Annotated in this window: 59 protein-coding genes (2 of these 59 only partly in view); 18 read left to right on the forward strand and 41 right to left on the reverse strand. The window is 65.4% G+C overall.

The annotated features are described in order from the left end of the window. Both aroA and rsgA read left to right on the forward strand, forming a co-directional pair. On the forward strand, window positions 1–713 hold the 3' portion of the coding sequence (gene aroA, locus WIMU1_RS16170; protein ID WP_062798796.1) for a 3-phosphoshikimate 1-carboxyvinyltransferase. Its footprint begins 550 nt before the window's first position; the window shows 713 of its 1,263 coding nt (coding positions 551–1,263); its start codon lies beyond the left edge, outside the window; its stop codon occupies window positions 711–713. Further along, window positions 710–1,702, forward strand: a complete 993-nt coding sequence (rsgA, locus tag WIMU1_RS16175; protein WP_062798799.1) for a ribosome small subunit-dependent GTPase A — start codon at window positions 710–712, stop codon at window positions 1,700–1,702. The genes aroA and rsgA overlap by 4 nt, the downstream gene beginning before the upstream one ends. Here the strand turns inward: rsgA and WIMU1_RS16180 are convergent. Beyond that, window positions 1,699–2,952 carry a fatty acid desaturase family protein gene (locus tag WIMU1_RS16180; RefSeq protein WP_062799193.1) on the reverse strand — a complete coding sequence of 418 codons (1,254 nt, stop codon included), beginning with the start codon at window positions 2,950–2,952 and terminating at the stop codon, window positions 1,699–1,701. The two genes, rsgA and WIMU1_RS16180, sit on opposite strands and share 4 nt — an antisense overlap. 107 nt (window positions 2,953–3,059) lie before the next feature. Beyond that, window positions 3,060–4,361, reverse strand: coding sequence for a fatty acid desaturase family protein (locus tag WIMU1_RS16185; RefSeq protein ID WP_023955886.1), 1,302 nt, complete (start codon window positions 4,359–4,361; stop codon window positions 3,060–3,062). 416 nt (window positions 4,362–4,777) lie between these two features. Here WIMU1_RS16185 and WIMU1_RS16190 point away from each other — a divergent pair, with 416 nt between their 5' ends. After that, window positions 4,778–6,208, forward strand: a complete 1,431-nt coding sequence (locus WIMU1_RS16190; protein WP_062798800.1) for a DEAD/DEAH box helicase — start codon at window positions 4,778–4,780, stop codon at window positions 6,206–6,208. 110 nt (window positions 6,209–6,318) lie between these two features. Here WIMU1_RS16190 and WIMU1_RS16195 read toward each other — a convergent pair whose 3' ends face one another. The 10 genes from WIMU1_RS16195 to mtrA all read right to left on the reverse strand — a co-directional run bounded on the left by WIMU1_RS16195 (window position 6,319) and on the right by mtrA (window position 19,278). Beyond that, window positions 6,319–7,440, reverse strand: a complete 1,122-nt coding sequence (locus tag WIMU1_RS16195) for a ferredoxin reductase (RefSeq protein ID WP_062799195.1) — start codon at window positions 7,438–7,440, stop codon at window positions 6,319–6,321. A gap of 105 nt (window positions 7,441–7,545) precedes the next feature. After that, the gene (locus WIMU1_RS16200; protein WP_023955888.1) at window positions 7,546–8,067 is read right to left on the reverse strand and encodes a DUF6912 family protein; all 522 of its coding nucleotides are present in this window, start codon (window positions 8,065–8,067) and stop codon (window positions 7,546–7,548) included. A 29-nt stretch (window positions 8,068–8,096) separates the two neighbouring features. Beyond that, window positions 8,097–9,536 carry a WS/DGAT/MGAT family O-acyltransferase gene (locus WIMU1_RS16205; RefSeq protein ID WP_211339018.1) on the reverse strand — a complete coding sequence of 480 codons (1,440 nt, stop codon included), beginning with the start codon at window positions 9,534–9,536 and terminating at the stop codon, window positions 8,097–8,099. 91 nt (window positions 9,537–9,627) lie between these two features. Further along, window positions 9,628–10,107, reverse strand: a complete 480-nt coding sequence (locus WIMU1_RS16210) for an Rv3235 family protein (protein WP_062798802.1) — start codon at window positions 10,105–10,107, stop codon at window positions 9,628–9,630. A 303-nt stretch (window positions 10,108–10,410) separates the two neighbouring features. After that, window positions 10,411–13,236 carry a preprotein translocase subunit SecA gene (gene secA / locus WIMU1_RS16215; protein WP_062798804.1) on the reverse strand — a complete coding sequence of 942 codons (2,826 nt, stop codon included), beginning with the start codon at window positions 13,234–13,236 and terminating at the stop codon, window positions 10,411–10,413. Between the two features lie 129 nt (window positions 13,237–13,365). After that, window positions 13,366–14,142, reverse strand: a complete 777-nt coding sequence (hpf, locus tag WIMU1_RS16220) for a ribosome hibernation-promoting factor, HPF/YfiA family (protein ID WP_062798806.1) — start codon at window positions 14,140–14,142, stop codon at window positions 13,366–13,368. A 283-nt stretch (window positions 14,143–14,425) separates the two neighbouring features. After that, window positions 14,426–15,109, reverse strand: coding sequence for a ComF family protein (locus WIMU1_RS16225; protein ID WP_062799198.1), 684 nt, complete (start codon window positions 15,107–15,109; stop codon window positions 14,426–14,428). Window positions 15,110–15,204: 95 nt separating this feature from the next. Beyond that, the gene (lpqB, locus tag WIMU1_RS16230; protein ID WP_062798808.1) at window positions 15,205–16,971 is read right to left on the reverse strand and encodes an MtrAB system accessory lipoprotein LpqB; all 1,767 of its coding nucleotides are present in this window, start codon (window positions 16,969–16,971) and stop codon (window positions 15,205–15,207) included. Next, window positions 16,964–18,604, reverse strand: a complete 1,641-nt coding sequence (mtrB, locus tag WIMU1_RS16235; RefSeq protein ID WP_062798810.1) for an MtrAB system histidine kinase MtrB — start codon at window positions 18,602–18,604, stop codon at window positions 16,964–16,966. Before mtrB ends, lpqB begins: the two co-directional genes overlap by 8 nt. Beyond that, a complete protein-coding gene (gene mtrA, locus WIMU1_RS16240; RefSeq protein ID WP_023955897.1) occupies window positions 18,601–19,278 on the reverse strand; it encodes an MtrAB system response regulator MtrA in 678 nt (225 codons plus the stop codon). The genes mtrB and mtrA overlap by 4 nt, the downstream gene beginning before the upstream one ends. A 105-nt stretch (window positions 19,279–19,383) precedes the next feature. Between mtrA and WIMU1_RS16245 the strand changes: the two genes are divergently transcribed. The 4 genes from WIMU1_RS16245 (at window position 19,384) to WIMU1_RS16260 (ending at window position 22,589) form a co-directional block, all read left to right on the forward strand. Continuing rightward, window positions 19,384–20,019 carry a dTMP kinase gene (locus WIMU1_RS16245; RefSeq protein WP_062798812.1) on the forward strand — a complete coding sequence of 212 codons (636 nt, stop codon included), beginning with the start codon at window positions 19,384–19,386 and terminating at the stop codon, window positions 20,017–20,019. 187 nt (window positions 20,020–20,206) lie between these two features. Continuing rightward, window positions 20,207–20,698 (forward strand): Rv0361 family membrane protein, encoded by a 492-nt coding sequence (locus tag WIMU1_RS16250; RefSeq protein WP_062798814.1) that lies wholly within the window; start codon window positions 20,207–20,209, stop codon window positions 20,696–20,698. Window positions 20,699–20,885: 187 nt separating this feature from the next. Then, window positions 20,886–21,746: an Rv0361 family membrane protein gene (locus WIMU1_RS16255; RefSeq protein ID WP_062798817.1), complete on the forward strand. Its 861-nt coding sequence runs from the start codon at window positions 20,886–20,888 to the stop codon at window positions 21,744–21,746. Between the two features lie 357 nt (window positions 21,747–22,103). Further along, entirely contained in the window at window positions 22,104–22,589 is a 486-nt protein-coding gene (locus tag WIMU1_RS16260) for a hypothetical protein (RefSeq protein WP_062798819.1), read from the forward strand. A gap of 108 nt (window positions 22,590–22,697) precedes the next feature. Here the strand turns inward: WIMU1_RS16260 and ahcY are convergent, their stop codons facing one another. The 15 genes from ahcY to WIMU1_RS16335 all read right to left on the reverse strand — a co-directional run bounded on the left by ahcY (window position 22,698) and on the right by WIMU1_RS16335 (window position 33,991). Further along, window positions 22,698–24,176 (reverse strand): adenosylhomocysteinase, encoded by a 1,479-nt coding sequence (gene ahcY / locus WIMU1_RS16265; RefSeq protein ID WP_023955902.1) that lies wholly within the window; start codon window positions 24,174–24,176, stop codon window positions 22,698–22,700. 40 nt (window positions 24,177–24,216) lie between these two features. Next, complete coding sequence (locus tag WIMU1_RS16270) at window positions 24,217–24,915, reverse strand: TetR/AcrR family transcriptional regulator (protein ID WP_084248366.1); 699 nt, start codon at window positions 24,913–24,915, stop codon at window positions 24,217–24,219. A gap of 101 nt (window positions 24,916–25,016) precedes the next feature. Further along, complete coding sequence (locus WIMU1_RS16275) at window positions 25,017–25,196, reverse strand: rubredoxin (RefSeq protein WP_030164608.1); 180 nt, start codon at window positions 25,194–25,196, stop codon at window positions 25,017–25,019. 62 nt (window positions 25,197–25,258) lie between these two features. Beyond that, window positions 25,259–25,429, reverse strand: coding sequence for a rubredoxin (locus tag WIMU1_RS16280; RefSeq protein ID WP_023955903.1), 171 nt, complete (start codon window positions 25,427–25,429; stop codon window positions 25,259–25,261). Beyond that, the gene (locus tag WIMU1_RS16285; RefSeq protein WP_062798821.1) at window positions 25,426–26,664 is read right to left on the reverse strand and encodes an alkane 1-monooxygenase; all 1,239 of its coding nucleotides are present in this window, start codon (window positions 26,662–26,664) and stop codon (window positions 25,426–25,428) included. The genes WIMU1_RS16280 and WIMU1_RS16285 overlap by 4 nt, the downstream gene beginning before the upstream one ends. A 160-nt stretch (window positions 26,665–26,824) precedes the next feature. Further along, a complete protein-coding gene (locus tag WIMU1_RS16290) occupies window positions 26,825–28,369 on the reverse strand; it encodes an APC family permease (RefSeq protein WP_062798823.1) in 1,545 nt (514 codons plus the stop codon). A gap of 271 nt (window positions 28,370–28,640) precedes the next feature. Then, complete coding sequence (locus WIMU1_RS16295; RefSeq protein WP_023955906.1) at window positions 28,641–28,931, reverse strand: WXG100 family type VII secretion target; 291 nt, start codon at window positions 28,929–28,931, stop codon at window positions 28,641–28,643. Between the two features lie 38 nt (window positions 28,932–28,969). Beyond that, window positions 28,970–29,302, reverse strand: a complete 333-nt coding sequence (locus tag WIMU1_RS16300; RefSeq protein ID WP_023955907.1) for a WXG100 family type VII secretion target — start codon at window positions 29,300–29,302, stop codon at window positions 28,970–28,972. A 124-nt stretch (window positions 29,303–29,426) separates the two neighbouring features. After that, window positions 29,427–30,257 carry an ESX secretion-associated protein EspG gene (locus WIMU1_RS16305; protein ID WP_084248321.1) on the reverse strand — a complete coding sequence of 277 codons (831 nt, stop codon included), beginning with the start codon at window positions 30,255–30,257 and terminating at the stop codon, window positions 29,427–29,429. After that, on the reverse strand, window positions 30,254–31,282 hold the full coding sequence (locus WIMU1_RS16310) for a PPE domain-containing protein (RefSeq protein WP_062798827.1): 1,029 nt from the start codon (window positions 31,280–31,282) through the stop codon (window positions 30,254–30,256). The genes WIMU1_RS16305 and WIMU1_RS16310 overlap by 4 nt, the downstream gene beginning before the upstream one ends. Further along, the gene (locus WIMU1_RS16315; protein ID WP_031331670.1) at window positions 31,279–31,584 is read right to left on the reverse strand and encodes a PE family protein; all 306 of its coding nucleotides are present in this window, start codon (window positions 31,582–31,584) and stop codon (window positions 31,279–31,281) included. The genes WIMU1_RS16310 and WIMU1_RS16315 overlap by 4 nt, the downstream gene beginning before the upstream one ends. 23 nt (window positions 31,585–31,607) lie before the next feature. Next, a complete protein-coding gene (locus tag WIMU1_RS26200; RefSeq protein WP_062798829.1) occupies window positions 31,608–32,933 on the reverse strand; it encodes a hypothetical protein in 1,326 nt (441 codons plus the stop codon). Window positions 32,934–32,946: 13 nt separating this feature from the next. Further along, entirely contained in the window at window positions 32,947–33,264 is a 318-nt protein-coding gene (locus WIMU1_RS16325) for a type VII secretion target (protein ID WP_023955911.1), read from the reverse strand. An 86-nt stretch (window positions 33,265–33,350) separates the two neighbouring features. Further along, entirely contained in the window at window positions 33,351–33,722 is a 372-nt protein-coding gene (locus WIMU1_RS16330; protein WP_174548750.1) for a YbaB/EbfC family nucleoid-associated protein, read from the reverse strand. Beyond that, on the reverse strand, window positions 33,719–33,991 hold the full coding sequence (locus tag WIMU1_RS16335; RefSeq protein WP_197037636.1) for a hypothetical protein: 273 nt from the start codon (window positions 33,989–33,991) through the stop codon (window positions 33,719–33,721). Before WIMU1_RS16335 ends, WIMU1_RS16330 begins: the two co-directional genes overlap by 4 nt. Before the next feature lie 291 nt (window positions 33,992–34,282). On the opposite strand from WIMU1_RS16335, the gene WIMU1_RS16340 reads away from it, so the two are divergent. After that, on the forward strand, window positions 34,283–35,887 hold the full coding sequence (locus WIMU1_RS16340) for a MinD/ParA family ATP-binding protein (RefSeq protein WP_245968952.1): 1,605 nt from the start codon (window positions 34,283–34,285) through the stop codon (window positions 35,885–35,887). A gap of 29 nt (window positions 35,888–35,916) precedes the next feature. Next, on the forward strand, window positions 35,917–36,399 hold the full coding sequence (locus tag WIMU1_RS16345) for a TM2 domain-containing protein (protein ID WP_062798832.1): 483 nt from the start codon (window positions 35,917–35,919) through the stop codon (window positions 36,397–36,399). Between the two features lie 43 nt (window positions 36,400–36,442). Here the strand turns inward: WIMU1_RS16345 and truA are convergent, their stop codons facing one another. From truA to infA, 8 genes are all read right to left on the reverse strand, one after another. Then, on the reverse strand, window positions 36,443–37,345 hold the full coding sequence (gene truA / locus WIMU1_RS16350; RefSeq protein ID WP_062798834.1) for a tRNA pseudouridine(38-40) synthase TruA: 903 nt from the start codon (window positions 37,343–37,345) through the stop codon (window positions 36,443–36,445). 8 nt (window positions 37,346–37,353) lie between these two features. After that, window positions 37,354–37,974, reverse strand: coding sequence for a 50S ribosomal protein L17 (gene rplQ, locus WIMU1_RS16355; protein ID WP_062798836.1), 621 nt, complete (start codon window positions 37,972–37,974; stop codon window positions 37,354–37,356). Between the two features lie 52 nt (window positions 37,975–38,026). Continuing rightward, on the reverse strand, window positions 38,027–39,082 hold the full coding sequence (locus WIMU1_RS16360; protein ID WP_030164647.1) for a DNA-directed RNA polymerase subunit alpha: 1,056 nt from the start codon (window positions 39,080–39,082) through the stop codon (window positions 38,027–38,029). Between the two features lie 125 nt (window positions 39,083–39,207). Continuing rightward, window positions 39,208–39,813 carry a 30S ribosomal protein S4 gene (rpsD, locus tag WIMU1_RS16365; RefSeq protein WP_023955918.1) on the reverse strand — a complete coding sequence of 202 codons (606 nt, stop codon included), beginning with the start codon at window positions 39,811–39,813 and terminating at the stop codon, window positions 39,208–39,210. 21 nt (window positions 39,814–39,834) lie between these two features. After that, on the reverse strand, window positions 39,835–40,242 hold the full coding sequence (rpsK, locus tag WIMU1_RS16370; RefSeq protein WP_023955919.1) for a 30S ribosomal protein S11: 408 nt from the start codon (window positions 40,240–40,242) through the stop codon (window positions 39,835–39,837). Window positions 40,243–40,245: 3 nt separating this feature from the next. Next, window positions 40,246–40,614 carry a 30S ribosomal protein S13 gene (gene rpsM, locus WIMU1_RS16375; RefSeq protein ID WP_023955920.1) on the reverse strand — a complete coding sequence of 123 codons (369 nt, stop codon included), beginning with the start codon at window positions 40,612–40,614 and terminating at the stop codon, window positions 40,246–40,248. A 180-nt stretch (window positions 40,615–40,794) separates the two neighbouring features. Further along, entirely contained in the window at window positions 40,795–40,908 is a 114-nt protein-coding gene (gene rpmJ / locus WIMU1_RS16380) for a 50S ribosomal protein L36 (RefSeq protein ID WP_005207978.1), read from the reverse strand. 130 nt (window positions 40,909–41,038) lie between these two features. Beyond that, window positions 41,039–41,257, reverse strand: coding sequence for a translation initiation factor IF-1 (gene infA / locus WIMU1_RS16385; RefSeq protein ID WP_020109371.1), 219 nt, complete (start codon window positions 41,255–41,257; stop codon window positions 41,039–41,041). A gap of 440 nt (window positions 41,258–41,697) precedes the next feature. Between infA and WIMU1_RS16390 the strand changes: the two genes are divergently transcribed. From WIMU1_RS16390 to dtd, 9 genes are all read left to right on the forward strand, one after another. Beyond that, window positions 41,698–42,081, forward strand: a complete 384-nt coding sequence (locus WIMU1_RS16390; protein WP_084248324.1) for an L-rhamnose mutarotase — start codon at window positions 41,698–41,700, stop codon at window positions 42,079–42,081. Window positions 42,082–42,184: 103 nt separating this feature from the next. Continuing rightward, window positions 42,185–43,576, forward strand: coding sequence for an MFS transporter (locus WIMU1_RS16395; RefSeq protein WP_062798838.1), 1,392 nt, complete (start codon window positions 42,185–42,187; stop codon window positions 43,574–43,576). 71 nt (window positions 43,577–43,647) lie between these two features. Beyond that, window positions 43,648–44,814 (forward strand): L-rhamnose isomerase, encoded by a 1,167-nt coding sequence (gene rhaI / locus WIMU1_RS16400; RefSeq protein WP_062798840.1) that lies wholly within the window; start codon window positions 43,648–43,650, stop codon window positions 44,812–44,814. A gap of 20 nt (window positions 44,815–44,834) precedes the next feature. Beyond that, window positions 44,835–46,907 (forward strand): bifunctional rhamnulose-1-phosphate aldolase/short-chain dehydrogenase, encoded by a 2,073-nt coding sequence (locus WIMU1_RS16405; protein ID WP_062798841.1) that lies wholly within the window; start codon window positions 44,835–44,837, stop codon window positions 46,905–46,907. After that, window positions 46,904–48,364: a rhamnulokinase gene (locus WIMU1_RS16410; RefSeq protein ID WP_062798844.1), complete on the forward strand. Its 1,461-nt coding sequence runs from the start codon at window positions 46,904–46,906 to the stop codon at window positions 48,362–48,364. Before WIMU1_RS16405 ends, WIMU1_RS16410 begins: the two co-directional genes overlap by 4 nt. A 2-nt stretch (window positions 48,365–48,366) precedes the next feature. Further along, on the forward strand, window positions 48,367–49,626 hold the full coding sequence (locus tag WIMU1_RS16415; RefSeq protein ID WP_062798846.1) for an alpha-hydroxy acid oxidase: 1,260 nt from the start codon (window positions 48,367–48,369) through the stop codon (window positions 49,624–49,626). A 76-nt stretch (window positions 49,627–49,702) separates the two neighbouring features. Continuing rightward, on the forward strand, window positions 49,703–50,740 hold the full coding sequence (locus tag WIMU1_RS16420; protein ID WP_062798848.1) for a LacI family DNA-binding transcriptional regulator: 1,038 nt from the start codon (window positions 49,703–49,705) through the stop codon (window positions 50,738–50,740). 73 nt (window positions 50,741–50,813) lie between these two features. Beyond that, a complete protein-coding gene (locus WIMU1_RS16425; protein WP_062798849.1) occupies window positions 50,814–53,072 on the forward strand; it encodes a molybdopterin-dependent oxidoreductase in 2,259 nt (752 codons plus the stop codon). Between the two features lie 26 nt (window positions 53,073–53,098). Next, window positions 53,099–53,536: a D-aminoacyl-tRNA deacylase gene (gene dtd / locus WIMU1_RS16430; protein ID WP_062798850.1), complete on the forward strand. Its 438-nt coding sequence runs from the start codon at window positions 53,099–53,101 to the stop codon at window positions 53,534–53,536. 69 nt (window positions 53,537–53,605) lie between these two features. Here dtd and map read toward each other — a convergent pair whose 3' ends face one another. The 6 genes from map to rpsE all read right to left on the reverse strand — a co-directional run. Then, the gene (map, locus tag WIMU1_RS16435; protein WP_062798851.1) at window positions 53,606–54,397 is read right to left on the reverse strand and encodes a type I methionyl aminopeptidase; all 792 of its coding nucleotides are present in this window, start codon (window positions 54,395–54,397) and stop codon (window positions 53,606–53,608) included. 23 nt (window positions 54,398–54,420) lie between these two features. After that, window positions 54,421–54,966: an adenylate kinase gene (locus WIMU1_RS16440; protein WP_023955945.1), complete on the reverse strand. Its 546-nt coding sequence runs from the start codon at window positions 54,964–54,966 to the stop codon at window positions 54,421–54,423. Beyond that, entirely contained in the window at window positions 54,963–56,288 is a 1,326-nt protein-coding gene (gene secY / locus WIMU1_RS16445) for a preprotein translocase subunit SecY (protein ID WP_023955947.1), read from the reverse strand. Before secY ends, WIMU1_RS16440 begins: the two co-directional genes overlap by 4 nt. Before the next feature lie 187 nt (window positions 56,289–56,475). After that, entirely contained in the window at window positions 56,476–56,916 is a 441-nt protein-coding gene (gene rplO, locus WIMU1_RS16450) for a 50S ribosomal protein L15 (protein WP_023955949.1), read from the reverse strand. A 4-nt stretch (window positions 56,917–56,920) separates the two neighbouring features. Beyond that, entirely contained in the window at window positions 56,921–57,100 is a 180-nt protein-coding gene (gene rpmD / locus WIMU1_RS16455) for a 50S ribosomal protein L30 (RefSeq protein ID WP_023955951.1), read from the reverse strand. A gap of 4 nt (window positions 57,101–57,104) precedes the next feature. Then, window positions 57,105–57,201 carry the 3' end of a 30S ribosomal protein S5 gene (gene rpsE / locus WIMU1_RS16460; RefSeq protein WP_023955953.1) on the reverse strand. The gene runs 572 nt beyond the window's last position, so 97 of the gene's 669 nt are visible here — the last part of the coding sequence; its start codon lies beyond the right edge, outside the window; its stop codon occupies window positions 57,105–57,107.

Below are 57,201 nucleotides of genomic sequence, written 5' to 3' on the forward strand. Positions count from 1 at the left end.
TCCTCCACGTCGGTGACCCCGTCCCGTCGACCCCCCACATCACGATGACGATCGACATGCTGACCACAGCCGGTGTCGCGGTGGACGTCTCGACCGCGAACCGTTGGCAGGTGGCGCCGGGCACGGTCCGCGCCGTCGATTGGCAGATCGAGCCCGACCTGTCGAACGCCGCGGCCTTCCTTGCCGCCGCCGCAGCCACCGGCGGCACGATCTCGGTTCCCCGGTGGCCGGTGACGACCACCCAGCCAGGAGCGGTGATCGTCCAGATCCTCGAGGCGATGGGGTGCCGCGGCCAGAACGCGGACGGCGTTCTCTCGATCACCGGACCCACTGCGCTGCAAGGTATCTCGTGGGACATGAGCGCCGTCGGTGAACTGACCCCGACCGTCGCCGCACTGTGCGCACTCGCGGAAGGACCTTCGACACTCTCCGGCATCGCCCATCTGCGGGGCCACGAGACCGACCGCCTCGCGGCGTTGACCGCCGAGATCAACCGGCTGGGTGGGCGGTGCAGCGAAACCCCTGACGGTCTTGTCATCGAGCCCAGAACCCTGCACGGCGGGACCTGGCGTGCGTACGCCGATCACCGGATGGCCACCGCAGGCGCTCTTGTCGGCCTGGTCACCGAGGGCGTCTCGGTGGACGACATCGGCACCACCGCCAAGACACTCCCCGACTTCCCAGCGATGTGGGCGAGGATGATCAACGCTTGAGCAAGCGGCAGTACGACGAGACCGATGTCCGGGTACGCCCGGGCCGGGGCACTCGGCCACGCACCAAAACCCGTCCGACACATGAAGATGCCGAGACGGCCATGGTGGTCTCCGTCGATCGCGGACGGTGGGGATGCGTACTCGCCGACGACCCCGACACCAGAGTCGTCTGCATGCGCGCCCGCGAACTCGGCCGTACCCCCATCGTGGTCGGTGACGACGTCTCGGTGGTGGGCGACCTGTCCGGCAAAGCGGACACCCTGGCACGCATCGTCCGGGTGGCGCCGCGACGAACTGTGCTGCGGCGCACGGCCGACGACACCGATCCGTACGAGCGCATCGTGGTGGCCAACGCCGAGCAACTGCTGATCGTCACCGCCCTCGCCGACCCACCGCCACGCACCGGATTCGTCGAACGAGCCTTGGCCGCAGCCTATGTCGGCGGCCTCACCCCGGTACTGTGCCTGACCAAAGGGGACCTGGCCGACCCCGAATCCTTTCGGGCGGCGTTCGCCGACCTCGACCTGCCGGTTCTGATCGCCGGGCGGGACGATCCCATCGAACCCGCGCAGGAACTGTTGCAGGGCAAGCTGACCGCCTTGATCGGGCACAGCGGCGTCGGCAAATCCACGCTCGTGAACAGACTCGTTCCCGACGCATACCGCGCAACCGCGGTGGTGTCAGGTGTGGGCAAGGGCCGGCACACCTCGACACAGTCGGTGGTGCTGCCGTTGCCCGGCGGCGGATGGGTGGTCGACACACCCGGCATCCGCTCGTTCGGGCTCGCCCACATCGGCCCGGAGGACGTCATCAAGGCCTTCGACGACCTGGCCGTCGCGATCGAGGCCTGTCCCCGTGGTTGTACACACCTCGGTCCGCCCGCGGACCCCGAATGCGCTCTGGACGCGCTCGAGGGCCAGCATCACCTCCGCGCCATGGCTGTGCGCGAACTACTGGCCGCGCTGAGCGTGGCCAACCACTGGGACTAGGCGCGCAACTGCTTTGCGCGGGCCCTGCGCCGTGAACGCGCCTCGGCGAGAGCGGTTTTGAGGCCCTCCCGCTTGTCGGCGGCGAGCCGGCGGCCACTGACCGCAGCGGCGCCACGCAGGCCGGCGAACTTCTTCTCCGAGGCGGTTTCCGGCGCATCGTCGGCGGTGTCGACGAGCAGACCGTCGGGCAGTGCCAGCTTGCAGATGGTCCGGAACGTCAACCAGTACTGATTCGGCAACGACCCCGTGGTGTACGGCAGGTCGTATTTCTCGCACAGCTCGCGGATCCGGACACCGATCTCGGCGTAGCGATTCGACGGCAGATCAGGAAAGAGGTGGTGTTCGATCTGGTAGCAGAGGTTGCCGCTCATGAACGCCATCGCCGGGCCGGCATTGAAATTGGCGGTGCCGAGCATCTGCCGCAGGTACCACTGGCCGTGCGTCTCGTCGATCAGCGTTTCCTCGTTGAACTTCTCGGCACCATCGGGGAAGTGACCACAGAAGATGACGAGGTACGCCCAGAAGTTACGAACCAGGTTGGCCGTCAGATTGGCGGTGAGGGTACGACGAGCAGCCTTGCCCGACAACAGCGGGAAGATCACATAGTCCTTGGCCAGCTGCTTGGCGACCTTCTTCGAGAAGTCCTTGATCTGCGGGACCGCAATCTCTTTCGGCTTGTTTCCCGCCAGGTACTCGCGGATCTCCAAGTCGTGCAGACCGATTCCCCACTCGAAGGTGGCCGCGAGGAACAGGTTGATGAACGGTTGGGGCAGGTGCTTCCACTGCCACGGTTCGTCACGCGTCACCCGCAGCACCCGGTAGCCCACGTCGTGATCCATGCCGACCACGTTCGTGTACTTGTGATGGATGTAGTTGTGCGAGTGCTTCCAGTGGGTCGAAGCGCACACCATGTCCCACTCCCACGACGTGGAGTGCACCTCCGGGTCGTTCATCCAATCCCATTGGCCGTGCATGACATTGTGGCCGAGTTCCATGTTCTCGATGATCTTGGCGACCGAGAGCATGGCCGTTCCGCCGAGCCACAGCAGCCGGTTGCGGCTTCCCAGCAGTGTCAGCCGACCGCCGACCTCCAGGAATCGCTGTGCGGCGATGGTGCGCCGCAGATACTTGGCATCGCGCTCGCCGCGGTCGGATTCGATCTCGCGTCGCAGTGCATCGAGCTCGTTGCCGAGGGCCTCGACGTCGGCTTCGGTCAGATGCGCATACGCGTTGATGTCAGTGATTGCCATCGCGCCTTGTAACTCCTTGTCGGCGTTGTCCACCGGATGAAGCCGGCGTGGACTGGTGGTGTTCCACCATTGTCCACGCCGGGGTTGTCGGGGGCGACCCGGTACGTTCAGGCAGCCCTGACGCCGTCGGTCTGAGTGCGTTTACGGATGGAGATCACCGGTGAACGGCGACCGCGAAGACTGTTGATCGCACTGCGCAATCCACGGCGGCGGCCTGTGGCCGGGTCGATCTCGGCGACGAGTCGCTGCTCGGGATGCGACTTGAAGCGTCGTTCGGACGCCGTTTCAGGTGCGTCGTCGGTGGTCGCCTTGAGGTACTTGTTCGGTAGCGACAGTTTGGCGATGGTGCGCCAGGACTTCGCGTACTGCACCAGGAACGGGCCCGTGGTGTACGGCAGGTCGTACTTCTCGCACAGTTCGCGAACCCGCACGGAGATCTCCGCGAGCCGGTTGCTCGGCAGATCGGGGAACAGGTGGTGCTCGATCTGGTAGCAGAGATTGCCGCTCATGAAGGCGAGGGGCTTGCCCGCATGGAAGTTGGCGCTGCCCAGCATCTGCCGCAAGTACCACTGCGCCTGGGTCTCGTTCTCCATGTCCTGCTTGGTGAACTTCTCGGCTCCATCAGGGAAGTGACCGCAGAAGATCACGGCGTTGGTCCAGATGTTGCGGATGGTGTTGCCGGCGAGCGTGGCGGTCATCGCCCGTCCCCAGCTCGTCCACGAGCGGTTGGTCGCGCCGGCCAGCGCCGGGTACACGACGTAGTCCTTGCCGATCTGCCGGCCCACCTTGATGCCGACGTCCTTGAGGTCCTTCTTGAACTCGTCGGGGTTGGGGTGTTTGCCCGCGGCGACCCGGCCGAGTTCGAGGTGCTGGACGGCGACGCCGTACTGGAAGAACAGCATGAGGAGCGTGTTGTAGGCCAGGTTGCCCAGGTTGAACGGCTTCCACCGCTGATCCCGGGTCACACGGATCAATCCGTAGCCCACGTCGTCGTCCATCCCCAGCACGTTTGTGTACTTGTGATGGATGAAGTTGTGCGTGTGCTTCCAGTGGGCGGATGGACCTGTGTTGTCCCATTCCCAGCTGGTCGAATGCACTTCCGGGTCGTTCATCCAGTCCCATTGACCGTGCATCACATTGTGGCCGAGTTCCATGTTCTCGACGATCTTGGAGACGCCCAGGGCGCCGGCACCGAGTGCCCACAGCTTGCGGTCGCGGGCGCCGAACAGCAGCGCGCGGCCCGTCAGCTCCATGCCGCGCTGGAAACGAATGGTGTTGCGAAGGTACTTGGCATCCTTCTCGCCGCGGACGGATTCGATGTCGCGGCGGATCGCGTCGAGTTCCGCGCCGAGCGCTTCGACATCGGCGTCGGTCAGGTGGGCGTACTCGGGGATGTCAGCTATTGCCATCTGAATCAAACCTCTCTTCTCGAGGATTGGGGGGAGGCCGAACCGGATCGAGAGAGCAACCTACGGGAACGTAACTTACGCAATCGTAGGTTCCGATTCCGAGGCTGTCCAGTGCGGTGAGACTCAGGTCACGCAGGCGCAAATACCCAGAACGCCGCGATCGCGGGCTATAGTTGACGGGTACTCCGCGCCATATGCGCGGAACCGTCGTGGAACTGCTTCCTCGCACCGTCGCACCCGAAGAGATTCGATGCGCATCATGTGCGAGTTGATCAACCCCACCGAGCTTTCACACGGCGATCGTTACTGCCCACCGAATGGTGGCCGAGGTAATCGGCCCTGATCAGCGGCAGTCGCGCCAACCAGCGGTGAATCGAGCTCGGAGCACCGCGTAACACGGAAAACGTGATTTTTTGATGACTTCTGTATCCAGTCCTGCCTCAACCACTTTCGCCGACCTCGGCGTTCCCCCGCGCCTGGTCAAGGTGCTCACCGCCGGCGGCATCACCGCCCCTTTCCCCATCCAGGCCGACACGCTGCCCGACAGTCTCGCCGGTCGCGATGTACTCGGTCGCGGAAAGACCGGTAGTGGCAAGACCCTCGCTTTCGCCATTCCGCTGGTCGCCCGTCTGTCTGCGGGAAGCCCCGCAGGAGCCGGCCGCCCCCGCGGACTGATCCTGGCGCCCACCCGCGAACTGGCGACCCAGATCACCGCTGTCGTGCAGCCGATGGCCTCGGCCCTCGGACTCACCGTGACGACCATCTTCGGTGGCGTGCCGCAGGGCCGTCAGGCCTCCGCGTTGCGCGCCGGAGTGGACATCGTCGTGGCCTGCCCGGGCCGCCTCGAAGACCTCATGCGCCAGCGTCTGGTGCGTCTGGACCGCGTCGAGATCTCCATCCTCGACGAGGCAGACCACATGGCCGACCTCGGTTTCCTCCCCGGCGTCACCCGCATCCTGACCGCCACCCCCGAAGGCGGACAGCGACTGCTGTTCTCGGCCACCCTCGACAACGGTGTCGACAAGCTGGTCAAGCGTTTCCTGAACCAGCCGGTCATGCACTCGGTCGACGAGGCCACGTCGCACGTCTCCGCGATGACCCACCACATCTTCGAGGTATCCGGACAGGACTCCAAGAAGGGCGTCGTCTTCGCACTCGCCTCAGGGCGTGGTCGCCGGATCCTGTTCATGCGCACCAAGCATCAGGCCCGCAAGCTCGCCAAGCAGCTGACCGACGCCGGCATCCCCAGCGTCGACCTTCACGGCAACCTGTCGCAGGGCGCCCGCGATCGCAACCTGCTCGCCTTCTCCAGCGGTAAGGCCCGTGTGCTCGTGGCCACCGACGTCGCGGCACGTGGCGTGCACGTGGACGACGTCGAATTGGTTGTGCACGTGGATCCGCCCACCGAGCACAAGGCATACCTTCACCGTTCGGGCCGCACCGCTCGCGCGGGCAGTGCCGGCGACGTGGTGACCCTGACCCTTCCCGAACAGCGTCGCGACATGTCGCAACTGCTGCGCAAGGCCGCGATCAAGGCCACCCCGATCCGGGTGACCGCCGACTCGGAGCAGCTCAAGACACTGGTCGGCGAACCGGCCGACCTGGTTGCGCCGCCTGCTGTCAGCAACGTCCCGAACCGCACCGCCAAGGCGCCGGGCAGCCGCTCGGCCGGCTCGCGTCGTCCTCGCCCCACCGCCAACGGCTCCGCGCCGTATGAGGGTCGTGGTCGGGGACAGAGCGCACGATCCGAAGGTGGCCGCGCCGAGAACGGCCGTACCCGCGGCCACACCGGCCAGGGCGGCAGCCGTCGCAGCAGCACCTCCAGCCGGACCGGCTCCGCACGCTAGAGGCCCGCAACACTTCCCGACCCCCGATGATGTGCCCTTCTGGCGAACAAACCTCCAGGTGAGTTCCGCCAGAACAGCACATCATCGGGGGTCGGCGTGCGTTCTACGGGTCAGACCTCGAGAGTGCAATCCCCTGCCGCGACGCTGACGCAGGTCTGAACTCGCTCTCCCTCTACGTGTTCGGCGCCGCTGCGCAGATCTCGCACGCACCCCTTTTCGAGCATCACCACACAGCTCTGGCAGATACCCATCCGGCAGCCGAACGGCATCTGCACGCCGGCATCCTCACCGGCCGTCATCAGTGTGGTGGCACCGTCCACTGTCGCCGTCTTGCCGGTACGAGAAAAGGTCACCGTGCCGCCCTCGGCACCGACCTCGCCACGCTCCAACGCGAACCGCTCGATGTGCAGGTGGTCCCGCAGCCCCGCCTGGGTCCACTTGTGGGTCAGCGAATCCAGCAGTGCGGCCGGGCCACAGGCCCAGGTCTGGCGGGACGCCCAATCCGGGCACAGATCGTCGAGACGCTCGATGTCCACCTTGCCCTCGCTGCGGGTGAACTGGATGTGGGCGTCGAGCAGCCCGCCCGCCTGCATCGCTTCGAGTTCCGCGCCGAACATCAGGTCATCCGCCGTGGGCACCGAATGGATCAGTCGCACATCGGTGTGCTGGTGGCGCGTCTCCATCGTGCGCAGCATCGACATGATCGGGGTGATGCCGCTACCGGCGGTCACGAACAGCAGCTTCTCGGGGAGGTCGGCGGGAAGGACGAACTCACCCTGGGGCGGCGCGAGCCGGACCACGGTGCCCGGTGCCAGGCCCCGAACCAGGTGCCCGGAGAGGAAACCCTCGGCCATCGCCTTGACGGTGATCGTGACCACCCGGCTACGGGCACCTCCCGAGGTCTGCGGCACCGACGTCAGAGAATACGAACGCCAGGTCCAGCGCCCCTCGACCAGCACCCCGATCCCCATGTACTGGCCCGGGAGGTAATTGAACGAAAATCCCCACCCCGGTTTGATGACGATGGTGGCCGAGTCCGGCGTCTCCGGCCGGACCTCCACGATCTTGCCGCGCAGCTCACGCGCCGACCACAGCGGATTCGCGAGGTGCAGATAGTCGTCCGGCAACAACGGGGTGGTGATCCTTGCCGCCACCGCCCGCACGGTGTTAGCCGCCCGGTTGCTGCTGGCGATGCCCCGCACCGGTGCCTCGAAACGTTCTCGCCAACCCATCTGAAGTGCCTCCATTCAACTGCCGCCGTCAATTCTCGGGCGCAAACTTACGCAACCGTAGGTTACGCGTCGAACGGGCGCACAGGGAGGTCGGCGCCGGCGCGCCTAGAGCAGCTCCAGAAGGAACGGAAGCTCTTGCGTTGCATACCAACCCAAGTCGAAATCCTCGACGTCGCCGATCGCCAGCTCGGAGTCCTCGTCGCCGAGGTCGGCCGAGTCCACCAGCCCGACAGCTCGGACCACCTTGTCCTCGGCATCACCACCGTCGATGAGAACCGACGCGATCGCCGAGCGGTCCACCACCGGGGGGACCTTGACCACCGCGACGTCGAGGTCGGGCCGCAGTTTCACCTCGTCGACGTCGGCGGCGATCACCACACGCCGGGAAGGTAGCTGGGCCTGTCCGTCCTCGTCGGACCGATCGTCGTCCTCTGCTGCCAGCAACCGCAGCGACGCCCTGGCTGCTTCACGGATGGCCGCTTCGGCGAGTTCCTCGTCGTCACCGTCGTGGTACGCCTCTCGCAGCGCCGGGGTCAGCGCGAATGCCGTACCGCCGACCGGCCGGAACTCACCGGACTGGTTGAGCTCGAACAGCATCGACAGTGTGGCGGGCAGATAGATTCTCATGTGACCTTTCTCGAGGGACCGGCACGGGCTCAGCGCGCACCGGAAAGCAATTCGTCGAACGAGTCGGTGAGGTACTCCGCCATCGCGCCCAGGTCCCACATCACACCGCGATCGGCGTTGAGGCCGAAGTAGATCCGGCCGTTGTACGAGGTGAGGCCGACGGCCAGCGCGCGGTTGCGCACCAGGACGGGAACCGGGTAGATCGCGAGGATTTCGTTGCCACCGAGGTACTGCGCCGCCCTCGGACCCCGGGCGATCGTGATGGGTAGATTGAACGACCGACGCGACAGCGAGGCTGTCGCGCGCGCGCTCATCGCATGGAACGTTGCCGGCCCGATCTCGGGTATCCAGGGTTCCACGCCCACCGATCCCCGCCGGCCTGACTGCGAGTGCCGTTCGGCCAGCTGCGCGACCTGCGAGAGGCGCACAGCCGGATTGGCTTCTCCCACAGGGAGATCGGTGACAAACCCGTGTAGACCGCCTGCCATCCATTCGGCCGACGTGGACATGCCACGGGCTTCGATGTCGGCGTCGGACTCCGCCGCGTCGTTGTCGACCGGGTACGCCGAGAGAGGGACCATCGCGCGGATCGTCTCGACCTGGTCCACCGCTTGCTCGCGGGAGAGCAACCACCGCCGGATGGCCCCCGCGATGGCAGCGAGGATCACGTCGTTGGGTTGGCAGCTGTACCGCTCGGCGATGTCCACGCAGTCCTCGACCGCGAACGAGGCGACCGTGAAACGACGGGTGGGCGCCGTCGCGCCGTTGAGTGGACTCGCGGGCGCGGTGCTGGCCGCCATCTTCATCACCGTCTCCACCCTGCGGGCCGTCGCCGTGACGGCCTGGCCCAACCAGGTCACCTGGTTGGTGGCGGCTCGCACCTGGTCGACCATCTCCCAGGGCCGGGTGATGACGTCGGTGATCGCCCCGACCACCAGCTCGCTGTTGCTCGGCTCCCGGTCGGGAAGCCAGAGGTCTTCGGGCATCTGGGCGGGTTCGCGGGTGTCGTCGACGATGACTTGATTGATCTCGAGCGCTTCGTGCCCGTCGACCAGCGCCCGGTGGGTCTTGGTGAGGATGGCCATCCGGTCGTCTGCGAGGCCCTCCACGAGGTACATCTCCCAGAGCGGACGACTGCGCTCGAGCGGTCGCGACATCAGGCGCGCCACGAGATCGTGCAGCTGGTCGTCGGCACCGGGGCTCGGCAGTGCCGATCGCCGCACGTGATAGGTGATGTCGAAGTCGCGGTCGTCGACCCATACCGGCCGCGCCAACCCCAGCGTCACCTCGCGGATCTTCTGCCGATATCGGGGTACCAGTTGCAGGCGGCACTCGACCGTCGTCAGCAGACTCGCGTAGTCCAGTCCCCCAGGACGACGTTCCAGGATCAGGAGCGATCCGACCTGCGTGGTGGTGCCGCGCTCATCGAGGTAGTAGTACATCGAGTCCTGGGGCGACAGCCGATTCACAGTTCGATGCTAGCCGTCGACGGCCGAGCCGGCCCACCTGTCCGCCACGCCGGCGTTGCGGCGTCGCGGCAGGCGAGCGCATGGTCGCCGATCATCCGACGGTCACAGCGGTCAGGAGACAGCGCTGCGTTCGGCGGCGTGCTCCCCCCGGTTCGGCTGCGCGCATCACCACCCGGCGGCGCTCCACACGAGCGCCCATCGCGAACACTCTGTCGCCCCGTCCGTAGACGACGGTGATCTCGGCGACGTCCGGCCGGATGCTCTGCGTATGTAGGCGCAGCAACGCCGCGGGCGGGCCACCCCGGTCGGTTCCCGAGGACAGCAGCGTGCGGAACTGGTCGGCGATATGCGGGATCGCCACTGCCGACAATTGCGTCACGGGACGGCGACGGTTCATCACCTCGAGCACGAGTTTGATTGCCCCGATGGCGAATTGCCGGATCTCCAGGTCGACACCGTCGAGCACCACGGGTACCGGAGATCGACGGAGCGGAGCCGGCCGGCCGAGTGGAATCACCCGCGGCTGACTCGGATCAACCGGTTCCGGTTCGTATCGAGGTGCAGCGGTCACCCTTAGAATTGCGCCATCCACGACCTCCGCGGTGGACGAATGGGACTCCCCCATCGGCCGGGAACATGCGAACGGACCCTCGTGTGCGGGTGAGCTCGAATCTGAGGTCGGGGCGAGCTCCGTGGCCGGCCCCAGCGTTGTTGTTGTCATGGTCCCCCCGGACCCATCGGCACATGACCGGCACTGGTGGCCGGCCCGGTAAACCGGGGAACCCGGATACCAGCAGTACGACGTGCCCTGCGGTATCCGGGTTCCTTTGTCCCGAGAGGTGATGCTGACGGCGACCTCAGATCGCCGTTTGTGTCACCGTTTCTTGCGCGATTTGGCCGGCTTGGGCCCACCTGTCTTGGTGCCTGCGCGTGCGGCAGCGCGCCGCTCCTTCCGGGTACCGGACGCCTGACCGTTCGACGAACCGGTCTGGCGGACTGCGGTGCCGCCGGTCTCCGACGGACCGCTGTACGTCAGTGCGGCATCGGCTGAGTCGTCGATCCCCTTTGCGCGCAGGGCTGCCGGAGCAGGCTTACGCGCCGGGGCCGGCTGTTCGGTCGGCAAGGGGGCCGGTGCCGTGGGGGCAGCAGGCGCGGCGGGAGCAGCTGGTGCAACCGCGGCGGCCGGTTGCGCAGGTGTCGCCTCAACAGCCACGTTGAACAGGAAGCCGATCGACTCCTCTTTGAGGCCTTCGAGCATGCCGGTGAACATGTCGTAACCCTCGCGCTGGTACTCGACCACGGGATCACGCTGCGCCATCGAGCGCAGGTGAATACCTTCGCGCAGGTAGTCCATCTCGTAGAGGTGGTCACGCCACTTGCGGTCGAGGACACTGAGCAGGATGGTCCGCTCGAGCTGGCGCATCGCGTTCTCGCCGGCGATCGACTCGATCTCCTTCTCACGCTTCTCGTACGCAGCATGGGCGTCGGCGATCAGCATCTCCCGAAGTTCTTGCGCGCTGATCTCCTTGCGCTCGCCGAACTCGTTCTCCTCGACCAGTTCCTTGTAGTCGATCTCGATCGGGTACAGCGTCTTGATCGCGGTCCAGAGCTGCTCGAAGTCCCAGTCCTCGACGTACCCCTCGGCCGTGGCGGCATCGACATAGGCGCCGACGACGTCGTCGATCATGCGCTGGACCTGCTCGCGGTGGTCTTCGCCCTCGAGGATGGTGCGACGCTCGGCGTAGATCACCTTGCGCTGCTGGTTCATCACCTCGTCGTACTTGAGGACGTTCTTACGCACCTCGAAGTTCTGCTGCTCGACCTGGGTCTGTGCGCTGCGGATGGCCTTGGTGACCATCTTGGCCTCGATGGGCACGTCGTCCGGGAGGTTGACCCGGTTCATGATCGCCTCGAGGGCTGCGCCGTTGAATCGGCGCATCAGCTCGTCACCGAGCGACAGGTAGAAACGGGATTCGCCGGGATCGCCCTGGCGGCCCGAACGACCACGGAGCTGGTCGTCGATACGGCGGGACTCGTGTCGCTCGGTACCCAGTACGTAGAGCCCGCCGGCCTGCCGGACCTTCTCCGCGTCGTCGGCGACCTCGCTCTTGACGAGCTCGATCATCTCGTCCCACGCGGCCTCGTACTCCTCGGGAGTGTCCACCGGATCCAGCCCCGCCTTGCGCAGGCGGATGTCGGCCAGGATGTCGGGGTTGCCGCCGAGCACGACGTCGGTGCCACGGCCGGCCATGTTGGTGGCCACGGTGACCGCACCGCTGCGACCGGCCTCGGCGATGATCTGGGCTTCCTGCTCATGGAACTTGGCGTTGAGCACGTTGTGCGGAACGCCACGCTTCTTGAGCTGCCGGGCGAGGTACTCGGACCGCTCGACGCTGGTGGTGCCGATCAGGACCGGCTGGCCCTTCTGGTGACGCTCGAGGATGTCGTCGACCACCGCATCGAACTTGGCCTCTTCGGTCTTGTAGATCAGGTCCGTCTGATCCGCGCGCACCATCGGCTTGTTCGTCGGGATGGGCAGCACACCGAGTTTGTAGATCTGGTCGAGCTCGGCGGCCTCGGTCTGCGCCGTACCCGTCATGCCCGACAACTTGTCGTACATGCGGAAGTAGTTCTGCAGCGTGATCGTGGCCAGGGTCTGGTTCTCCGCCTTGATCTCCACCCGCTCTTTGGCCTCGATCGCCTGGTGCAGACCTTCGTTGAAACGCCGGCCCTCGAGCACGCGGCCGGTGAACTCGTCGACGATCAGGACCTCGCCGTTGCGGACGATGTAGTCCTTGTCACGCTCGAAGAGTTCTTTGACCTTGAGCGCGTTGTTCAAGTAGCTCACCAGCGGCGAGTTGGCCGCCTCGTACAGGTTGTCGATGCCCAGCTGGTCCTCGACGAACTCGACGCCCTCCTCGTGCACACCGATGGTGCGCTTACGGATGTCGACCTCGTAGTGCACGTCCTTCTTGAGCAGCGGCGCGATGCGGGCGAACTCGGCGTACCACTTGCTCGACGAGTCGGCGGGACCGGAGATGATCAGCGGCGTCCTGGCCTCGTCGATGAGGATCGAGTCGACCTCGTCGACGATGGCAAACGGATGCCCGCGCTGCACCAGGTCGTTCAGCGAATGTGCCATGTTGTCGCGGAGATAATCGAAACCGAACTCGTTGTTGGTTCCGTAGGTGATGTCGGCGTTGTAAGCCTCGCGGCGCTGATCAGACGTCATCCCGGTCAGGATGACGGCCGTCTCGAGCCCGAGGAAGCGGTGCACACGGCCCATCCACTCGGAGTCACGTTTGGCGAGGTAGTCGTTGACGGTCACCACGTGCACGCCGTCGCCGGCCAACGCATTGAGATAGGCGGGCAGCACACAGGTGAGGGTCTTGCCCTCACCGGTCTTCATCTCGGCGATGTTGCCGAAATGCAGGGCGGCGCCGCCCATGATCTGAACGTGGAAGTGTTTCTGCGAGAGCACCCGCCAGGCGGCCTCCCGGGCGACCGCGAACGCCTCCGGCAAGAGATCGTCGAGCGCCTCGCCACCGGCGTAGCGCTCCTTGAACTCGTCGGTCTTGGCCCGCAGCTGCTCGTCGGTCAGCGCCTCGGTCTCGTTGTCGAGCGTCTCCACATGCGAAGCGATGGCATCCAGGCGTTTGACCATCCGGCCTTCGCCGACGCGCAGCAGCTTGTTGAGCACTGGTTTTATCCTCGATCCAATTGACTACACACGAAATCCGACCTGCAGATTCGGAGCAGGTCGGATTCCATGGTAGCCACGGTCAGCGCCATCGCGGTCACGCGAGGCAGATCAGGTGCCTCTCGACGGTCAGGACAGACGGATCAATCCGTAGTCGAACGCATGGCGCCGGTACACAACCGTGGGTTTGTCGGTTTCCTTGTCATGGAACAAAAAGAAGTCGTGACCGACCAGTTCCATCTCGTAGAGCGCGTCATCCACGGTCATCGGAACCGCGTCGTGTTCCTTGATGCGGACGATCTGACCGGGGCCCGCGGCCTCGGGACTGTGGTCGGCCCATCGGTCGTCGTCGACCTCGCCGGCCGGTGCAGGCGCATTGCCGTTCAGGAGCGGATCAGCGGCGGCAGTCGCTTCGGCAACGGAGATCGGGGTGCGCAGACCGTGGTGGACCTTGCGCCGGTCCTTGGTGCGACGCAGACGGGATTGCAGCTTGGTGAGCGCCGCGTCCAGGGCGGCGTAGAAGTTGTCGGCGCAGGCTTCGCCTCGGACCACGGGGCCCTTGCCGCGTGCGGTGATCTCGAGTCGTTGACAGATCTTCGACTGACGACGGTTGCGTTCGTGGTGCAGTTCCACGTCGAAGCGGAAGATCGTGGGATCGAAACGTTCCACCCGGGAGAGTTTGTCCATCACATGGATGCGGAAGTGGTCGGGGATCTCGACGTTGCGGCCACTGACCTGGACTTCGGCATCAGGTCGCGACGGCGCGTCAGAGGATTCGGTTCGTATGTATATGCCGGGATCAAACGGATCGTGCGCGGCGGATTCGGGGGCACCTTCGGGGTCGACACTGGCTTGCTTGTCGACGCTGGATTCGGAAACGGCATTCCTGCCGACACTTGTCGTCACTTGCGATACCTCCTGGATCGGTGAACAGGACTTCCGGTACCGCGGCCGCAAGCGACCTGGTACCGGTCTGAATGTTCGGCATCACCTCCCCCCGTCGCCACCGTCGGTGGCCTTGGGTCTGGCAATCAGATCGCACCCCTGACGTTAGTCCGCCCGGCAGGTGTTCGCCACAGTTTCGTCAACAGGTGTTCACCTCCGACGGCGCGCCGCCCGACTTCAAGACCCCTACCACTGCGCCACGAAACATGTTCGGCGACAACGGATGAACGCACGGAAAAGCCCGTCACACTGCTGCGATCACGAGCACCAGGTGTACACCGATTCCTGCTCGATCAAGAACCCTGATCGATTCGGCCGCCGTCGCTCCGGTGGTCACCACATCATCCACCAAGACGACAGCGGTGTCGCCGGCCCGCGCGGTCGCGATCTCCCGGAGGCCACGCCCGCCGATGCCTATCGCGCCGGCCAGGTTCGCGCTGCGGGCAGACGCCGACAATCCGGCCGAATCGCGGGCCCACGGGGACGTCGTCAGGATTGGGAGGACCACCACCGCCGACCCCAGGTGCGCCGCGGCGGACCGGCAGATCGCAGTCACAGGATCGCCACCGCGCCGACGTGCCGAGAGCTTCCTCGTCGGAGCCGGGATGAGGACCAGGCTCGTGGCCATCGGCAACTCCGACCAACCATCGAGGATCCGGAGTGCGTCGGCGAGCGCCCGTCCCAGCGGCGCGGCGAGATCGACGCGGCCGTGTTCCTTGAGTTCGAGGATCGCCCGGCGGCGCGGCCCGGTGTAGGGACCAACGGCATAGACCGGCACCACCAGTGGCACGCGGGTCTGCACAGCCGTGGGTGCGTCGGCGAGAAGGAGTGCGCAATGCGCACACCAGTTCAGGCCGGGTCGTCCACAGCCGCCACACAGTCGCGGCACCACCAGGTCGGCGAGGGCATCGACCACACGTCTGACCATGCCGCCATCATCGCGGCGACAACCACTCGCACTGGCGGCCGCGCGACTCTGTTCGCTGTGGTTGTCCACAGCCCGGTGGTTGTCCACCGCAGGGCTCAGTGAGGCAGGACGGGGATTGCGCCCGACCCCATCGTCGGGGTGACCTCACTCCAGTACTGGTCGGGTTCATCGTTGGTGCTCCCGAGCCTGAGCACTCCGCGACTGTCCGCGGCGTAGATGGTCGATTGGCCTGCCACCACCGCGGTCACCGGCGGACTGAGGTTGCCGCTCGGCAGCGCCCCAGGTGGGGTGCCGTCGATCCGCAACTGCACCACCGGTCCGTCGGAAGCACTCCTCGCGATCACGAGCATCTCGCTGCTCAACCAGTCGAGCGACACCGCCCCCGAGATGTTGAGCGCCGCGGCGCCCTGCGCGTTCGTGAGCACCGGCCTGCCGTCGGCCCGGTCCTCGATGACGGCGAGCACCACCTGACCGTTCACGATCATCGCGGCCCTGGCACCGTCCTGCGACACCTGCAGTTCGGTGATCGGCCCCTGGGCCACCGCCCTGATGGCCGACGAGTCGACCTCCGTCTCGGTGATCTGTCCACCACCGGCACCCTGGGTCACCTGCGTGACGCGGGTTTCGTCGACAACTGCCCACATCGTCTGGTCGTCGCCGGCGAACGACGGCCGGGTGATCATCTCGCCCTCGAGCACCGGGGTGACGGCGGCGCCGTAGTCCCCCACCGCGAGCGCCAGGCGCGGCGCCGGACCCGGCGCAGTATTCTGCGACACCACCGCCACCCGCCTGGCGTTGGCCGAGATGTCGGCTGACAACAGACTGCGCGTCGACCCGAGCGCCCCGGGCACCGGTGTGACCGCATTGTCGGCCACCAGCGACAACGATCCGCCGCGGATGATGTGCAGTCCCATCGGTGAGTCCGGTGCCGGGCTGGGATCGAGCGACTCCACATCGCTGGTCTGCCACCCGCCCGAGTGTCGTTCGTCGAGCGGTGCGCCATCGGCGTCGATCACGTACGGCCCGGTGATGTCGGACTCGCTGAGCGTCCAGATGATCTGTGCCGCAAGCCGATTACGTTCGGCGTCACCCACACCGTTGAGCCCGGCGAGATCGAGTCGGATCCCGCCCGTCGGCAGCGACTCGATCGAGCCGTGCAGCGACGACCGGGCCGGGAATTCGTTGGTGACAGCGCCTCGTAGGTCGTCGACCGGTCCGGCGATCAACAGCCCGATGAGCTGGTCGGCGAGCTGGTCGCCGCCGGAGTACATCCACCGGGGATCGGCCACCAGGTGCTGGTCGTCGGTGCTCGGGTAGTAGAGCACGTGCGGCCGGTACGACGACTCGAACTGTTCGCGGTCCATCACCACCCCGACCGGGAGCGGACCGTCTATGCGCCACTGCCCGTCCACCTTGCGCAGCGACAATCGGGTCTCGATCCGTCCCGAGCTCGGGATCAGTTGGCCGCTGGGCTGTAGTTCACCCGTGTTCTCGCCGTTCACCCGCACCGTGATGGTGTCGTCGGTGCGGTTGTCACTGAGCACGTTGATCTCGTCGAGCAGCAGTGCCCCACCCTGGTCGTCCCAGGAGTTCGACGCCTCCTGCGTGAGGAACTGACGTGCCGCGAGATGGCCCGATCCCGGCTGCACCGACGCCTTGAGAAAGTCGCGGACCAAGGCCTCGGGGTCCATGTCCGGGCGCGGTGTGGGGACGTTGCGGGTGGGCTGATGCCGTTCGAGCGACCCCAGCGGCTGCGGACTGGAGTTGTTCGGAATCGACACGCACGACGACAGCAGGGCCGCGGCCGCGATGATCACCGCCAGTACGATTCCGGTCCGCAGGGTCCTCGATCGCTCATACATGGGTCTGCCCCGAATCCCGGCTGCGTCGCATCGACGCCGGCTTGAGCGGTAGCGGACTGCCGAGCACCTTGTGTCCACGGACCAGCGGAAGCGTGAGCCTGAAACAGGCGCCCTGCCCCGGCTCTCCCCAGGCCTCGAGCCGGCCCTGGTGCAGTCGCGCATCTTCGACGCTGATGGCCAATCCGAGGCCGGTGCCACCCGACCTCCGGAAGCGCGAGGGGTCAGACCGCCAGAATCGGTTGAACACCAACTTCTCTTCACCGGGTCGCAGACCGATCCCCTGATCTCGCACCGTCACGGCGACGGCATCACCGTCGCTGCGCATCGTCAGCGTCACCGGCCGCTGTTCGCCGTGGTCGATGGCGTTGGCCAACAGATTTCGCAGAATACGTTCCACTCGTCGTGGGTCGATCTCCGCGATCACGGGTTCGTCGGGGAGATCGAGGATCAGTTCGGTGTCCGTCTCGTCGGCAAGATGCTGCACCGTCCTCACCGCGGCATCGATCGGGATCGACATGTTCAGCCTGTCGGCGGCGAGTTCCGCCACACCGGCGTCGTGGCGGGAGATCTCGAGCAATTCGCTGAGCAACGTCTCGAATCGATCGAGCTCTTTGTCCAGGAGTTCCACCGAACGCTTGAGGACCGGCTCGAGCTGTTCGCGACTCTCGTAGAGCACGTCGGCGGCCATCCGCACGGTGGTCAACGGTGTGCGCAGTTCGTGGGAGACATCCGAGGTGAACTGACGCTGCAGACCGCCGAACTCTTCGAGGTGGGTGATCTGCTTCGACAGGCTCTCGGCCATGTCGTTGAACGACATCGCCAACCTGGCCATGTCGTCCTCGCCGCGCACCGGCATGCGTTCTTTGAGGCGTCCGTCCGCAAACCTCACCGCGATCCTCGACGCCGATCGGACCGGGATCACCACCTGCCGCGACACCAGGATCGCGATGGCCGCGAGGAGCCCGAGCAGAACGATTCCACCGGTGAAGATCGTGCCCCGCACCAGCGAGACGGTGTTCTCCTCATTGGTGAGGGGGAAGACCAGATACAGCTCGAGGCCGGGGATGTCGGAGTTCGTCGGGCTGCCGATGATGAGCGCGGGACTCTGGTGCCCACTAGACCCCGTCACCGACGAGTATCGGTAGGCGATCTGGCCGCCCTGCACCATCTGGCGCAGGTTCTCCGGGATCTCCCCCACCGGCCCGACGCCTGTCGGTTCGGTGGGTCCGGAGCCTGGTGCGAGCAACACCGTGTCGAAGGTACCCACCACACCCGATGAATCGCCCGAGTCGACATCGCGGTCGGTGAGGATCGACCGGGTCTGACGCAGCCGGTTGACCAGTGAGGTGTTCGGATCGGCGCCGGAGAGGTCGCGTTCCACAGCGACCCGGGTGCGGTCGAGTTCTTCGGTGGCGGCCTGCAACTTGAGGTCGAGCAGCCGATCGGTGATCTGACTGGTCAGGACAAACGCCAGGATGAGGAGCACCACAAAAGACAGAGCGAGCGTGGACACGACAACACGCAGCTGCAGCGAACGCCGCCACAGCTGTCCGACGATCCTTCCGACCGCGCCCACCCGACGCATCCAGGGCCCGAATGAACCATTGATGCGGCGCCGAGGGCGTCCGATCACGGTGGTCCGGCCTTGTAGCCGACCCCCCTCACCGTGAGAACCACTTCTGGGTTTTCCGGATCGTGTTCGACCTTGGCCCGCAGGCGCTGTACGTGCACGTTGACCAGCCTAGTGTCGGCCGGGTGCCGGTATCCCCAGACCTGTTCGAGCAGCACGTCCCGGGTGAACACCTGACGGGGTTTGCGAGCGAGCGCCACCAGGAGATCGAACTCCAGCGGGGTCAGCGAGATGGGCACGCCCTCACGCGTCACCTTGTGCGCGGGAACGTCGATCTCGACCGGGCCGATCGACAGCAACTCGGCCGGTTCGTCTTCCGTGCGACGTAGGCGGGCACGCACCCGGGCGACCAGTTCCTTGGGTTTGAACGGCTTGATCATGTAGTCGTCGGCGCCGGATTCGAGCCCGAGGACCACGTCGACGGTGTCTGACTTGGCGGTCAGCATCACGATCGGGACTCCCGAGTCCGCCCGGAGCACGCGGCACACGTCGATCCCGTTCATCCCAGGCAACATCAGGTCCAGCAGCACCAGATCCGGCCGGATCTCGCGGACCGCCGTCAGCGCCTGAGTGCCGTCGCCGACCACGAAGGGCTCGAAGCCCTCTCCGCGCAGCACGATGGTGAGCATCTCCGCCAATGCCGCATCATCATCGACAACCAGAATCCTGGGTTTCATCGTCTCATCGTGTCACCGAATGGCCCTTATTTGTGGTTGACGCGCCGACCGGCCCATCCCACCGGGCTGCGGCGTTTGGCCGTCGAACGCGGCTACCCTGCAGGAGTGGGCGTATTGATAGCGGTGGAAGGTCTCGACGGCGCCGGCAAACACACGTTGGTCACCGGACTCGTCAACCGTTGGGCCACACAGGGTTATCGGGTGCAGACGTTGACGTTCCCGAGGTACAGCGAGTCCGTCACCGCGGACATCGCCGCCGAGGCACTGCACGGAGAGCACGGCGATCTGCGTTCGAGCGTGCACGCCATGGCGATCCTGTTCGCGCTCGATCGCCGCGACGCCGCGGAGTATCTGCGAAAGTTGTTGGCTGCCAACGACGCCGTGATCCTCGACCGCTACGTGGCGTCGAACGCCGCCTACAGCGCAGCCCGTTTGGGGCAGGACGCCGATGGCGAAGTGGTGCAGTGGGTCACGACCCTGGAGTTCAGCAGGTTCGGACTGCCGGTACCCGATCATCATCTGCTGCTCGACGTTCCGACCGACGTCGCTATCGGCAGGGCCAAGTCCCGCGCCGAGCTGGACGCCTCACGCCTGCGCGACCACTACGAGCGCGACCACGAGCTCCAGGAACGCACCGGACTCGTCTACCGCGCACTCGCCGAGATGGGCTGGATGTCGCCGTGGTCGCGCCTCGGCACCGAGGCAGATCCCGAGCTCGCGGACCGATTGATCGCCATCTAGCGACGACCTCCCCGGGTTGCGCGATAGCCAAGTGCCGACCAGCGATCACAACTCGGTCAAGACACTGCAACGACAGCCGTTATGTCCGCTGCCGCATACCGTCGCATCACTAGCCTCTCGACCAGAGACCTAGGTCGTCCTCGAGAAGCACCCGCGCGGGACGATCCAGGTGGAGGGAGGTCAGCGCATGAGCCTGACGCTGCCCCACCCCACCCAGTACGTACCCGTCCGCACCGCAGCCCTGCTCGCCCTGGTTGTCCTGGTCCTCAACATCGTGCTGGTGTGGTCCGCCCTCGCTCTGCGACCGGCCGAGGCCGGCGATGAGAGCCAGATCCGCGAACTGGTCCACCAGCAGATCGACGCACTCAATCGCCGCGACCCGGCCGCCCTCTCGCTCACGTACTGCGATCAGCAGGGCGTCGTGGCCCACCAGATCGTCCAGGCCCTCGGGCCGACTGAGCGAGGAGCGCTCATCCGTGTCACCCGCATAGCCGACATCCAGTTCATCGGATCGGGCGACAACCAGATGGCAACCGCACACGTGACGCTGGCGATCGCCGGGCCCACGAACGGGGCCATCTCCGCCCGGCCTGCCGAACTCACACACTTCAGTCGCGAACAAACCGGCTGGAAGATGTGCCAACCAAGCGATAGTGAATCACCAATCCATTATCTTTGATTTCACGGAAACTGCCTCTCACCACCATCACATGTCGGCAACGACCCGGCGTGTGGTCGACTCCACTGTTGGTGGGCGCCGGTATCCCCAGTAATGTTCGAACACAGCAAACCGCCGCTGCGCAAACGCTATTCACCACACACCGAGCTGACACCCCAGCCGCTCCCGAACTCGCCCGGAGGCCCCGATGACGCAACCACCGCAAGGCCCCTACGGCTCGGGCGACAACCAGGGCGACCCTCGTTGGGGTTCCGGCCCGGGTGAACCCACCTGGGGCGGGCAACCGGGGCAGCAGCCGAATTGGGGCCAGCCCGGCGAACCCACCTGGGGCGGTCAGGCCGGACAACAGCCCGGCTGGGGACAACCCTCGTCGCCCGGCGGCGGCGGACAACCGCAGTACGAACCTACAAGCGAGTACCGCCCGGGTGAGTACAACTCCGGCCAGTACGGCGGCTACCAGCAGCCGTACGGCGCCACCCCGCCGCCACCGGGAGGCGGCCCCGGCGGCCCGGGATACGGCCCTCCCTCCGGGCCGAAGCCGTCGAAGACGCCCTGGATCATCGGGATCGGGATCGCGGCGGCCGTGGTCATCGCCCTGGGGGTTGTGCTGTTCCTGGTTCTCGGCGGCGACGACGACGACCCGAAAGCCTCGCCGACGAGTTCGACGGAGACCTCGGAGACCACCGGATCGTCGGACACCACCGACAGTTCGCAGACGTCGACCGCCGACGCCGAGGAGCAGATCGAGACGGCCGTGCGCGAGTACACGACGGCGTTCACCGCACGCGACTGGGACGCGGCGATCGCGGTCACCTGTGGCGCCGAGGAGGCGACGATCGAGGACATCCAGGCCAAGGACACCGCCACCGTCGGAATGAAGCTGAACTCGGTCACCGGTATCGATGTCACAGGGGACAGCGCGCAGGCAACCGTGTCGCTGACCTTCGTCGACCCGGACAACCAATCCGACCTCGACACCAATCGCTATACCTTCGACATGGAGAACCGCTCCGGGGACTGGCTGATCTGCTCGACCCGAGAAATCTGAGCGGTCCTCGGGAAGGACTCCTTGACCCACCCACCACCGGGCTCGTCGCCCTGGCGTGACCCAGGTCCGTCGGAGCCGTACGGACGGGCTGGCACACACGGTCAGCAGCATCCCGGTCAAGGCGGCTCACAACAGCCCGGCCCACCGAGCGGCCGGCATGGTGCCGGCAACGGACCAGGACAGAACGGTCCATGGCAGGCACCGGGGCGGGGCCAGTGGGGGCCCGCACCCTCCGGTCAATGGAACCCGTCCCCACCGCCGGCCCAGCCTTTCGGGCAGCCGGCTCCATGGGGATCGCCTCCACCCCCGCCTCCACGAGGTTCACACAGCGGACTGATCGTCGCCGGAGTCATCGGCGTGGTGGTCGTGCTCGCCGTGGGGTTGGCCGCCGTCCTCTCGTTCAACGGCGGCAACGACAGCGACCCGTTCGCAGCACCGTCCTCATCCACCCAGGGCCCGGTCACCACAACCGGCCGACTGGACGGTACGGCCGAGGAAAATGCCGTCCAGGCCGCTGCGGAAAAGCGTGTTCAGCTCATCAACGACCAGGACGCGATCGGGCTGCACGACATGGCCTGCGCCGCGGACTCACGAACCGAGTCCGTGGCCGGGTATCAGCAACTCTTCGACCGCAACGGGTCGATCACCGCCCGCATCGACATCCAGGACGTCACGGTCAGCGGCATCGTCGGCAAGATCGACGGCGTGATGACGATCGAGTCCGAGACAGGCGAGGTGCATTGGGCATTCCGCAACGAAGAGGATCAGTGGCGCTTCTGCCCCAGCCTGTCCGAGCGTTCCACCGCCGACGAACCAGAAGGCGGCGGGATCATCACCGGCTGATCGCCATCACAGGCCCCGACAACAAAAATGGTGGGCCCCGAGGCGATCACTGAGTGATGCCCCTGGACCCACCATTTCGGTGGTGGTCGTTACCTGTTCAGATGTAAATCAGTACCGGTAGTGCTCGGGCTTGTACGGCCCTTCGACGTCGACATTGATGTACTCGGCCTGCTCTTTGGTGAGCTTGGTGAGCTTGCCGCCGAGCGCTTCGACGTGAATCTTCGCGACCTTCTCATCGAGGGCCTTCGGCAGCCGGTAGACCTCGTTGTCGTACTCGTCGTTCTTGGTCCACAGTTCGATCTGGGCGATGACCTGGTTCGAGAAGCTGTTGCTCATCACGAACGACGGATGGCCGGTGGCATTGCCCAGGTTGAGCAGACGGCCCTCGGACAGGACGATGATTGCCTTGCCGTCGGGGAAGATCCACTGGTCGACCTGAGGCTTGATGTTGATCCGGGTCATGTCCTTCGACGCTTCCAGGCCGGCCATGTCGATCTCGTTGTCGAAGTGACCGATGTTGCCGAGGATGGCGTGGTGCTTCATCTGCCTCATGTGCTCAAAGGTGATGATGCCGAGGTTGCCGGTGGAGGTGATGATGATGTCGGCGGAGCCGATCGCGTCCTCGACCGTGACGACGTCGTATCCGTCCATCAACGCCTGCAGGGCATTGATCGGGTCGATCTCGGTGACCTGCACGCGAGCCCCCTGGCCTGCGAGGGACTCGGCGCAGCCCTTGCCCACGTCGCCGTAGCCGCAGATCAGCACCTTCTTGCCACCGATCAGGACATCGGTGCCGCGGTTGATGCCGTCGATCAACGAGTGGCGGGTGCCGTACTTGTTGTCGAACTTGCTCTTGGTGACCGAGTCGTTGACGTTGATGGCGGGGAAGGTCAGCTCACCGGCAGCGGCGAACTGGTACAGGCGCAACACACCGGTGGTGGTCTCTTCGGTGACGCCCTGAACCGACTCCGCGATCGCCGACCACTTGCCCTTGTCGGTTTCGAACCGCTCGCGCAGCAGCGCCAGGAACACCTTGTATTCAGCCGAATCGGTGTCGTCGTCGGTGGGTGGCACGGTCCCGGCCTTCTCGAACTGAGCGCCACGCAGCACCAGCATGGTGGCGTCGCCGCCATCGTCGAGGATCATGTTGGCCGGTTCGCCGGGCCAGGTGAGCATCTGCTCGGCAGCCCACCAGTACTCCTCGAGGCTCTCGCCCTTCCACGCGAACACGGGGACGCCCTTGGGCTCGTCCACGGTGCCGTGAGGTCCGACGACGATGGCCGCGGCGGCCTCGTCCTGGGTGGAGAAGATGTTGCAGGAGGCCCAGCGCACTTCAGCGCCGAGAGCCACCAGGGTTTCGATCAGCACAGCGGTCTGCACGGTCATGTGGAGAGACCCGGAGATCCGAGCTCCCTTGAGCGGCAACACATCTGCATATTCGCGTCGGAGTGCCATCAAGCCCGGCATCTCGTGTTCGGCCAGGCCGATCTCTTTACGCCCGTATTCTGCAAGCGAAAGGTCGGCGACCTTGAAGTCGATACCGTTGCGGTTGTCCGCCGTGAGCGAACCGGTCTGGACCGATGTCATTAACCACTCCTCAAGTCCAACTTGGATGATGGGTACCAGGCTAACGGGTGGATGAACCGACTCGGCCCCCGGCTGCGGCATCCACCACCGGCCCAAAGATCTCGGCCAGATCGTCTGCGACGTCGCGGTCGGCCTCGGGAGGCATCGACACATAGCTCAGCGCCATCCGGACGATGGCACGGGCGATCCTGACCGCAGCCGTCTCGTCCGCCTGGACCCAGCTCGTCTGCAACAACACCACCACCCTGGCGCTGGCCTGCGTGATCAACGGCCCAGCATCGGTGGTGATCAGCCGGAGCAGATCCGGTTTCGCCTGCCCGGTGAGCAGCGACTGGATGAGTGGGTCGTCGGCCGCAGTCGCGAAGAAGTCCGAGAACCCCTCGGCCAAGGCGACTTTCGCCTGCCCCTCGTGCGCCAGGATCGCGGCCGACACCAGGTCCACGAGTTCGTCGGCCAACCGCAGCGCGTACGCCGAGGCAAGGCCCTGTCGCGAACGGAACTCGTTGTAGACGGTCTGCCTGCTGACCCCGGAGGCCGCCGCAACATCGGCCATCGTGACAGCCGACCAGTCGCGGGTACGCAGGAGATCACGCATCCCGTCGAGGAGGCTGTCCCGCAACAGCTTCTTGCTCGCCTGCGCGAAGGGGGTCTGCGGCGCCGGGACCGAACCGACGTCCGTTGATGCTTTGCCCCGTGGTGCGTGGCGTGCCGACGCCGGCTCGACAGGGGGTTCAGACATGCGGTCAGGATATCGGTCGGCGGCAGTGCGCCCGTCGGCCCGTGTGCGCGTGCCCGCGCGCACCGCGACACCGGGCCGCAACGGCACCACCGCATCGGCGGTCAAGACCGGGTTACTTCCTCCATGTAGAAATCGGCCTTGGCGGCACCGCAGTCCGGGCAACTCCAGTCATCCGGGATGTCGTCCCAGCGGGTTCCCGGCGCGATTCCGTCTTCGGGCCAACCCTTTTCCTCGTCGTACTCGAACCCGCATTGCATACAGACGTACAGCTTGTAGTTCATGGTGATGTCCTTGGTGGTGATGTGTTTGAGGCGATGTCATCGGTGATATTCGGCCGTTGCGGTCAGCGCCCAGGAGCTGGTTCGAAGTCGACCTTCTCGCGGACCCCGCAATCGGGGCACGGCCAGTCGTCCGGCACGTCGTTCCACGCTGTGCCCGGCCGGAAACCCTCGCGCGGCGCCCCGGCCGACTCGTCGTAGACGTAGTCGCAGACCGGGCATCGGTACGCGCTCATCGCTGCTTGCTCCCAGCCGCTCGGGCGAGCACCTTCTCCCGTTTGCCGGGTACGACGTTGAGCTTGGTGAGGTCTCCGTCGTAGTGGTCGATCACTCTGTGGTCCATCACCTTGCGCCAGATCGGAGGGAAGTACGCCAGCGTGATCATGCTCGCGTAGCCGCTGGGCAGATTCGGGGCGTCGTCGAAGCTCCGCAGAACCTGGTAACGCCTGGTCGGATTGGCGTGGTGGTCGCTGTGACGCTGCAGGTGATAGAGGAAGATGTTGGTGCAGATGTGGTCGGAGTTCCAGCTGTGCTCGGGTGCCGCGCGTACGTACCGGCCACTCGGAAGCTTCTGGCGCATCAGTCCGTAGTGCTCGAGGTAGTTGACCGTCTCGAGCAGGCTGAACCCGTACACCGCCTGGATCACCATGAACGGCAATATCTCCCAGCCGAAGATGATCGTCAGCGCACCCCAGAGCACCACTGACATCAGCCAGGCGTTGAGCACGTCGTTGCGGATGTTCCAGACAGAGTGCTCCAGGCGGTTCATCCGGGTGCGTTCGAGCTTCCACGCCGAGGTGAGCGAACCCCAGACGCTGCGTGGCAGGAACGCCCAGAACGTCTCACCGAACTTGGCGCTGGCCGGATCCTCGGGCGTCGCGACGCGGACGTGATGGCCCCGGTTGTGCTCGATGTAGAAGTGACCGTAGAACGTCTGCGCGAGAGTGATCTTCGAGAGCCAGCGTTCGAGCGAATCCTTCTTGTGGCCCAGTTCGTGAGCGGTGTTGATGCCGATGCCACCCATGACACCGATCGACAGCGCCACACCGATCTTGGAGATGATCCCCAATCCGCCGTCGACACCCAGCCAGCTCAGATCGCTGGTCGTCCACAGGTAGCAGGCAAAGATCAGGCTTGCGAACTGGAACGGGATGTAGGCGTAGGTGCAATACCGGTAGTACTTGTCGTTCTCCAGTTGCTCCATCAGCTCTCCGGGAGGGTTCTGACCGTCCGGTCCGAAGAAGATGTCGAGGACGGGTAGCAGACCGTAGACGAGCAGGGGTCCGATCCACCACCACACCGGTGACACCGCGCTCCATCCGAGTGCGTTGAAGCCGGCGATCAGACCGGCCGCGAGAAACAGTGCCGTCGGGGGGATCAGGCCGAGCAACCACAGGTACCGCTTGCGGTCTCGCCACTCGAGAGACGGCGACACCCCCTGGCCACCTTGTGCCGTGAGATCGGTGCTCATCAACTACCTCCTCGTCGAGTAGAACGCGTGATGAGTTTGACAATAGCCAGTGTCACGTCTGTTGTCTATACATACAAGGTTATTTGTAAAGTGCCCCAGTTCACAAAAGAGCCCCGGTCGAGAGTCGCACTCTCGACCGGGGCTCTGTGTGAGTCAGCCGTTACGGCCGATTCGGTCCCGCTCTCTTCGCTTCCGCGGCCAACGCCGCGTCGCCGACAGCGTCGTCTATCTCGCCACGCTGACGCTTGCCCACCATGGAATGACGCTGGCTGTAGAGGAAGTAGACCGCTACGCCGATGACCATCCAGATCAGGAACCGGATCCACGTCAGCGCCGACAGGTTCAGCATCAACCAGAGGCAGGCCACGATTGCCGCTATCGGCAGGAACGGCATCAACGGCACCTTGAAGCCGCGAGGCAGATCCGGGCGGGTGCGTCGGAGAACGATGACTCCGGCCGCGACCACAACGAAGGCGAACAGCGTGCCGACGTTGACCATCTCCTCGAGCTTCTCGATCGGGAAGAACGCCGCGACAACCGCGACTGCGACGCCCACGATGATCTGGATTCGGGCGGGTGTGCCGAACTTGCTCGTCTTCGACAACGAGCGCGGCAGGAGTCCGTCTCGGGCCATCGCGAACAACACCCGGGACTGACCCAGCATCAGGACCATCACAACGGTTGTCAGTCCGGCCAGGGCACCGATCGAGATCGCCTTCTCTGCCCAGGTGACGCCGTTCTGTCCGAACGCGTACGCCAGGTTCTTCGGTTCGCCGTTGCCCGCCGATGTCGCCAGTTCCTTGTAGCTCAACATGCCGGTCACCACGATCGTGACCAGGATGTACAGCACCGTCACGATGGCCAGGGAACCGAGGATGCCTCGCGGAACGTCCTTCTTGGGATTCTTGGTCTCCTCGGCAGTTGTTGCCACCACGTCGAATCCGATGAACGCGAAGAACACGATCGATGCCGCCGCCAACACGCCGTACCAGCCGTAGCTCGAGTCGCCACCACCGGTGATCAACGAAAAGAGCGTGGAGTCAACGGACTTGCCACCCGATTCCGATGGCTGCGACTCCGGGATGAACGGCTTGTAGTTGTCGGCCTTGATGTAGAAGAAGCCCACCACGATGACCAGCAGCACAACCGTCACCTTGATGGCCGTGATCACTGCGCTGAACGTCGACGACAGTTTGGTGCCGAGCACCAGCAGGACGGTGATCACCGAGACGATCACCAACGCACCCCAGTCGACGGTGTGCCCCGCTATTTCCGTTGTGCCACCCGCGAATCCGAAGACCGTGCCGAGATAGCTCGACCACCCCTTCGACACCACCGCGGCGCCGACCGCGAACTCGAGGATGAGGTCCCAGCCGAGGATCCAGGCCAGGAACTCGCCGAAGGTGGCATACCCGAAGGTGTAGGCAGACCCGGCCACCGGAACCGTGGAAGCGAACTCGGCGTAACACAGGGCTGCCAATGCGCACGCCACTGCGGCCATCACAAATGACAGCGAGATCGCCGGTCCGGCCTTGTTACCCGCGGTGGACGCGGTGATCGTGAAGATGCCGGCACCGATGACGACCGATACACCGAAGACCGTGAGGTCCCACCAGGTCAAACTCTTCTTCAGCTGCGAACCGGGTTCTTCGGTGTCAGCCATCGATTGCTCTACGGACTTTGTCCGTGTCAGCGGATTACCCATGCAGGAACTCCCTCACTCGAACGCGGCGTGCCCCAGCGTGCAGCCTGTCTGCAAACTATCGGACGCAACCGGCGTAGATTGCCCAATCCGCCGCGATGCACACGAAGATTCTTACGGCAACGAAATTGGTGGCTCTGAGGCACCCGGTCGATCGGTGTGGTTTGGTCGGCAGCGGTACGGATCGCCGCACCTCTCAACCCACCTGCCAGACGCCGAAACCCGCCGACTCAGGTGGGCGGCGGGTTTCGGGTTGTTCGAGGTGGTCGGACGATCAGCTGAAGTAGCCGGCCGTCCGCTGGTCGGCGGCCTGCATGTTGCTCGATGCCTCGGTGACCTTCGACGACAGCGCGGTGAGCAGCGCGCGGGAGTCGGTGAAGCTGGTGTCCCACGACTGCTGCGCGGCGCCATAGGCCTGCGATGCCTGCTGTGACTGCCAGTTCTCGTGCAGCCGGGACACCTCGGACTTCAAGGTGGTGGCGAGGTGTTCGAGCTGGTTGAAGTTGCTGTTGAGCTGAGACGCCAGCTCTTCCATCCGCGGGTAGTTGTACTGGATGATGCTCATGGTTGGTCTGCTTTCTGACTCGGTGGAAGTGGGAGCGCTCAGAGCTTGAGCGCGGGTCCGGATCCGGCGACGTTGTTGAAGATGCCGGCGTTGTCCTGGTCGTCGGCGTCGTAGCCGTTGAAGCCGGTCGACAGCGACGTCTTGAGGGTGTCGAGAGCTGTCTGCAACTGTGTCGCCTCGTCCTTCCAGGCGGTCACCGCGCCTTGGAAGGCCCCACTCGCGTTGCCTTTCCACAGTGCAAGCGCCTCTTCGGCGTCTGCGGTGATGCGGGCCAGGACGGTGCCCATGTCGTCGACGATGTCCCCCACCGATTTCGTCGAGGCCAACCCGGCCGCGACGTCGAGATCGAGACCGTTGGTTCCGGTGCTCATGATGCTTCCCCTTTTGTGTGTGATTGCCGCGGAATCAGATGACCTCCGCGTGTACAGCGACTGACTCCCGTTCGTCGATCAGCCTCGACGGCCGGGATCTGCTCCCCCTCTCGATTCCCCCCGATCACGGCATCCATCTGCCGGTCGGCAACGTCTCCATCAACAGGTCGGTTGCCTGCGCGATGCGGTGCGGTGTGCCCGCGGACAGCGTCGTCCAGATCCGGCCATCGGGCGACATGGTCGGACTCGCCACGATTCGGCCACGGGCGGTGTCGTACACCGCGACCGCGCCTGACGTTCGTAGATTTCTGCCCGGGCCTGCCTCCCGCGCGATGATCTCGGCATGGCCGACACACGATTCGAATGCCGCCGCGTACCTGGCTGCGTCAGCGTGCGTCGCACCGACGGCGTAGAGCGCATCCGCATAGTCGGCCGCCGTGGCCGCGCGATCGAGTCGTTCGCGGAGTTCGGCCGCGGGCGCGCTGATCGACTGCACGTCCGCCGCCGACATCGGCCCGAATTCAGCGGCGATCAGCGGCCCGACCTCGCTCGCGTCGACCGTCCCGAGCATCCGGATGGTGAGTCCGTCCGACCGTCGATGTGCCACAACATGTCTGCCGCCGCTCCGGGCCAGACACATACGCGGCGACATCTCGACGCCGTATCGCCGGAGTTCCACAACGGCCTCGGGGTTGGCAAGGACGGCCAGCGCGTCCGCCAACGGCTCGGTCACGCCGGCTGTCGAACAGCCATCTCTGCTCATGATCCCCGCATCCAGCAGCTTTCGTGACGAGGAGGAATGCGCCGCGGCTCGCTCCACTGCGGTGTCGTGAATCGGCGTCACATCGAGCACTGTTGGCCACGTCTGGATATCGAGAAGGCCTGCGAGATAGTCGATATCGGTGAGGGTCACGTGATACTCCGGTGCGATGTCCTTGATCCACATCGTTGTCATCGTCCTGTGTCCGGGGCACCGAGGACTGCCGGGACCGACGTCGCCGGCGGCAAATCGAGTGCACCCGTGCGGTATCGAGCGTCGATGACCTCGGCTGTCGGCCCCGATTCGTCACCGAACCGACCGGCCGGGTCCTGGGTGACGGCCGCTGCGTCGATACCCGCGCCCTGCGGCGACCGGGCCGCACGTGCCGGCTCCTGGCCGACCGTCGCGAGCGGCGAGACGGGGGGCGCAGGCGTCATCGCAGTTGTCGACCGATGCGGTGTCGGCTGGCCCGCAACTTCGGCCGCCGCGGACGGAGTTGTGGTACCGGCCAGAACCGTTGTGGCAAAGCGCGTCTTCTCACGTGGAGCCTGAGGGGCCGGCGCGAATCCGCCCAGGAGCAGTGGCCCGGGGGATGTCGTCGAGGTGGGCGCCGATACCGGCGCGACATGCGCACGCGGGCGTGACATCTGTTCGCCTGCCAGCGCGGTGGACGAGACGACCTCCGTCAGACGCGGCGGAAGCCACGGTTCGGCAAGAGGTGCACTCGCGGCCTCGTACGTGTCCATGACCCGGGCAGCACGCTGCTTCTGGTCGTGCAGAGCGCGTTCGGCATCTGCCGCCACGCCGCCGATCGGCGCGCCCAGGGCGGCACCCACGGTAGCCGCTGTGTCCCGAATACCCTTTGTCACAGCGATCTCAGGCAGATTGGGCATGTTGGCATGAGCAACGGTGGTGGCGGCGCACTGAGCCGTGGCCTTCCCCGCGTTCTCCACGGCTGCCGCGGAAACCTCGGTGAACCAGGTCGCGAAGTCGGCGAGCCTGGCGAACGCGTGGTCGGATGTCGCAGACTCCCAACCGGTTCCGAGGCGCGTCAGAATTGCCGCGTAGTCCAATCCCGCGTCGGCGAGCACCCCCGCGACGCAGCCCCAGGCGAGGGCCGCTTGCGCAGACGGTGTCGCCCCGGCGCCGCCTTCGACGAGATCAGCGGCGAGCCGCTGCGCAGGCCGCGCCTCCCAGACCACCCCCGTGAACCCGGTCACAGCCGGAAAGCCTCCTCGATACTCTCTTCGGCACCGCGGTAGCCGCCGGCCTGAGCCCGCAGCACGGCCGCGATCTTTCGTAGTTCATTCACCCCGGCCGAGGTGGTTGCCGCGAACTCGGCCCCCACTGCCGTCAGGGTCTGTGCGGCGACGGTCGACACTTCGTCGCGGCCGGCCGGAGCGACCGACAGCGTCGGCAGGTGCTGTGTGAGAGCACTGCCCAACTGATCGGCCAGCCGATCCAGATCTGTTGCCGCGCGCACCAATTCGTCGGGGTCGACGTTCAACTGTGATCCGGTCATCGTTTCTCCGTTGTTCATCGGTGTCATATCTCCTGGTCTCTGCCAGACGGTCCCAGGCGCAACCGCACGTCAGGTGAGGACTCCCGGTCCTCGGTCTGCACTTCTCCCAGCACAGGGGGCGCGACGTCCGGGATGTCCCCGATGATCTGGGTCCCGTTGAGCTCGGTGACGAGGTAGTCCGCGGTCTCGTGCTGGTCGTCTGACGCACCGGCGCCGCGACCGGCTCCCATTGCACCCATCGGCGCCATCGGGCTTCCCATCGCAGCCGGAACCACCGTGCTCTGATGGCGATTGTTCGTTGCTGGAACACCCTCCGGCCCAGCGCCGCTCGTCAGTCCTGGGGTGGTACGGGCGCTCAGCGCACTGGGCCCGCCGCCTCCTGGACCCAGGCCACCGCCGCCTCCGCCACCACCGCCGCCGCCCAGGCCACCCGCAAGGCCGGCAGGCATGGTTCTCGCGGGATCCATTGATGGATCGGTAGCCGACTTCTTCAGTTGCGCCTCATGGGTTCTGAGCAGTTGAGAGCCCGCCGGACCTGCCATCCCGCCGAGCTGCCCGACGCCCGCGACCATGGGCTTGCCGACACTGTCGAGCACCGTGCCGGCGATGGAGAACGGCGACGGACCCGCCATCGGTGCCCCGGTCACGGGCACCGGTTGTCCGTTCACGACCATGTGCCCCGTCGGCGCCAACAGCTCTGCACGCGTGGCCGCGACCACGGCGGTGGCCTCGGCGAGACCATCGGCAGCGGCACCGAGTGCTACTGCCTGTCCCGGAGGAGTCACCAGGAAAGGGGCCGAAGCGGCAATGATGGCAACAGTTTTCGCGATGATGCCCTGTACCAGCGCCAGCCCGGTGCCGACGATCGCCGCGGCACCCTGGGTGTCGGCCGTCATCGTGGTTCCCTGGGCGGACAGAGCGGCCGTATCGGCGCTTGCCTGCACACTCTTGGCTGCGGTGGCAGTGGCCGCCTGGCCCGTCCAGACCTGGTCGAGCGCCTTGAGCGCCCCCGAACCCATGGACATCGACAGGTCGAGGATCTGCGAGAGCCCTTGGAGTATCGAGGTCGGATCGAATTCCCCACCGCCGAGGTTCCCCGTTCCGAAGCCACCGAGCAGGTCGGTGAGCGGCTTGACGAGGACGTCCAGATCAAGCGGCGGCAGCGGCGGCAGTCCAGGCATCGGTGGAGCAGGCGGAAGTTGCGGAAGACCGGCTATTCCCAGGTCTTTGAGCACCTGACTGACCGGGGTGTCCAGGATGGGACCCAGCGGACTCGCCTGCAGGAGGTCATTGATGGTGGGGTCGACAGGAGGAGATGAAGCCGGCGGGGCAGGCTCGGATTCGGTCACTGGTTGCGCTTTCTCACAGAGCCGACTGGATGGCTGTGAACTCTCGGCCGGCCCCATCATCGGTGTCCGTGAACTCCGATGCCGTTGCCAGCGCAGCGGCTGCGGTCCCCGCATGCACCGCTGCGAGCTGACCGACCCCGAGCAGGTGGCTGGCCTGGGCCCCGGCGAACGCCAGGAGGAACTCTTGGCCGATCAACCCGAAGACCGGCACCATCTGAGCGATGTTCGCCGCGGCGTTGATGGATCCCGCGCTGGCGACGGCAGCGGACATGAGTGCCGCCGTGTCACCGAACGCCTCGATGGCAGCAGGAACAGCAGTGATCTCGGACATCGAACCCCCGTTGATGTGAATGGTGAAGCGTGTACGTGCAGAAGCGGACCGGCCGACGCCGGTCATGCTGATGACTACGTCGCGAACTAGGACGCCGACGAATGCGGTGTGGTTCCGATCGGCGACCGGGGACGCTCGCCGCCCGGCCGGCTGGCGACGAGCTCGGTGAAGGACTCGTTGAAGTCCTCGAGCACAGCAGCACGCCGCGCAAAAGCGTGAGCGGCAGCGGTGGACGCGGTGGCGACCACGAGATCACCGAGCTCTGTCGCCCCGATGGCGTGTGCGGTGGGGCTGAACCACAAGCCGGTCAGCGCACCGATCCCGTCGACCTCGGCGGTGACACGATCATCGGGTGAGGTCTCCCGTACCGAGATGGCCGCGAGCTTCTCGTTGACCTCGCGGAGTCCGTCGAGCTGCGCCCGCGCCCGCGCCTCGAGTTCGTCCATGGCCGAACTCATACCGACCTCATCCAGCTACCGGGAGCACCGGCGACCGCGTCGTCCTCGTACTCGGCCCGGGCGAGGTCGTCGGGGCGCGGCAGGTTCATCGCATCGATGATCTCGTTGCTCACCCCACCGGCACGCAGCTCGTCACGCCGCGCGACACCGGCTTTCATCGCGGCCTGCTGACACAGCCTGAGCACCTCGGCGGCCAACAGGCCCGGGTCTTTCCGGAGCTCAGCGGGCTCGATCCTGACCGATGTGGGCAAGCCCTGATCGGTGGTCAAAACGGCAATGTTCCCGGTGCGCGAAGTCGCGGCAGCCACGTTCCCCCCTAGATTTCTTCTCCCCTGTGGTTGCAGATAGTACCCACAAGCGCCGACAACGCCAGTCCAGAACATCCGGTGAACCGCCCGTTGGTCTATAGTCCGTGCAGGCGGTGTGCAAGACACGGCCGGCGATGTCGCCGGCGCCGTGAGCACGCCGGGGTGCGGGGCAGTTCGGGGAGATCGAAGAACTGTGTCCGGGGGTTCGATCGCGCAACAGGGGGCAGTACTTTGAGTTTCGACAATGCCGACGTGCCGGCAGCTCCGCCGTGGCTGCAAGACGCCGCAGAGGTGGATGTCGCCGCGTTCGGCGCACCCCGTGGCACCGATCCCGCTGTCTCACAGCATGATTCGTCGCCCGCACCCGACGCCCGTCTGCAGGAACCGTCGAGCGACCACGTACCGGGCAGGCACGGACAGGCTCCCGCGAGCGCCTCTGAACCTCCGACAGATGAACAACAATCGACTCAGGACGGACACCCAACGCCCACGCCGCACAACCGTCCATCGCCGGACGTGGTGCCGACAGCAGTTCCGCAGCAACACTTCAGCGCCGCGCATGACGGACCCGCGCCCACGGCATTCGATCCTCTGATGTCACAGAGCAATTCGCCGGCCCCGGCACCGCACCCCGGCCCGCCACATTCGGGCCCGCCGCACCATCCCGGTCCGCCCCAGTATCCGACCCCGGATCAGCAGCCCGCCCAGCACTTCGCCACCCCGCCCTTCGTCACCGGACCGGGCCCCGCACCGTCTCAACACTTCTCGACGATGCCGCCACCCCACATCTCGCCACCGCAACCGGCATCGCAGACCGGCCCCGGCCCGGCCCAGCACATGACTCCCCAGCACCATGCGCCACATAGCTATCCCGGCCCGGCGGGGTTCACACCCCAGCCCCCGGCGTCGGGGCCGGCCACCCTCGACGAGGTGGCGCTGCTCCGCAAGGCACGGCGCGCCCCGGCCAGTGGATGGCGACGCACCGTACACAAGTTGTCTGCAGGCGCCATCAACCCCGGCGAGTCGCCGGATGACCTGATCTACAAGCAACTCCTCGATCGGGTGAACCAGCCGGTGCGCGGCGATTACCGCATAGCGGTCCTCTCCCTCAAGGGCGGCGTCGGGAAGACAACCGCCACAGTCGGTTTGGGATCAACCTTCGCTTCCCTGCGCGGCGATCGCGTGATCGCTGTGGACGCGAACCCCGACCTGGGCACGCTTGCTCAGCGCATTCCGCAACAGACACGGTCCACCGTGCGCGACCTGCTCTCCGATGAATCGATCTACCGGTACTCCGATGTGCGGGCCCATACCTCCCAGGCCCCGAGCCGGTTGGAAGTTCTTGCTTCCGAACGTGATCCCGCGGTTGCCGAGGCGTTCAGCGAGACCGACTACCGCGGCGTGATGACGGTCCTGCAGCGGTTCTACAACATCATCATCACCGACTGCGGCACCGGGTTGAGCCACTCGGCGATGAACGGTGTGCTCGACATGGCCAATTCACTCATCCTCGTCACCTCGCCCGCCATCGACGGTGCCCGCAGCGCGGGCGCCACCCTGGACTGGTTGCAGGCGCACGGTTTCGGGCATCTGGTCTCCGGCGCGGTGGTGGTACTCAGCTCGTCGCGCCCAGGAGCCTCCACCATCGACACCGGCCAGCTCAGCGCCCACTTCCTCACCCGTTGTCGCGCAGTGCAGCAGATCCCGTTCGACGACCACCTCGCCGAGGGCGCGGAAGTCGACCTCGACCTTCTCGGCAAGGCAACCCGCAGGGCTTTTGTCGAGTTGGCGGCCACGGTCGCCGAGGACTTCTCGACCACCGCATCGCGACGGGGCGAACCCTTTTACAACTCCTGACCCATCCGGTCGACCAGCGAGGTACGAGAATGAACTATCCCATGCCATACGACGATTCGGGCGTTCCTGATCCATACGGTCCGACGCGGCCGGCGAACCCGTCACAGCCGTGGGATCAGACGCACTATCAGCAGCAGCCGTTTCCGGCGCCGCAGTTCGCTCCGCAACCGTTCTACAACCAGCCGTACGGGCCCGGGCACGGGTTCGGCGGCGATCCGGGCGCGCCGTTCGGTCGTGACCCGTTCACCGGAGAACCGTTGTCGGACAAGTCGAAAGCGACGGCCGGCCTGCTGCAGCTTTTTCTGGGAGGCTTCGGCGCCGGCCGCTTTTACCTCGGCTCGAACGCTATCGCCGTCACTCAGCTCATCACGCTGTTCGTCGGTTGGCTGCTGACCCTCGTCCTGGTCGGCTGGCTGGTGCTGTTCGGCCTTGGCATCTGGGTGATCATCGATGCGATCATGATGTTCACCGGCGCGGTGCGAGACCCGCGGGGATTCAAGCTGCGTCCCTGAGCATCGGGCGGCCTGGAGGTGCACGGGCGGCCCGTGGAAGCGGTCAGTCGCCGCAGCACCCGGCCGGATCGATCGCCGATCTGACCTCACGGGTCACGGAATTGCGTTCGGCGACTTGCTCATCGGGAGGGTAGTCCACACCGACGAGACTCAGGCCACACGCCGGTGCAACAGGCACCTCACTCGAGCGAACCCGTTGTCGGAGGAGTCCGGCGCACCATTCGGGTGTCCGTCGGCCCTCCCCCACCACGGCGACCGCACCCACGAGTGAGCGCACCATCGACCAGCAGAAGGCGTCGGCACTCACCTGGGCCACGAGCACGCCATAGTCGTCACGCACCCATTCGAATTGCTGCAGGTCACGAACGGTGGTCGCCCCATCACGCCGGCGGCAGAAGGCGGCGAAATCGTTCAGACCCACCAGTTCTGCTGATGCCTGCTGCATCCTGTCCACGTTGAGGGGCCGTGTCCATGCCGCCGTGGTGCGGGCAGCCACCGGCTCGGCACCCCAGGGATCATCGGCCAGTCGGTATTCGTAATGCCGGCGCAGCGCCGAGAATCGGGCGTCGAACTCGGCAGGTGCGGTCTCGACATCCTTCACCCGGACGTCGGGCGGCAACATCTTCGCCAGCCGTCGAACGAGGTTCGCGGGTTCACCGGCGATCGACCTGGTCTGCAACACCTCGCCGGACACGTCGAAGTGGGCGACCTGACCGGTGGCGTGCACGCCGGCATCGGTGCGTCCGGCGACCGTCAGGGTGACGGGCTCTCGGACGATGGTGGACAGTGTCTGCTCCAGAACCCCGCACACCGTGCGCTGTCCGGGTTGTCTGGCCCATCCGGCGAAATCTGTTCCGTCGTAACCGATCTGCATACGCAGCCGCACCGGCAAGACGAAATGACGAAGCCCGCCACCGGAAACTCCGGTGACGGGCTCGTCAGACATGTTCTCGCTCAGGCGTCCGACTTCTTGTCGTCAGAGCCTTCGGCCTTGCCTTCGTCGACGATCTCGGTGGCGCTCTCCGCGGTCGTCTCCTCGGTGAAACCCTCGGCGACGGCGTCGGCGTTCTCGACCTGTGCGTCGGTGGCCTCATCCAGGGTGGCCTCGACGACATTGTCGCCTTCGGACACCTCGGCGGGAACCTCGGCGACGGGCTCGGAAGCCTTCTGCTTCGAGGCAGCAGCGCGGGTGGCCCGATCGGCCTCCGACGAAGCCGTCTTCTCCCGAACCAGCTCGATCACTGCCATGGGGGCGTTGTCGCCCTTGCGCGGCAGGGTCTTGATGATGCGGGTGTAGCCACCGTTGCGGTCGGCGAAGAACGGGCCGATCTCCGCGAACAGGGTGTGCACCACGTCCTTGTTGCGAATGTCCTTGAGGACCTCACGACGGTGGGCGAGGTTGCCGGCCTTGGCGTGCGTGATCAGCTTCTCCGCGTACGGACGCAGCCGCTTCGCCTTGGCTTCGGTGGTGGTGATCCGGCCGTGCTCGAAGAGCGAGGTGGCCAGGTTCGCCAGCATCGCTTTCTGGTGCGAAGCCGACCCACCGAGGCGGGTACCCTTTGTGGGCTTGGGCATTTCGAACTCCTAGGGTTAACTCTCGGCCTCTCGGCCGTGAGCTGGGTTGCGATTAAAGCTGTTCGGTTTCCGCGAAATCCTCGCCGGCATCGGCATCGGAGAAAGCGGCGTCATCTGACCACGTGCCGGTGGCCACGTCGTATCCGGCCACCTGGGACGGATCGAAGCTGGCCGGGCTGTCCTTGAGTGCCAGGCCGAGTGCGTGCAGCTTGACCTTGACCTCGTCGATCGACTTCTGGCCGAAGTTGCGGATGTCGAGAAGGTCCGACTCGGTGCGGGCCACCAGTTCGCCGACCGTGTGCACTCCCTCGCGCTTGAGGCAGTTGTACGAGCGGACGGTGAGCTCGAGATCCTCGATCGGCAGGCTGAACGATGCGATGTGATCGGCCTCGGCGGGCGAGGGTCCGATCTCGACACCTTCTGCTTCGATGTTCAGCTCACGAGCGAGCCCGAACAGCTCGACGAGGGTCTTGCCGGCCGAGGCCAGCGCATCCCGCGCGGTGATCGAGTTCTTGGTCTCGACGTCCAGGACCAGACGGTCGAAGTCGGTGCGCTGCTCGACGCGGGTGGCCTCCACCTTGTAGGTGACCTTGAGGACCGGCGAGTAGATCGAGTCGACCGGGATACGGCCGATCTCGGCGCCCGAGGCCTTGTTCTGCACGGCCGGGACGTAACCGCGACCGCGCTCGACCACGAGCTCGATCTCCAGCTTGCCCTTGTCGTTCAGGGTGGCGATGTGCAGATCGGGATTGTGCACGGTGACACCGGCCGGAGGCACGATGTCGGCACCGGTGACTGCACCCGGGCCCTGCTTGCGCACGTACATGGTGACCGGCTCGTCCTCTTCGGAGCTCACGACCAGGCCCTTGAGGTTCAGGATGATGTCGGTGACATCTTCCTTGACCCCGGGAACGGTGGTGAACTCATGCAGCACACCGTCGATACGGATGCTGGTGACAGCAGCGCCGGGGATCGACGAGAGCAGAGTGCGGCGAAGCGAGTTGCCGAGCGTGTACCCGAAACCCGGCTCGAGCGGCTCGATGACGAACTTCGAGCGATCGCCGGAGATGACCTCTTCGGAGAGTGTGGGTCGCTGTGAAATGAGCATAGATTTTTCCTCCTGTGTGAACGTCCGCTATATGACGCTCGACTGCGACAGCAGACCCTTGTGTCTGTTGCCAGGGGCCGACCGGACGCTGGGCAGGGCGAACCCTGCCCAGCGACGAACGGCGGTTACTTCGAGTAGAACTCGACGATGAGCTGCTCGGTGAGCGGCACATCGATCTGTGCGCGCTCAGGCTCCGAGTGCACCAGGATGCGCAGCGTGTCAGGGACAACCTGCAGCCAGCCCGGCGCCTTGCGATCGGCCTGGATTTCCCGGGCGATCTGGAACGGGGTGGTCTGCAGCGACTTCGGGCGGACATCGATGATGTCGAAGCGAGAGACGCGGTAGCTGGGCACATCGACCTTCACACCGTTGACGGTGAAGTGGCCGTGGCTGACCATCTGACGCGACTGGCGACGCGTGCGGGCCAGGCCTGCGCGGTACACCACGTTGTCGAGACGGGTCTCCAGCATCTTCAGCAACTCGTCGCCGGTCTTGCCGTTGCGACGGTTGGCCTCTTCGTAGTAGCGACGGAACTGCTTCTCCATCACTCCATAGGTGAAGCGGGCCTTCTGCTTCTCCTGGAGCTGCAGCAGGTATTCGCTCTCCTTGATCCGCGCGCGGCCGTGCTGGCCGGGCGGGTAAGGGCGACGTTCGAACGCCTGGTCTCCGCCGACGAGGTCGACGCGGAGGCGACGTGATTTACGGGTGACGGGTCCGGTATAACGAGCCATTTTCTAGTTCTCTCTTTCCCGTTAGACCCGGCGCCGCTTGGGCGGGCGGCAACCGTTGTGCGGCTGCGGGGTGACATCGGAAATAGTGCCGACCTCGAGGCCGGCGGCCTGCAGTGAGCGGATCGCGGTCTCACGACCGGAGCCCGGTCCCTTGACGAACACGTCGACCTTCTTGACGCCGTGCTCCTGCGCCTTGCGGGCAGCGTTCTCGGCAGCGAGCTGCGCGGCGAACGGGGTGCTCTTACGTGAGCCCTTGAAGCCGACGTGGCCCGAGGATGCCCATGCGATGACGTTCCCGGCGGGGTCGGTGATCGAGACGATGGTGTTGTTGAACGTGCTCTTGATGTGCGCGCTGCCGTGCGGGACGTTCTTCTTCTCGCGACGGCGAGTGCCCTTCTTCGGGCCAGCGCTACGTGACTTAGGAGGCATGGATTACTTCTTCTTCCCGGCGATGGTCTTCTTCGGGCCCTTGCGGGTCCGAGCGTTGGTCTTGGTGCGCTGTCCGCGGACGGGCAGGCCACGACGGTGGCGCAGGCCCTGGTAGCAACCGATCTCGATCTTGCGACGGATATCGGCCTGGACCTCGCGGCGCAGGTCACCTTCGACCTTGACCGAGGCTTCGAGGTACTCGCGAAGCTTCAAGACGTCTTCGTCGGTGAGGTCCTTGGCGCGCAGATCCGGGCTGAGCCCGGTGGCGTCGAGGATTTCCTTGGAGGTGGTGCGGCCAACTCCGTAGATGTAGGTCAGTGCGATCTCCAGGCGCTTCTCGCGCGGAAGATCAACACCAGCAACACGTGCCATGTGGCGTTTCCTTTGGTTCTCGGAGGTCTGCTCCCAGTCCGTCCCCTACTCTGCGAGGGGCCCCGGCCTCCGTGCCGGGGGTAGGCGGTCATCCGTTTATGGCCGCTGGTGCTGGAAGGTCTTCTGTCGTGCCTGTATTGAGTTGTGTCGCTCTCACAAGCGATCTCCTACAAGTGCTGATCAGCCCTGGCGCTGCTTGTGGCGCAGGTTTTCGCAGATCACCATGACTCGGCCGTTACGCCGGATCACTTTGCACTTTTCGCAGATCGGCTTGACGCTCGGCTGAACCTTCACGTCAGTGATCTCCTTCAAAGCCTGCGGCGTGGCCCTGGGGCCACGCCTGTCGTTGGTGTTCACACCCGGCGGTACCGGGCATGTTGCACTGGCCCTCTCGCCCGCATCAGCGGGCCGAGGTACCGGTCGATTACTTGTAGCGGTAAACGATGCGGCCGCGGGTCAGGTCATAAGGCGAGAGCTCCACGACCACGCGGTCCTCGGGCAGGATGCGGATGTAGTGCTGCCGCATCTTGCCGCTGATATGGGCAAGCACCTTGTGGCCGTTCTCCAGCTCAATGCGGAACATCGCATTGGGCAAGGGTTCGACAACACGGCCCTCGACCTCGATCGCGCCTTCTTTGGCCATAGCCTCCACGATTCTGGTGTGTTGACCACACCTGAACAGTTCTGTTCGGTTACCTTCTTGGCACGCACTTGTCCCGGGCTTTCGAGTCTCAGTTGGCAGGGGACTCGAACGAGCTCTGCGGATCTGGGCACAAAAACAACCCGGCGCGCGGGCGCACCGTTGATCTACATTACGCGTTCGCGCAGCTCAGGACAAATACGCCCAGTTCGGGCCACTCAGATCCTCGCCGACCGGGCGTTTTCGGCACCTCGTCGCGTCGCTTTTTGCCCACAAGGGCAGTCGCCCGGCTTCCGAAGGCTCACGAAGTCACCTCTTGACGACCATCTCCCATCAGTTTACGGTGACTCCAATCACATCGATTTGAAACGTTTCAAAGACGTTCATCCCCGTCTCATCCGCCGGCTCCCCGACCGGATGCCCGATCAGCTCAAGGACCCACGATGGCTCCCACCCCGACCACTCATCTCACGGACTCCCGGGCAGGAGATGAACCACCGGCACGCCGGCGAGTGTGTTTCACCATGAACCTGCGACCCGAACGCGTGGACGACTACCTCGCGGCGCACGAGAACGTCTGGCCCGAGATGCTCGATGCCCTGCGCGCCGCCGGCTGGCACAACTACTCGCTTTTCCTGCGACGCCGCGACGGACTGGTCGTCGGCTACCTCGAGACCGACGACTTCGACCGTGCGGTGGCCGAGATGGACGCGACTGATGTCAACGCCCGCTGGCAGTCCTCGATGGCCGAGTACTTCACCGACCCCGCCGGTCGCGGACCGGATCAGACGCTCGAACGACTCACCGACTACTTCCACCTCGACTGAGGGGAGATCCCCTGCCCATCCCGTCGCGGCTGCGTCTCATCGGCATCCGCCAGATCGCATCAACCAATTACCCTGCACAAGACTCACCCCACAAGGAGTACCCATGAAATTGGGGGCCAAGAAGACCACGGGATGGAAAGCAACCATCTCCGTGGCCATGTCCAACTACATCGAGGCCGGCTCGATCATCGCGATCGCCACGAGCCTCGGATTCTGGCAAGACGAGTTCGGGATCAGCAACTTCGCGGTCGGCCTTCTCGCCGCGCTCAGCGCCAACGCCTTTGGTGCGGCCGTCGGCGCAGCAATCGGTGGGCCACTGTGTGACCGGTACGGCCGCAAGGCGATCTACACCTACGACCTGCTGCTGTACATGGTCGGCGTGCTCATCGCCGCGTTCGCGATGAACTTCACCATGCTGCTACTGGCATTCGTCGTGACCGGCCTGGCGGTCGGTGCGGGAGTCCCGGCATCGTGGACGTACATCGCCGAACAGGCACCCTCCAATGCGCGAGCCCGCCATGTGGGAACAGCACAGTTGGCGTGGTCCGTCGGGCCACTGATCGGCTTCGCCCTGGCCGCCGCACTGGCGCCGCTGGAGTTGCTGGGTTCGCGGTTGATCTTCCTGCATCTGTTTGTGGTCGCGGCCATCGTCTGGTGGATCCGGCAGGGCCTCGTCGAATCGAAGATCTGGACCGAAGAGGGCCATGACACCACCACAGACCAGGCACAGCGCGTCAGCGGTGGCAACGGTCTGCGCGGACTGTTCTCGCGCAAGAAGAACATCACCGCACTGCTCGTCCTGATCGGCATCTACGGGTTCTGGAACACCGTGGCGGGCCAGGCGGGCATCTTCATGCCCCGGGTGTACGAGACCGCAGGCCTCGACAGCGAGGTGCAGCAGAACCTGCTGCAGGTCCTGGTGTGGGGAATGACCGTTCTGGCAACCTATTTCGGGTTCATGCGTTACGGCGACCGCGTCTCGCAGCGCACGCTGTATGTGGTCGGCGCCGTCCCCGGCATCATCGGATGGGGCGTACTGGTGTTGTTCACCGACGGCGGTCTGCCCACGTTGCTCATCTTCGCGATCTGCTGGGGCATCTCGAGCGGTATCGGCGCGCAGGCCTTCTACAGCCTCTGGGCCAGCGAGTTGTTCGCCACCCCGTATCGCGCGAGTGCACAAGGCTTCATGTTCTTCGTGGTCCGCACGGCGACCGGGGCACTGAGTTACTTCTTCCCCACCCTGCTCGCTGCCGTCGGACTGGCCTGGGTTGGCCTGTTGCTCGTGACCCTGCTGACCGTCGCCCTCATCATCGGTGCGATCGCCGCCCCGAACACCCGCGGCAAGACACTGCAGCAGATCGAGATCGAGCGTTACGGCGAACCCCTCAGTCCGGAACTGGCGACCGCATCGAACGTGGCTGCGGATCATGCCGTCCCGTCCGAGCCCGCTGACCGACCGGCGCCCGCCTCGGTGCCCACGGGTGGGGGTCTGTAGCGATGACATCACCTCGACATGCCAGTATTGAAACGTTTCAACCACCCGACGACCACAAGGACTCCACACCGATGACAGCTGTGAACGCACCCGGGTCCCTCCTGGAGAACCTCGCAATCGAGTTGCCGTCCTGGGCATTCGGGAACTCCGGGACCCGCTTCAAGGTCTTCGGTACGCCGGGCACGCCTCGCACCGTCGAGGAGAAGATCGCCGACGCCGCCGTCGTCAACCGCCTCACCGGGTTGGCACCTTCGGTTGCGCTGCACATCCCCTGGGACATGACCGACGACTTCTCGGCGTTGGGACGGTACGCCGCCGACCACGGCGTGCGGCTCGGCACCATCAACTCCAACACCTTCCAGGACGACGACTACAAGTTCGGCAGCCTCACCCACATCGACAAGACCGTGCGCCAGAAGGCAATCGACCACCACCTGCGATGCATCGAGGTGATGAACCAGACCGGGTCGCGGGACCTCAAGATCTGGCTTGCCGACGGCACCAACTACCCCGGCCAGGGCGACATCCGGGGCCGGCAGGATCGCCTCGCCGAATCGCTGGCAACCATCTACCAGCACATCGGAGAAGATCAGCGACTCGTGCTCGAATACAAGTTCTTCGAGCCGGCGATGTACATGACCGACGTGCCGGACTGGGGTACCTCCTACACGCAGGTCAGTGCTCTCGGCGAGCGAGCGATGGTCTGCCTCGACACCGGGCATCACGCCCCCGGCACCAACATCGAGTTCATCGTGGCCCAGTTGCTGCGCCTGGCAAAGCTCGGGTCGTTCGATTTCAACTCGCGTTTCTACGCAGACGACGACCTGATCGTCGGGGCTGCTGACCCGTTCCAGTTGTTCCGCATCATGTGCGAGGTGATCCGCGGCGGCGGTCTCGACGCCGACTCCCCGGTGGCCCTCATGCTCGATCAATGCCACAACGTCGAAGAGAAGATCCCCGGGCAGATCCGCTCCGTACTCAATGTGCAGGAGATGACAGCACGCGCTCTGCTCGTCGACACCGACGCACTGGCCACCGCACAAGAAGCGGGAGATGTGTTGGGTGCCAACGGAATCGTGATGGATGCGTTCTACACGGACGTGAGGCCGATGCTGGCCCAGTGGCGCACCGAACGTGGACTGCCCGCCGATCCGATGGCCGCTTTCGCGGCGTCGGGCTACCGAGAACGGATGGCGACCGAGCGGGCCTCGGGCACCCAGTCGTCCTGGAACGCATGAGCTCACCGAAGGGAATTCGAATGACCGACAAAGCAGCCACAACCCAGGCACTCCCGAGTACCAACCCCACCGTCAGCGCGCTGATCGAGCGGTCGAACCGACTCGGTTCCGACCCCAAGAACACCAACTACGCCGGCGGCAACACCTCTGCCAAGGGCACCGACATCGACCCTGTCACCGGCGCCGACGTCGACTTGATGTGGGTCAAGGGATCCGGCGGCGACCTCGGCACCCTGACCGAGAAGGGCCTGGCCGTTCTGCGCCTGGATCGACTCCGGTCCTTGGTCGACGTGTACCCCGGTGTCGAGCGCGAAGACGAGATGGTCGCGGCGTTCGACTACACGCTGCACGGGCGCGGTGGCGCGGCGCCGTCGATCGACACCGCCATGCACGGTCTCGTCGACGCCGCCCATGTCGACCACCTGCATCCCGACTCCGGGATCGCCATCGCCACCGCTGCAGACGGTGAGGCCATCACCAAGCAGATCTACGGCGACCGGGTGATCTGGATCCCGTGGCAGCGACCGGGTTTTCAGCTCGGTCTCGACATCGCCGAACACAAACGCCGCAATCCGCAGGCCATCGGCACCATCCTCGGTGGACACGGCATCACAGCGTGGGGCGAGACGTCCGAGGAGGCCGAGGCGAACGCACTGGACATCATCAGGGCGGCCGAAGAGTACATCGCCCGCAACGGGCGACCGCAGCCCTTCGGCCCGGCGCTGCGTGGGTTCGGGCCGCTGCCCGACGACGAGAGGCGGGCCAAGGCGGCGGCACTGGCGCCGACACTGCGCGGTCTGGTGAGCACCGACAATCCTCAGGTCGGTCACTTCACGGACACCTATCCCGTCCTCGAATTCCTTTCTGCTGCAGAGCATCCACAGCTGGCAGCCCTCGGCACCTCCTGCCCCGATCACTTCCTGCGCACCAAGGTGAAGCCGATGGTGCTCGATCTTCCTGCCGACGCATCCGTGGACGACTGCATCACCCGGCTGAAGGAGCTCCACGCCGCGTACCGCAAGGACTACACGGCCTACTACGAGCGGCACGCCACACCCGACTCCCCCGCCATGCGCGGTGCCGATCCGGCGATCGTGTTGATCCCCGGGGTCGGAATGTTCAGCTACGGAAAGGACAAACAGACCGCACGGGTGGCCGGTGAGTTCTACCTCAACGCCATCAACGTGATGCGCGGCGCCGAGGCCATCTCGCACTACAGCCCGATCGACGAGGCCGAGAAGTTCCGGATCGAATACTGGGCGCTGGAAGAGGCCAAACTGGCCCGGATGCCGAAACCGAAGCCACTGGCGACGCGCATCGCGCTTGTCACCGGGGCAGCTTCGGGTATCGGCAAGGCCATCGCGCAGCGTCTGGCCGCCGAGGGTGCCTGCGTGGTGATCGCCGATCTCGACGCCGACAAGGCACAGGCAGCCGCCGAGGAGATCGGTTCGTCCGACGTGGCAATCGGTATCCGTGCCGACGTCACCGACGAAGAGCAGGTGCAAGCAGCGGTCGACGCGTGTGTGCTGGCCTTCGGCGGTATCGACCTGGTGGTGAACAATGCCGGCCTCTCACTGTCGAAGTCGTTGCTGGACACCACTGCCGCAGACTGGGACCTGCAGCACAACGTGATGGCCCGTGGCTCCTTCCTGGTGTCGAAGGCGGCCGCCAAGGCCCTCATCGAGCAGCAGATGGGCGGCGACATCCTCTACATCTCGTCGAAGAACTCGGTGTTCGCCGGCCCGAACAACATCGCCTACTCGGCGACCAAGGCCGACCAGGCACATCAGGTTCGCCTGCTCGCGGCAGAGCTCGGCGAACACGGCGTGAAGGTGAACGGCATCAACCCCGATGGCGTTGTCCGCGGCTCGGGGATCTTCGCCGGCGGATGGGGTGCCAAACGTGCTGCGGTGTACGGAGTGCCGGAGGAAGAGCTCGGTGAGTTCTACGCGCAGCGCACCCTGCTCAAACGTGAAGTGCTGCCGGAGAACATCGCCAACGCGGCGTTTGTCCTGTGCAGCGCCGACATGTCGCACACGACCGGCCTGCACGTGCCGGTCGACGCCGGTGTGGCGGCGGCCTTCCTGCGATGACGAGGTCAGGGCCGACACGGCAGCTGGTGGCGGTGGATCTCGGCGCCACCAGCGGCCGGGTCATGCTCGCCGAGGTCGGTGGCGGACAGCTGCGCATCGAGCAACTCACCCGCTTCGCCAACGGGCCCCTACCGATCTGGGACGGGACCCGGACGGGCCTGCACTGGGATGTGCCCGGGCTCTTTGCGCACATCCGAGAGGGGCTGGCACTGGCCGCGAGGCGGGCGCCCGATCTGACGGGTATCGGGATCGACTCGTGGGCGGTGGACTACGGATTGCTCCGCGATGGACGCCTGCTCGGTCTGCCCTACCACTACCGCGACGACCGATCCTCCGCTGGCACGGAGATCGTGCACAACGCCGTGTCGCCGGAGATCCTCTACTCGCGCAACGGCCTTCAGTTCCTGCCGTTCAACACCGTGTACCAGCTGGCCGCGGAGAAGGCGTGCGGCACCCTGGAGTTGGCCGACCACGCACTGCTCATCCCCGACCTCATCGGATACTGGCTGACCGGTCAGATGCGCACCGAGCGCACAAACGCCTCGACAACCGGACTGCTCGACATCCACGGGCACTGGGACGACGACCTGATGTCGACCCTGGGCTTCCCGACAGACCTGTTCGGTCCGCTGATCGAGCCCGGTTGTGAACTCGGGCAGGTGTTGCCGTCGGTCGGTTCGGGTCTGGGTCTGCCAGGGGGTGTGACAGTGAACGCGGTCGCATCCCACGACACCGCATCGGCCGTCGCCGCTGTACCGATGAACCCCGACAATGCCGCCTACATCTCCTGCGGCACGTGGTGCCTGGTCGGTGTAGAACTGGCGCACCGGGTGGTGGATCAGGCCGCCCGCTCGGCGAACTTCACCAACGAGGTCGGTGCCGACGGCCGTATCCGCTTCCTGCGCAACGTCATGGGTTTGTGGTTGCTCAGCGAATCGGTACGGCAATGGGAACGCGAGGGCACCGTGATCGACCTCCCCGACCTGATCGACGGGGCCACCTTCGCCCAACCTCCGGCCCAGGTCTTCGACACCGACGCCGAAGAGTTCCTGACCCCTGGCGACATGCCTTCGCGCATCTCGAGCTGGTACACCCAGCGGGGCCTACCGGCCCCGAACGGGCATGCCGAGATGGTCCGCTCCATTTTGGAGAGTCTGGCCGCCGCTTTTGCCGAACGCGTGCAACAGGCCGCGCAGCTCTCGGCAACCGAGGTACGCACCGTGCACATGGTCGGCGGTGGAGCCCAGAACCGCCTGCTGTGCCAGCTGACCGCCGACCGGCTCGGCCTGCCGGTGCTCGCCGGTCCGGTGGAGGCCACCGCCGTCGGCAACGTACTGATCTCGGCTCGCACACAACAACTGATCAGCGCCGATCTCGTCGCTGCTCGCGCGATGGTCGCGGCGGCGTTCCCCCCACAGCAGTATGATCCGCGACCAGCGGCTCTGAGAAAGGCATGACGATGAAGCGGCAGATTCCCAAGCCCCACGACCTCGCCCCCTTGATGCAGTTCAAGAAGCCGGAGTTCAACGGCAAGAAGCGACGTCTCGAGGCCGCGCTGACCATCGAGGACCTGCGCGCCATCGCCAAACGCCGGACCCCGCGCGCGGCGTTCGACTACACGGACGGGTCGGCCGAGGCGGAGCTGTCGATTGCCCGCGCCCGTCAGGCCTTCGCCGATATCGAGTTCCATCCGGCGATTCTGCGAGACGTGTCCAAGGTCTCCACCGGCTGGGACGTGCTGGGTGGCCCGGTGCAGTTGCCGTTCGGTATCGCACCCACCGGCTTCACCCGGATGATGCAGACCGAAGGCGAGATCGCCGGCGCCCACGCCGCCGCCCGCGCAGGCATCCCGTTCTCGCTGTCCACGATGGGGACTGCATCCATCGAGGATGTGAAGGCCGCGAACCCGCTCGGCCGCAACTGGTTTCAGCTGTACATGTGGAAGGAACGCGAGCGCTCGATGGCGCTTGTCGACCGCGCAGCCAAGGCCGGGTACGACACCCTGCTGGTGACGGTGGACGTACCGGTCGCCGGGGCCCGACTGCGTGACAAGCGCAACGGGATGTCGATACCGCCGGCCCTGACACCGGGCACCGTCATCAACGCACTGCCCCGCCCCCAATGGTGGATCGACTTCCTGACCACCGAACCGCTGGCCTTCGCGTCCCTGGACCGATGGTCGGGGACGGTCGCGGAACTGCTGGACACGATGTTCGACCCCACGGTCACCTTCGACGATCTGGCCTGGATCCGCGCCCAGTGGCCCGGCAAGCTGGTGGTCAAAGGCATCCAGACGGTGGCCGACGCCAAGGCCGTCGTCGAGCTGGGGGTGGACGGGCTGGTGCTGTCCAATCACGGCGGCAGGCAACTCGATCGGGCCCCCATCCCGTTCCACCTGTTGCCCCACGTCGCAGCCGAGGTGGGCCGCGACACCGAGATCATCCTCGACACCGGCATCATGTCGGGCGCGGACATCGTGGCGGCAGTTGCGCTCGGCGCCCGGTTCACCCTCATCGGCCGGGCTTACCTGTACGGCTTGATGGCGGGCGGCGAGGCAGGCGTCAACCGCGCCGTCGACATCCTCTCCGAACAGATCGAACGCACCATGCGACTGCTCGGTGTCACCTGTCTCGAAGAGCTCAATCCCGGGCACGTCACCCAACTCGTACGGCTCGCCCCGATGCCCGCACACGCCCCGTCGCCGGAGACGACCCGATAGCCTTTCGGACAGATACCCGTTCGACCGATCACCCGGTCTGCGGTCCCCTGGGTGGCGTCGAGAGGAGCGTGCAGCGATGGCGGTGAGCGTTCGCGACGTCGCCGCTGCGGCAGAGGTTTCCGTAGGGACGGTCTCCAACGTCCTCAACGCACCGGAGAAGGTTGCCCCGACCACCGTCGAACGGGTCCATCGAGCCATCGCCGACCTCGGATTCGTCCGCAACGACGCGGCCCGTCAGCTCAAGGCGGGCCGGTCCCGGTGTGTCGGGCTGATCGTCCTCGACGTCGGTAACCCGTTCTTCACCGACCTGGCGCGGGCAGCCGAACGCAGGGCCGCCGAGAACCGGCTCACCGTACTCCTCGGGACCTCCGACGATGACCCGGCACGAGAACGCGCATACGTCGAAACCTTTGACGAACAACGCGTTTACGGCGTCCTGGTCTCACCCGTCGGAGACGACCTGAGCCGTCTCGCCGAGCTCCACCGACGCGGGACCCCGGTGGTCCTGGTGGACCGTCGCGGCGAGGGGAGCCCGTTTTCGTCGGTGGCAGTCGACGATGTCGCCGGGGGAAGACTCGCCTGCGAACATCTCTGCGCCATCGGTCGCCGGCGCATCGCCTTCATCGGCGGACCGGCCGGACTTCATCAGGTCGCCGACCGGTTACGCGGTGCACGCGAGGCAGTCGACGAGGTCCAGGGCGCCCAGCTCGAGGCCATCACCACGGGCGCCTTGAGTGTGCTCGCGGGCCGCGCTGCCGGCGAGAGCATCCGCTCGCGACCGACGGCCGACCGTCCCGATGCCATCTTCTGCGCCAACGACCTGTTGGCCATCGGCGTACTGCAAGCACTGACGATGCTCGGAGATGTGTCGGTTCCCGGCGACATCGCGTTGATCGGGTACGACGACATCGACTTCGCACAGTCCGCCGTCGTTCCTCTCTCCTCGATCCGTCAGCCCAGTGGCCAGCTCGGGACCCACGCCGTGGACCTGCTGCTCGCCGAGACGGACAGGGCTCCGGGCGCCGGTCCCGAGCACATCCTGTTCCAGCCGGAGCTGGTCGCCCGCGCCTCCACCGTGGGCGCGACACCGAGCGATCAGCCCATCGACATCTGACACCGCTGGCGCACGCCCCGCAATCGTGAAACACTCGTTGTCAGATGTGAACGGGGTCACAAGGAGGCAGCGCGTGAAAGAAGAGAAAACCACCTATTGCCGGATCTGCGAACCGCTCTGCGGGATGATCGCCACCGTCGAGGACGGGAAGCTGCTCTCGCTGCGGCCGGACAAGCAGAACCCGTTGTCCAAAGGCTTCGCCTGCCCCAAGGGCATAGCCTTCACGGAGATCGTCAACGATCCCGACCGCGTTCTGCACCCCTTGCGCAAGAACGAGTTCGGCGAGTTCGAAGAGGTTTCCTGGGACACCGCGATGTCCGACATCACCTCTCGCCTCGGCGCGATCCACCGCCGTGACGGTGCCGGCAGCATCGGATGGTATTTCGGCAATCCGGCAACATTCTCCACCGGCCACACACTCTGGGTGGCCAACTTCACGACGCTGCTGGGCACACCGCACGTCTACTCGGCCGGGTCACAAGACGTCAACAACCGATTCGTGGCGAGTCACTTCCTCTACGGCACCCCGGTTGCAGCACCCATTCCCGACATCAACCGGGTGCAATTCCTGGTGATCATCGGCGCCAATCCCGTTGTCTCCCACGGCAGTGTGATGAGTTCACCGCGTATCCGGGAAAGCCTGCAGGCCATCACGAACCGCGGTGGACGCGTACTGGTGATCGACCCTCGCCGCACCGAGACCGCCCGCGAGTTCGAATGGCAGCCGATCGTCCCGGATACCGACGCGCTGCTGCTCCTGTCGCTCCTGCACGTCATGTTCGCCGAGATGCTCGCCGACGAGGATCAGCTGGCCGAGCAATCCACCGGTCTCGAGTCGATCAAAGAGCTGGCCGCCGGTTTCGCTCCCGAGATGACCGCCGATCGCACGGGCATCGATCCCCAGACCGTGCGCGATTTGGCCCGCACCCTGGTGGTCACCGACCGCGCCGCGATCTATGGCCGGATCGGGACGTCGCTGGGTCGCGCGGGCACCCTCACCACCGCGTTGCTCGACATCGTCAACCTCGTCGCCGGCAACCTCGACGTCGCCGGCGGATCCATGTTCGGCGATCTGGGCATCGCCGGACAACGCCTGGGAGTGGCAGCGCTGCAACATGTCTCGCGGTTCGCGTGGAACGGACGGCGCAGCAGGGTCGGCGATCTGCCGCAGGTTCTGGGCACCGCTCCGGCGTCGGTGATGGCCAAGGAGATGCTCACCCCGGGCAAAGGACAACTCAAGGCCCTGTTCGTGAGCGCCGGCAATCCGGTTCTGTCGGTGCCCAACGGCGACGAACTCTCCAAGGCGCTCGGCGACCTGGAGTTGATGGTGTCCCTCGACTTCTATCAGAACGAGACCAACGCTCACGCCGACTACATCCTGCCCACCACCACGATGTACGAGCGGTCCGACTTCCTCCTCCCCTTCCAGGCCCTGTTCACCACGCCGTTCAAACAGGCCACCGAAGCCGTCATCCCGCCTCGCGGGGAAGCGCGCGAAGAATGGGAGATCATCAACGAGCTCGTCGCGTCGCTTGCCAAACAGGCACCGCTGTTGGGCGGGCTGCACCTGTTCAACAAGTTCGCCGATCTGGTCGGCAAGCCGTGGACTCCGACGACGCTCTCCGATCTGGTGGTGCGCATCGGGATGGGCGGTGACCGTTTCGGTCTTCGTCGCGGGGGCCTCACCTTCGAGAAGCTGATCAACAAGTTCCCGCACGGCAAAATAGTCGCGGACAATCTCGAGCCCGGCCAGCTGCGCAAGATCGTCACCCATCGAGCGCGCAAGATCCGGCTGGACGCGCCCGAGTTGCTCGCCGAGATCGACCGCCTCGAGCGTGATACCGACCCCGGCTACCCTTTACGGCTCATCGGCATGCGCGAGATCCGTTCGGAGAACAGCTGGCAGCACAACGCCCCGATGTTGTTGCGCGGCGGCAGGACTCATGCGGCCCGCATGCACCCCACCGATGCCGCCGACCGAGGAATCGCGGAGGGCGAGCTGATCAGTGTCGCCTCGCGGCACGGTCAGATCGCGCTTCCGGTGACGCTGACGGACGACATCAAACAGGGCGTCGTCGCCATCCCACACGGCTGGGGCCACAACGGGAACGGCGGGTGGACCAGAGCGAACGACGCCGCGAGCAACGACCTCGGCACTGGCGGGGTCAACGTCAACAAGCTCATCTCCTCGGACCCCGAGGATCTCGAGCGCCTGGCAGGGATGGCCAACATGACCGGCGTGCCGATCCAGGTTGCCGCCCTCGACCGCACGTCCGACTCCGTCCGCGACCGGCTGAGCGCGTCATCAGACATGGTCGCCTCCGGCGAGTAGGTCCGGGTACCCGCTAAGTTGGCCGGGTGAGAGCACTTCTGCAGAGGGTCACTGAAGCGTCGGTCGAAGTCGAAGGTGAGGTGGTCGGCCGGATCGAACCCGGCGACGGTCGCCATGGCCTCGTCGCGCTCATCGGGGTGACGCACACCGATGGCGCCGACGACGCCAGGACCCTCGCCGACAAGATCTGGCGGCTCCGGATTCTCGACGGAGAGAAGTCAGCTGCCGACCTCGGCGCACCGATTCTCGTGATCAGTCAGTTCACCCTGTACGCCAACACCGCCAAGGGACGTCGGCCGTCGTGGAATGCGGCAGCGCCGGGTTCGGTGGCAGAGCCACTCGTGGCCGAGGTGGTCGCAGCGCTGCGGTCGTCGGGTGCCGAGGTGGCGACCGGCCGGTTCGGGGCGCACATGAAGGTCAGCCTGGTCAACGACGGCCCGGTGTCCATCATGTTGGAGGTCTGAGACCCGATTTTGGTGGGTTCCGGTGAACCTGACCTGCAGGTTTACCCACCCGAACCCACCACTATGGGATTACGGGCGGACGGTGAGGATGCGAGGACCGTCGGAGGTGACCACAACGGTGTGCTCCCAATGCGAGGCACGGGTGCCGTCGTTGGTGATGACGGTCCAACCGTCGTCGAGCACGGTGGTCTCCACCGTGCCGAGGGTGAGCATGGGTTCGATCGCCAGCGTGGATCCGATCACCAGCTGCGGGCCCCGGCCCGCCTTGCCCTCATTCGGCAGGAACGGGTCCAGATGCATCTCGCGACCGATGCCGTGACCGCCGTATCCGTCCACGATGCCGAAGGTCCGGCCGTAGGTCTTCTCCGCAGCACGCGTGGCCGTCTCGATCGCATGCGAGATGTCGGTGAGCCGGCCGCCGTCGACCATCGCGGCGATACCGGCCTCCATGGCCAGGCGGGTCGCATCGTTGAGGTCCTGATCTGCCGCCGACAGGTCACCGACCCCGAAGGTCCACGCGGAGTCACCGTGCCAGCCGTCGAGAATCGCACCACAGTCGATGGACACCAGGTCATGCTCGGCGAGCACCACGTCCTTGGACGGGATGCCGTGCACCACAACGTCGTTGACCGACGAACAGATGGAGCCGGTGAACCCGTGGTATCCGAGGAACGATGGGACAGCCCCGGCCTCGCGGATCACCGTCTCGGCGACCTCGTCCAGTTCCAGGGTGGAGACACCTGCCTTGGCGGCTTCGCGAACGGCGACCAGCGCACGGCCGACAACCTCACCGGCAGCGGCCATCGCATCCACCTCGCCCGCCGAACGGAACGGAACGGGCTTGGGTTTACGAAACCCCATCAGAACCTACAACTCTCAGATGCTCAGGCGCCGATGGCCCGCAACACGCGCTGGTGTACCTCGTTGACGTCGCCCATGGCGTCGATGGTCTTGACCGTGTCGGCGTAGTACTCGAGCAACGGCGCCGTCTCCGTGAGGTAGACCTGCATACGGTTGCGGATCACTTCTTCGGTGTCGTCCGCACGTCCGCGAGCCAGCATCCGCTTGACCACAACATCTTCGTCGACGCCGAACGACAGCACCGCATCGAGCTTGGTGTCGAGCTCATCGAGGATGTGTGTGAGCGCATCGGCCTGGTCGGTCGAACGGGGGAAACCGTCGAGGATGAAACCTTTGGCGGCATCCGGCTCGGCAACGCGAGCGCGAACCATGTCGATCGTGATCTCCGACGGCACCAGATTGCCGGCATCAAGATACTTCTTCGCTTCGAGCCCGATCGGGGTGCCCTGCGAGATGTTGGCGCGGAACAGGTCTCCGGTGGAGATGTGCGGGATTCCCAGGCTTTCCGAGATGAGTTCTGCCTGCGTACCCTTGCCGGCGCCGGGCGGGCCGAGAATCACCAGTCTCACTTGAGAAACCCTTCATACTTGCGCTGCATGAGCTGCGAATTGACCTGTTTGACGGTGTCCAACCCGACGCCGACCATGATCAGCACCGCGGTGCCGCCAAACGGGATGTTCTGCACCGATCCCGAATTGCCGATCTCCAGGAAGAGGTTGGGCAACACGGCGATGGTGCCGAGATAGATGGAGCCGGGCAGAGTGATTCGGCTCAACACGTAGCCGAGGTAGTCCGCCGTCGGCTGACCCGGGCGGATGCCCGGGATGAAGCCGCCGTACTTCTTCATCTCGTCCGCACGCTCTTGTGGGTTGAACGTGATCGCCACATAGAAGTACGTGAAGAAGATGATCATCAAGAAGTAGACGAGGATGTAGACCGGATTGCTCGGGTCCACGAGATACGTCTGGATCTGACGCTGCCACCACGAGGGTTCCTCGGTGGAACTCTGCGTCAGCTGGAGGATCAGGTTCGGCAGGTACAGCAAGGACGACGCGAAGATGACGGGGATGACGCCGGCCTGGTTCACCTTCAACGGGAGGTAGGTGGACGAACCGCCGTACATCTTGCGGCCGACCATCCGCTTGGCATATTGCACCGGGATACGGCGCTGCCCCTGTTCGATGAACACGACGCCGGCGACGATGGCCAGTGCGGCCAGCAACACCAGGAAGAAGACCAGGCCACCACGGGTGTCGAGGATGGTCTTGCCCTCGGACGGGATGCGGGCGGCGATACCGGCGAAGATCATCAGCGACATGCCGTTGCCGATGCCACGCTCGGTGATCAATTCGCCGAACCACATCACCACGAGCGCGCCCGCAGTCATCACGAGGACGATGATGAACAGCCCGAAGATCGATTGATCCCGAAGGATCTGATCACCGTTCTCACACTCGGGGAGCAGATCGCCACGGTCGGCGAGAGCGACGATGCCGGTGGACTGCAACAGGGCCAGGGCGAGCGTCAGATACCGCGTGTACTGCGTCATCTTCGCCTGGCCGGACTGGCCCTCTTTACGCAACTGCTCGAAACGTGGGATCACCACGGTCAACAGCTGAACGATGATGCTGGCGGTGATGAACGGCATGATGCCGATGGCGAACACCGACAGCTGGAGCAGGGCTCCACCGGAGAACATGTTGATCAGGGAGTAGATGCCGGCCGAGTCGCCCTGAGACGCCGCGTCCAGACACTGCTGAACCTGCTTGTAGTCCACGCCGGGCGACGGAATGGTCGCGCCGAGACGATAAAGAATGATGATTCCCAGTACGAAGAGAATCTTCCGCCTCAGGTCGGGTGTCCTGAAGGCCGATATGACGGCGGAACGCACTAACTCCTCCTGGGCAATGTCGCTCCGGCAGCAGCGTTGCACCGGGCTACAAACAACTCTTGGACTCTAACAGTCACGCGCCGGGGATCCGGCGTGCGACCACTGAAGTGGCGAGCGGCGCGCGCAGTTGCAAACGCACCGCCCGCCACTGTAGCGAGTCCTGGGTGGTGGGTGATCGACGTCTGCCCTACAGGACAGTCGTGGACCCGCCCGCGGCAGCGATCTTCTCGCTCGCGGACGACGAGAACTTGTTGGCGGAGACCTGCACGGCCACCGACAATTCGCCCTCGCCGAGAACCTTCACCAGCTCGTTCTTGCGAACAGCACCCTTGGCGACCAACTCGTCGACACCCACGGTGCCCCCTTCGGGGAACAGCCGGGCGATGTCACCGATGTTGACAACCTGGTACTCGACCCGGTTGCGGTTCTTGAAACCCTTGAGCTTGGGCAGCCGCATGTGGATGGGCATCTGCCCGCCCTCGAAGCGGGCAGGCACGTTCTTGCGTGCCTTGGTGCCCTTGGTGCCACGTCCCGAGGTCTTACCCTTGGAACCCTCACCGCGACCCAGGCGGGTCTTCTCTGTCTTCGACCCGGGGGCGGGCCGCAGATGATGCAGTTTGATTGTCATGGAACTAAACCTCTTCGACGGTCACGAGGTGCCGGACCGCATTGATCAGGCCGCGGTTCTGGGCATTGTCCTCGCGGGTGACGGTCTTGCGGATGCCCCGGAGTCCGAGGGTCCGCAGGCTGTCACGCTGGTTGCGCTTGGAACCGATGGTGCTCTTCACCTGGGTGATCTTCAGTTCTGCCATTTCACTACGCTCCCTGTCCTGCTCGGGCTCGCAACATACCGGCCGGTGCGACGTCTTCGATCGGCAGGCCACGACGTGCAGCCACCTCTTCGGGACGCTGC

The sequence above is a fragment of the Williamsia muralis NBRC 105860 genome, assembly GCF_001598915.1.
GTDB lineage: Bacteria > Actinomycetota > Actinomycetes > Mycobacteriales > Mycobacteriaceae > Williamsia > Williamsia muralis.

Bases quoted from the DNA above. Each gene is read 5' to 3' on its own strand.
- WIMU1_RS16305 (WP_084248321.1), bottom strand. From the start codon at position 30,257: ATGACAACGATGTGGATCAAGGACATCGCACCGGAGTATCACGTGACC.
- WIMU1_RS16225 (WP_062799198.1), bottom strand. From the start codon at position 15,109: ATGGTCAGACGTGTGGTCGATGCCCTCGCCGACCTGGTGGTGCCGCGA.
- map (WP_062798851.1), bottom strand. From the start codon at position 54,397: ATGGGGTTTCGTAAACCCAAGCCCGTTCCGTTCCGTTCGGCGGGCGAG.
- WIMU1_RS16185 (WP_023955886.1), bottom strand. From the start codon at position 4,361: ATGGCAATAGCTGACATCCCCGAGTACGCCCACCTGACCGACGCCGAT.
- WIMU1_RS16330 (WP_174548750.1), bottom strand. From the start codon at position 33,722: ATGAGTTCGGCCATGGACGAACTCGAGGCGCGGGCGCGGGCGCAGCTC.
- WIMU1_RS16275 (WP_030164608.1), bottom strand. From the start codon at position 25,196: ATGAACTACAAGCTGTACGTCTGTATGCAATGCGGGTTCGAGTACGAC.
- WIMU1_RS16360 (WP_030164647.1), bottom strand. From the start codon at position 39,082: ATGCTCATTTCACAGCGACCCACACTCTCCGAAGAGGTCATCTCCGGC.
- infA (WP_020109371.1), bottom strand. From the start codon at position 41,257: ATGGCCAAAGAAGGCGCGATCGAGGTCGAGGGCCGTGTTGTCGAACCC.
- WIMU1_RS16315 (WP_031331670.1), bottom strand. From the start codon at position 31,584: ATGACCGGATCACAGTTGAACGTCGACCCCGACGAATTGGTGCGCGCG.
- WIMU1_RS16390 (WP_084248324.1), top strand. From the start codon at position 41,698: ATGGCTCCCACCCCGACCACTCATCTCACGGACTCCCGGGCAGGAGAT.
- mtrA (WP_023955897.1), bottom strand. From the start codon at position 19,278: ATGAAACCCAGGATTCTGGTTGTCGATGATGATGCGGCATTGGCGGAG.
- WIMU1_RS16270 (WP_084248366.1), bottom strand. From the start codon at position 24,915: ATGTCTGAACCCCCTGTCGAGCCGGCGTCGGCACGCCACGCACCACGG.
- WIMU1_RS16190 (WP_062798800.1), top strand. From the start codon at position 4,778: ATGACTTCTGTATCCAGTCCTGCCTCAACCACTTTCGCCGACCTCGGC.
- lpqB (WP_062798808.1), bottom strand. From the start codon at position 16,971: ATGTATGAGCGATCGAGGACCCTGCGGACCGGAATCGTACTGGCGGTG.
- WIMU1_RS16200 (WP_023955888.1), bottom strand. From the start codon at position 8,067: ATGAGAATCTATCTGCCCGCCACACTGTCGATGCTGTTCGAGCTCAAC.
- WIMU1_RS16290 (WP_062798823.1), bottom strand. From the start codon at position 28,369: ATGGGTAATCCGCTGACACGGACAAAGTCCGTAGAGCAATCGATGGCT.
- truA (WP_062798834.1), bottom strand. From the start codon at position 37,345: ATGTCTGACGAGCCCGTCACCGGAGTTTCCGGTGGCGGGCTTCGTCAT.
- WIMU1_RS16395 (WP_062798838.1), top strand. From the start codon at position 42,185: ATGAAATTGGGGGCCAAGAAGACCACGGGATGGAAAGCAACCATCTCC.
- WIMU1_RS16180 (WP_062799193.1), bottom strand. From the start codon at position 2,952: ATGGCAATCACTGACATCAACGCGTATGCGCATCTGACCGAAGCCGAC.
- WIMU1_RS16405 (WP_062798841.1), top strand. From the start codon at position 44,835: ATGACCGACAAAGCAGCCACAACCCAGGCACTCCCGAGTACCAACCCC.
- rpsD (WP_023955918.1), bottom strand. From the start codon at position 39,813: ATGGCTCGTTATACCGGACCCGTCACCCGTAAATCACGTCGCCTCCGC.
- rplQ (WP_062798836.1), bottom strand. From the start codon at position 37,974: ATGCCCAAGCCCACAAAGGGTACCCGCCTCGGTGGGTCGGCTTCGCAC.
- WIMU1_RS16195 (WP_062799195.1), bottom strand. From the start codon at position 7,440: ATGGGTTGGCGAGAACGTTTCGAGGCACCGGTGCGGGGCATCGCCAGC.
- WIMU1_RS16410 (WP_062798844.1), top strand. From the start codon at position 46,904: ATGACGAGGTCAGGGCCGACACGGCAGCTGGTGGCGGTGGATCTCGGC.
- WIMU1_RS16285 (WP_062798821.1), bottom strand. From the start codon at position 26,664: ATGAGCACCGATCTCACGGCACAAGGTGGCCAGGGGGTGTCGCCGTCT.
- WIMU1_RS16420 (WP_062798848.1), top strand. From the start codon at position 49,703: ATGGCGGTGAGCGTTCGCGACGTCGCCGCTGCGGCAGAGGTTTCCGTA.
- rpmD (WP_023955951.1), bottom strand. From the start codon at position 57,100: ATGGCAGAACTGAAGATCACCCAGGTGAAGAGCACCATCGGTTCCAAG.
- rplO (WP_023955949.1), bottom strand. From the start codon at position 56,916: ATGACAATCAAACTGCATCATCTGCGGCCCGCCCCCGGGTCGAAGACA.
- rhaI (WP_062798840.1), top strand. From the start codon at position 43,648: ATGACAGCTGTGAACGCACCCGGGTCCCTCCTGGAGAACCTCGCAATC.
- rpsK (WP_023955919.1), bottom strand. From the start codon at position 40,242: ATGCCTCCTAAGTCACGTAGCGCTGGCCCGAAGAAGGGCACTCGCCGT.
- WIMU1_RS16415 (WP_062798846.1), top strand. From the start codon at position 48,367: ATGAAGCGGCAGATTCCCAAGCCCCACGACCTCGCCCCCTTGATGCAG.
- WIMU1_RS16300 (WP_023955907.1), bottom strand. From the start codon at position 29,302: ATGAGCACCGGAACCAACGGTCTCGATCTCGACGTCGCGGCCGGGTTG.
- WIMU1_RS16250 (WP_062798814.1), top strand. From the start codon at position 20,207: ATGAGCCTGACGCTGCCCCACCCCACCCAGTACGTACCCGTCCGCACC.
- ahcY (WP_023955902.1), bottom strand. From the start codon at position 24,176: ATGACATCGGTCCAGACCGGTTCGCTCACGGCGGACAACCGCAACGGT.
- WIMU1_RS16280 (WP_023955903.1), bottom strand. From the start codon at position 25,429: ATGAGCGCGTACCGATGCCCGGTCTGCGACTACGTCTACGACGAGTCG.
- WIMU1_RS16325 (WP_023955911.1), bottom strand. From the start codon at position 33,264: ATGTCCGAGATCACTGCTGTTCCTGCTGCCATCGAGGCGTTCGGTGAC.
- WIMU1_RS16345 (WP_062798832.1), top strand. From the start codon at position 35,917: ATGAACTATCCCATGCCATACGACGATTCGGGCGTTCCTGATCCATAC.
- rpsM (WP_023955920.1), bottom strand. From the start codon at position 40,614: ATGGCACGTGTTGCTGGTGTTGATCTTCCGCGCGAGAAGCGCCTGGAG.
- WIMU1_RS16255 (WP_062798817.1), top strand. From the start codon at position 20,886: ATGACGCAACCACCGCAAGGCCCCTACGGCTCGGGCGACAACCAGGGC.
- WIMU1_RS16295 (WP_023955906.1), bottom strand. From the start codon at position 28,931: ATGAGCATCATCCAGTACAACTACCCGCGGATGGAAGAGCTGGCGTCT.